General features: G+C 66.4%; 51 protein-coding genes (1 of these 51 running past the window's edge). 29 read left to right on the top strand and 22 right to left on the bottom strand.

Translation table 11 applies throughout. The features are described from left to right. Window positions 1–107: 107 nt before the first annotated feature. Window positions 108–1,400, top strand: a complete 1,293-nt coding sequence (locus ACWGCN_RS18255; RefSeq protein ID WP_452457968.1) for a radical SAM protein — start codon at window positions 108–110, stop codon at window positions 1,398–1,400. Beyond that, complete coding sequence (locus ACWGCN_RS18250; RefSeq protein ID WP_452457967.1) at window positions 1,397–2,779, top strand: radical SAM protein; 1,383 nt, start codon at window positions 1,397–1,399, stop codon at window positions 2,777–2,779. Before ACWGCN_RS18255 ends, ACWGCN_RS18250 begins: the two co-directional genes overlap by 4 nt. Here the strand turns inward: ACWGCN_RS18250 and ACWGCN_RS18245 are convergent. Both ACWGCN_RS18245 and ACWGCN_RS18240 read right to left on the bottom strand, forming a co-directional pair. Next, window positions 2,776–3,654, bottom strand: a complete 879-nt coding sequence (locus ACWGCN_RS18245) for a glycosyltransferase family 2 protein (protein WP_452457966.1) — start codon at window positions 3,652–3,654, stop codon at window positions 2,776–2,778. The two genes, ACWGCN_RS18250 and ACWGCN_RS18245, sit on opposite strands and share 4 nt — an antisense overlap. Before the next feature lie 123 nt (window positions 3,655–3,777). After that, window positions 3,778–4,905 carry a hypothetical protein gene (locus ACWGCN_RS18240; RefSeq protein WP_452457965.1) on the bottom strand — a complete coding sequence of 376 codons (1,128 nt, stop codon included), beginning with the start codon at window positions 4,903–4,905 and terminating at the stop codon, window positions 3,778–3,780. A 204-nt stretch (window positions 4,906–5,109) separates the two neighbouring features. On the opposite strand from ACWGCN_RS18240, the gene ACWGCN_RS18235 reads away from it, so the two are divergent. Then, window positions 5,110–5,607 (top strand): Lsr2 family DNA-binding protein, encoded by a 498-nt coding sequence (locus tag ACWGCN_RS18235; protein ID WP_452457964.1) that lies wholly within the window; start codon window positions 5,110–5,112, stop codon window positions 5,605–5,607. After that, window positions 5,522–5,935, top strand: coding sequence for a transposase (locus tag ACWGCN_RS18230; protein ID WP_452457963.1), 414 nt, complete (start codon window positions 5,522–5,524; stop codon window positions 5,933–5,935). The genes ACWGCN_RS18235 and ACWGCN_RS18230 overlap by 86 nt, the downstream gene beginning before the upstream one ends. A gap of 239 nt (window positions 5,936–6,174) precedes the next feature. On the opposite strand, the gene ACWGCN_RS18225 is transcribed toward ACWGCN_RS18230, so the two are convergent. Beyond that, a complete protein-coding gene (locus ACWGCN_RS18225; protein ID WP_452457962.1) occupies window positions 6,175–6,723 on the bottom strand; it encodes a GNAT family N-acetyltransferase in 549 nt (182 codons plus the stop codon). 341 nt (window positions 6,724–7,064) lie between these two features. On the opposite strand from ACWGCN_RS18225, the gene ACWGCN_RS18220 reads away from it, so the two are divergent. Genes ACWGCN_RS18220 through ACWGCN_RS18210 form a run of 3 tightly spaced genes read left to right on the top strand, consistent with a single transcriptional unit; the run spans window position 7,065 to window position 12,623 of the window. Then, on the top strand, window positions 7,065–8,618 hold the full coding sequence (locus ACWGCN_RS18220; RefSeq protein WP_452529059.1) for an N-6 DNA methylase: 1,554 nt from the start codon (window positions 7,065–7,067) through the stop codon (window positions 8,616–8,618). A gap of 37 nt (window positions 8,619–8,655) precedes the next feature. Next, entirely contained in the window at window positions 8,656–11,400 is a 2,745-nt protein-coding gene (locus tag ACWGCN_RS18215) for a type I restriction endonuclease subunit R (RefSeq protein WP_452457960.1), read from the top strand. Beyond that, the gene (locus ACWGCN_RS18210; protein WP_452457959.1) at window positions 11,397–12,623 is read left to right on the top strand and encodes a restriction endonuclease subunit S; all 1,227 of its coding nucleotides are present in this window, start codon (window positions 11,397–11,399) and stop codon (window positions 12,621–12,623) included. The genes ACWGCN_RS18215 and ACWGCN_RS18210 overlap by 4 nt, the downstream gene beginning before the upstream one ends. Window positions 12,624–13,392: 769 nt before the next feature. Here ACWGCN_RS18210 and ACWGCN_RS18205 read toward each other — a convergent pair. Next, window positions 13,393–14,061, bottom strand: a complete 669-nt coding sequence (locus ACWGCN_RS18205) for a hypothetical protein (protein WP_452457958.1) — start codon at window positions 14,059–14,061, stop codon at window positions 13,393–13,395. A gap of 439 nt (window positions 14,062–14,500) precedes the next feature. On the opposite strand from ACWGCN_RS18205, the gene ACWGCN_RS18200 reads away from it, so the two are divergent. Together ACWGCN_RS18200 and ACWGCN_RS18195 are read left to right on the top strand one after the other, a co-directional pair. Continuing rightward, the gene (locus ACWGCN_RS18200) at window positions 14,501–15,325 is read left to right on the top strand and encodes a DUF1684 domain-containing protein (protein ID WP_452457957.1); all 825 of its coding nucleotides are present in this window, start codon (window positions 14,501–14,503) and stop codon (window positions 15,323–15,325) included. Then, entirely contained in the window at window positions 15,322–16,365 is a 1,044-nt protein-coding gene (locus tag ACWGCN_RS18195; RefSeq protein WP_452457956.1) for an LLM class flavin-dependent oxidoreductase, read from the top strand. The genes ACWGCN_RS18200 and ACWGCN_RS18195 overlap by 4 nt, the downstream gene beginning before the upstream one ends. 185 nt (window positions 16,366–16,550) lie before the next feature. On the opposite strand, the gene ACWGCN_RS18190 is transcribed toward ACWGCN_RS18195, so the two are convergent. The 10 genes from ACWGCN_RS18190 to ACWGCN_RS18145 form a co-directional block, all read right to left on the bottom strand. Further along, complete coding sequence (locus tag ACWGCN_RS18190) at window positions 16,551–17,588, bottom strand: aldo/keto reductase (protein WP_379312655.1); 1,038 nt, start codon at window positions 17,586–17,588, stop codon at window positions 16,551–16,553. Continuing rightward, the gene (locus ACWGCN_RS18185; RefSeq protein ID WP_452457955.1) at window positions 17,585–18,628 is read right to left on the bottom strand and encodes an aldo/keto reductase; all 1,044 of its coding nucleotides are present in this window, start codon (window positions 18,626–18,628) and stop codon (window positions 17,585–17,587) included. Before ACWGCN_RS18185 ends, ACWGCN_RS18190 begins: the two co-directional genes overlap by 4 nt. Before the next feature lie 17 nt (window positions 18,629–18,645). Further along, window positions 18,646–19,983: an NtaA/DmoA family FMN-dependent monooxygenase gene (locus ACWGCN_RS18180; RefSeq protein WP_378869875.1), complete on the bottom strand. Its 1,338-nt coding sequence runs from the start codon at window positions 19,981–19,983 to the stop codon at window positions 18,646–18,648. After that, on the bottom strand, window positions 19,983–21,323 hold the full coding sequence (locus ACWGCN_RS18175; RefSeq protein ID WP_452457954.1) for an LLM class flavin-dependent oxidoreductase: 1,341 nt from the start codon (window positions 21,321–21,323) through the stop codon (window positions 19,983–19,985). Before ACWGCN_RS18175 ends, ACWGCN_RS18180 begins: the two co-directional genes overlap by 1 nt. Continuing rightward, the gene (locus tag ACWGCN_RS18170; RefSeq protein ID WP_452457953.1) at window positions 21,320–22,510 is read right to left on the bottom strand and encodes an acyl-CoA dehydrogenase family protein; all 1,191 of its coding nucleotides are present in this window, start codon (window positions 22,508–22,510) and stop codon (window positions 21,320–21,322) included. Before ACWGCN_RS18170 ends, ACWGCN_RS18175 begins: the two co-directional genes overlap by 4 nt. Before the next feature lie 293 nt (window positions 22,511–22,803). Continuing rightward, a complete protein-coding gene (locus ACWGCN_RS18165; protein ID WP_328663220.1) occupies window positions 22,804–23,709 on the bottom strand; it encodes a LysR family transcriptional regulator in 906 nt (301 codons plus the stop codon). Window positions 23,710–23,819: 110 nt separating this feature from the next. Continuing rightward, complete coding sequence (locus tag ACWGCN_RS18160; RefSeq protein ID WP_452457952.1) at window positions 23,820–25,598, bottom strand: dipeptide ABC transporter ATP-binding protein; 1,779 nt, start codon at window positions 25,596–25,598, stop codon at window positions 23,820–23,822. Further along, window positions 25,595–26,458 carry an ABC transporter permease gene (locus tag ACWGCN_RS18155; protein WP_379316196.1) on the bottom strand — a complete coding sequence of 288 codons (864 nt, stop codon included), beginning with the start codon at window positions 26,456–26,458 and terminating at the stop codon, window positions 25,595–25,597. Before ACWGCN_RS18155 ends, ACWGCN_RS18160 begins: the two co-directional genes overlap by 4 nt. Continuing rightward, window positions 26,455–27,408 (bottom strand): ABC transporter permease, encoded by a 954-nt coding sequence (locus tag ACWGCN_RS18150; RefSeq protein ID WP_452457951.1) that lies wholly within the window; start codon window positions 27,406–27,408, stop codon window positions 26,455–26,457. Before ACWGCN_RS18150 ends, ACWGCN_RS18155 begins: the two co-directional genes overlap by 4 nt. Before the next feature lie 3 nt (window positions 27,409–27,411). After that, window positions 27,412–29,067, bottom strand: a complete 1,656-nt coding sequence (locus tag ACWGCN_RS18145; protein ID WP_387448232.1) for an ABC transporter substrate-binding protein — start codon at window positions 29,065–29,067, stop codon at window positions 27,412–27,414. Window positions 29,068–29,286: 219 nt separating this feature from the next. Here ACWGCN_RS18145 and ACWGCN_RS18140 point away from each other — a divergent pair, with 219 nt between their 5' ends. The 8 genes from ACWGCN_RS18140 (at window position 29,287) to ACWGCN_RS18105 (ending at window position 39,657) form a co-directional block, all read left to right on the top strand. Continuing rightward, window positions 29,287–30,921 (top strand): ABC transporter substrate-binding protein, encoded by a 1,635-nt coding sequence (locus ACWGCN_RS18140; RefSeq protein ID WP_452457950.1) that lies wholly within the window; start codon window positions 29,287–29,289, stop codon window positions 30,919–30,921. A 9-nt stretch (window positions 30,922–30,930) separates the two neighbouring features. Continuing rightward, window positions 30,931–31,974 carry an ABC transporter permease gene (locus ACWGCN_RS18135; protein ID WP_452457949.1) on the top strand — a complete coding sequence of 348 codons (1,044 nt, stop codon included), beginning with the start codon at window positions 30,931–30,933 and terminating at the stop codon, window positions 31,972–31,974. Then, window positions 31,971–32,855 carry an ABC transporter permease gene (locus ACWGCN_RS18130; RefSeq protein WP_452457948.1) on the top strand — a complete coding sequence of 295 codons (885 nt, stop codon included), beginning with the start codon at window positions 31,971–31,973 and terminating at the stop codon, window positions 32,853–32,855. Before ACWGCN_RS18135 ends, ACWGCN_RS18130 begins: the two co-directional genes overlap by 4 nt. After that, on the top strand, window positions 32,852–34,504 hold the full coding sequence (locus ACWGCN_RS18125; protein WP_452457947.1) for a dipeptide ABC transporter ATP-binding protein: 1,653 nt from the start codon (window positions 32,852–32,854) through the stop codon (window positions 34,502–34,504). Before ACWGCN_RS18130 ends, ACWGCN_RS18125 begins: the two co-directional genes overlap by 4 nt. Then, the gene (locus ACWGCN_RS18120) at window positions 34,501–35,802 is read left to right on the top strand and encodes an acyl-CoA dehydrogenase family protein (RefSeq protein WP_452457946.1); all 1,302 of its coding nucleotides are present in this window, start codon (window positions 34,501–34,503) and stop codon (window positions 35,800–35,802) included. Before ACWGCN_RS18125 ends, ACWGCN_RS18120 begins: the two co-directional genes overlap by 4 nt. Continuing rightward, a complete protein-coding gene (locus tag ACWGCN_RS18115) occupies window positions 35,799–37,175 on the top strand; it encodes an acyl-CoA dehydrogenase family protein (RefSeq protein WP_452457945.1) in 1,377 nt (458 codons plus the stop codon). The genes ACWGCN_RS18120 and ACWGCN_RS18115 overlap by 4 nt, the downstream gene beginning before the upstream one ends. A gap of 22 nt (window positions 37,176–37,197) precedes the next feature. Beyond that, window positions 37,198–38,229, top strand: a complete 1,032-nt coding sequence (locus ACWGCN_RS18110; protein ID WP_452457944.1) for an aldo/keto reductase — start codon at window positions 37,198–37,200, stop codon at window positions 38,227–38,229. A gap of 93 nt (window positions 38,230–38,322) precedes the next feature. Then, on the top strand, window positions 38,323–39,657 hold the full coding sequence (locus ACWGCN_RS18105) for an NtaA/DmoA family FMN-dependent monooxygenase (protein ID WP_452457943.1): 1,335 nt from the start codon (window positions 38,323–38,325) through the stop codon (window positions 39,655–39,657). 64 nt (window positions 39,658–39,721) lie between these two features. Here ACWGCN_RS18105 and ACWGCN_RS18100 read toward each other — a convergent pair whose 3' ends face one another. From ACWGCN_RS18100 to ACWGCN_RS18090, 3 genes are read right to left on the bottom strand one after another with little or no spacing between them, the layout of a single operon-like run. Then, the gene (locus ACWGCN_RS18100) at window positions 39,722–40,978 is read right to left on the bottom strand and encodes an MFS transporter (RefSeq protein ID WP_379314677.1); all 1,257 of its coding nucleotides are present in this window, start codon (window positions 40,976–40,978) and stop codon (window positions 39,722–39,724) included. Beyond that, a complete protein-coding gene (locus tag ACWGCN_RS18095) occupies window positions 40,975–42,036 on the bottom strand; it encodes an LLM class flavin-dependent oxidoreductase (protein WP_452448927.1) in 1,062 nt (353 codons plus the stop codon). Before ACWGCN_RS18095 ends, ACWGCN_RS18100 begins: the two co-directional genes overlap by 4 nt. A 25-nt stretch (window positions 42,037–42,061) precedes the next feature. Beyond that, window positions 42,062–43,132, bottom strand: a complete 1,071-nt coding sequence (locus tag ACWGCN_RS18090) for an acyl-CoA dehydrogenase family protein (protein WP_452457942.1) — start codon at window positions 43,130–43,132, stop codon at window positions 42,062–42,064. 454 nt (window positions 43,133–43,586) lie between these two features. Here ACWGCN_RS18090 and ACWGCN_RS18085 point away from each other — a divergent pair, with 454 nt between their 5' ends. Continuing rightward, window positions 43,587–44,795, top strand: coding sequence for an LLM class flavin-dependent oxidoreductase (locus tag ACWGCN_RS18085; RefSeq protein ID WP_378990332.1), 1,209 nt, complete (start codon window positions 43,587–43,589; stop codon window positions 44,793–44,795). Window positions 44,796–44,805: 10 nt separating this feature from the next. Further along, entirely contained in the window at window positions 44,806–46,170 is a 1,365-nt protein-coding gene (locus ACWGCN_RS18080; RefSeq protein WP_452457941.1) for an NtaA/DmoA family FMN-dependent monooxygenase, read from the top strand. Between the two features lie 84 nt (window positions 46,171–46,254). Here the strand turns inward: ACWGCN_RS18080 and ACWGCN_RS18075 are convergent, their stop codons facing one another. The 3 genes from ACWGCN_RS18075 to ACWGCN_RS18065 all read right to left on the bottom strand — a co-directional run bounded on the left by ACWGCN_RS18075 (window position 46,255) and on the right by ACWGCN_RS18065 (window position 48,705). Then, a complete protein-coding gene (locus tag ACWGCN_RS18075; protein ID WP_452457940.1) occupies window positions 46,255–47,397 on the bottom strand; it encodes a serine hydrolase domain-containing protein in 1,143 nt (380 codons plus the stop codon). 83 nt (window positions 47,398–47,480) lie between these two features. Beyond that, window positions 47,481–48,314: a DUF1707 domain-containing protein gene (locus ACWGCN_RS18070; protein ID WP_378990336.1), complete on the bottom strand. Its 834-nt coding sequence runs from the start codon at window positions 48,312–48,314 to the stop codon at window positions 47,481–47,483. 97 nt (window positions 48,315–48,411) lie between these two features. Further along, window positions 48,412–48,705, bottom strand: a complete 294-nt coding sequence (locus tag ACWGCN_RS18065) for an NPCBM/NEW2 domain-containing protein (protein WP_452457939.1) — start codon at window positions 48,703–48,705, stop codon at window positions 48,412–48,414. 34 nt (window positions 48,706–48,739) lie between these two features. On the opposite strand from ACWGCN_RS18065, the gene ACWGCN_RS18060 reads away from it, so the two are divergent. Continuing rightward, window positions 48,740–49,111, top strand: a complete 372-nt coding sequence (locus ACWGCN_RS18060) for a hypothetical protein (protein ID WP_452457938.1) — start codon at window positions 48,740–48,742, stop codon at window positions 49,109–49,111. Window positions 49,112–49,257: 146 nt separating this feature from the next. Here ACWGCN_RS18060 and ACWGCN_RS18055 read toward each other — a convergent pair whose 3' ends face one another. Beyond that, window positions 49,258–49,794, bottom strand: a complete 537-nt coding sequence (locus ACWGCN_RS18055; RefSeq protein ID WP_378990338.1) for a hypothetical protein — start codon at window positions 49,792–49,794, stop codon at window positions 49,258–49,260. A gap of 48 nt (window positions 49,795–49,842) precedes the next feature. Next, on the bottom strand, window positions 49,843–52,221 hold the full coding sequence (locus ACWGCN_RS18050; protein WP_452457937.1) for an NB-ARC domain-containing protein: 2,379 nt from the start codon (window positions 52,219–52,221) through the stop codon (window positions 49,843–49,845). Between the two features lie 122 nt (window positions 52,222–52,343). Here ACWGCN_RS18050 and ACWGCN_RS18045 point away from each other — a divergent pair, with 122 nt between their 5' ends. The 9 genes from ACWGCN_RS18045 to ACWGCN_RS18005 all read left to right on the top strand — a co-directional run. Beyond that, a complete protein-coding gene (locus tag ACWGCN_RS18045; protein WP_452457936.1) occupies window positions 52,344–52,613 on the top strand; it encodes a hypothetical protein in 270 nt (89 codons plus the stop codon). Then, entirely contained in the window at window positions 52,610–53,440 is an 831-nt protein-coding gene (locus ACWGCN_RS18040; RefSeq protein WP_452457935.1) for a Mov34/MPN/PAD-1 family protein, read from the top strand. Before ACWGCN_RS18045 ends, ACWGCN_RS18040 begins: the two co-directional genes overlap by 4 nt. A 207-nt stretch (window positions 53,441–53,647) precedes the next feature. Further along, window positions 53,648–54,703, top strand: a complete 1,056-nt coding sequence (locus ACWGCN_RS18035; protein ID WP_452457934.1) for an SEFIR domain-containing protein — start codon at window positions 53,648–53,650, stop codon at window positions 54,701–54,703. Between the two features lie 202 nt (window positions 54,704–54,905). Next, window positions 54,906–55,133: a hypothetical protein gene (locus ACWGCN_RS18030; RefSeq protein WP_452529057.1), complete on the top strand. Its 228-nt coding sequence runs from the start codon at window positions 54,906–54,908 to the stop codon at window positions 55,131–55,133. Between the two features lie 17 nt (window positions 55,134–55,150). Beyond that, a complete protein-coding gene (locus tag ACWGCN_RS18025) occupies window positions 55,151–55,474 on the top strand; it encodes a hypothetical protein (RefSeq protein WP_387448270.1) in 324 nt (107 codons plus the stop codon). A 58-nt stretch (window positions 55,475–55,532) separates the two neighbouring features. Next, window positions 55,533–56,366 (top strand): hypothetical protein, encoded by an 834-nt coding sequence (locus tag ACWGCN_RS18020; protein WP_452458371.1) that lies wholly within the window; start codon window positions 55,533–55,535, stop codon window positions 56,364–56,366. A 38-nt stretch (window positions 56,367–56,404) separates the two neighbouring features. Next, entirely contained in the window at window positions 56,405–56,863 is a 459-nt protein-coding gene (locus ACWGCN_RS18015) for an LD-carboxypeptidase (protein WP_452458370.1), read from the top strand. Between the two features lie 86 nt (window positions 56,864–56,949). Then, a complete protein-coding gene (locus ACWGCN_RS18010; protein WP_452458369.1) occupies window positions 56,950–57,348 on the top strand; it encodes a hypothetical protein in 399 nt (132 codons plus the stop codon). A 217-nt stretch (window positions 57,349–57,565) separates the two neighbouring features. Next, window positions 57,566–57,671, top strand: the 5' end (the start) of a protein-coding gene (locus ACWGCN_RS18005; protein WP_452448939.1) for a GNAT family N-acetyltransferase. It continues 464 nt past the right edge of the window; 106 of the gene's 570 nt are visible here — the first part of the coding sequence; its start codon is at window positions 57,566–57,568; its stop codon lies beyond the right edge, outside the window.

The following is a 57,671-nucleotide window of genomic DNA, read 5'->3' as shown; positions in this document are numbered from 1 at the left end:
GCCACGACACCGACGAACGCGACGCCAAACACCCTCGGCGCGACGTTCGACTCAGAAACAACCTCACCGGCAACTGCCGTGTGAGGGACACGAGAAGGAGCGCCACCATGCTCGATTTCAACCCAGACCTCCAGATCGGCGGCCGGGTCCTGCGACTAGTGATCGATGCGGTCAACGAATGCAATCTTCGCTGCTCGTACTGCCATCCGGGTGAGGTGTGGAAGCGCCAGCAGCTACCGGCCCACAGAGTCGCCGCCGCCACCGAAGCAGCCGAGACAGCAGGTGTTCTCGAGGTCGTCTTGACCGGCGGAGAGATCACCCTGCACGAGGACTTCGGCGCAGTGCTGAATGCGACGAATCTGCTGCAACGTACTGCGTCGACGTTGATCACCAACGCAACTCGCCTCACCGCCGAGACCGCAGAACAGCTGGCCGGGTCTAACCTGACACGGATCTGCACCAGTGTCGATGGAGTCACCAACGAATTGCACGGGTCAGCGCGGGGGAAGAACCTGCCCAAGGTTCTCGACGGACTCCGGGTGCTAAATGGCACTGGCAAGCCGATCACGGTGATCACCGTTGTCCACCAGCGCAACTGGGAGCGCGTGATCGAACTCAGTCGCTTTCTCGCCGAGCACGGTTTGGCCTCGCAGCATCATCTGTGTGCACCCAGCTTCTCGGGGCAGGCCCGCGCTCACTACCCGGGACTGCGGCTGCGCGAGAACGAGTTCCACGGTGTCCAGGAACTTGTCGACGCCAACCACCACGACCTCGCCGCGGCTGGGCTGTACCTGACGTTCAACTCGTTCTGGCCGGCCACCGGACTCACGCCGCTGGCGGTGAACCCGTCGCGGACGATGACCCTGCAACAGCTCTCCGAACAGGTCAAAGACACCCTCTGCAACATCCGCCCCTCCGGTGAGTTCCGGCTCCAAGCCGCCACCTGGGGTAGGGAGATGGTCGGAAACGCCGCGCTCGGATCGGTCACCGACACACCTGTCACCGAGCTGCTGTCACGCGCGGAAACGATCCTGGCCGAGGGGTCCGCGCGCCAGATGCCACGCGAGGTCGAAGCCCGGCACAAGTTCCAACTCGGCACAGCGGCGAACAGCACCACAACCGACCTGCTGATCGGCCGGACCGACAACCCTGGGTCCGCACCCGACGTGGACCTGATCCCGATTTCCAGCGTGGATGACCATTGGATTCTGCACAATCCCATCGACGTGAAAGCCGTTGCCGCGAACATGCACTCACGCCGCAACGAGCACCGAGTAGTGCGCCATCCCAGCGGCACGATCCTGCTGTTCGACCGTCCCCGGTCCCTGGTGACCATGCTCCGCACCACCGAGTGGGAACAGGTAGCGACTGTGATCGGGTCGGAAGCGGTGACGGCATGAGCCTCTCGACTCCGCACACCGATCCCGCACGCCTGCTCTACAGCGATGCGGAGCTCGCCGCCCTGGCCACCGAGGCCCTCGACCTCACACCGGCGGATCCGGGGTTCCGGGCCGTGCTCACCTCCCATCTGACCGCCCCGCACACGCCAGCCACAGCCCTGGCCGCAGCATCAGGGGTGAACCTGGCCACCGTGATCGAGGTCTACCAGCACGCCCGCACGAGCCCTGCCGTACAGAGACTCGTCGGGTCCGCGTTCTACCCGCACCGGCTTCGGTACGGATTCGCCTCCGCCACCGTCGCCGAGTGGCAACGGCGCCCCGAGATCCCGGACAGGATCCGCGCGCGCGAACCGGTTTTGGCCGAGACGATGGAGATTCACCCCACGCGCGGTACGTGCCCCTACCGCTGCAAGATGTGCCTGTGGTCGGATCAGTCCGAACTCACCTACTCCACAAAGCAACTCGACACCGACGGCCTCATGACGGCCACTGACTGGCAGCAGGTCCTCGGTGAACTCCACGACGGCGGGGTGCGTCGGCTGATCGTTTCCGGGGGCGGCGAGGCGCTGACCAACCCCGATCTGCCCGCAATCCTCGATCGGGCCGCCGACCTCGGATTCGAGATCCACGTCTACACCACCGGATTCTCGATCCGCCCCGGCAGCGCGCTCTACACCGCCTTGCTGCGCTGCCACCGCCTACGGTTCTCCATCCACTCTCCCGACCCGCTCACCTACGACCAAGTCGCCGGAACACATCCCCGGATGCGTGCTCTCGAGCGCGTCCGCTCCAACATCACCGCGCTACTGGAAGACCGCGGCGAGCTGCCCGCCCTCGGAATCGGCATGGTGATCCAACCCGACAACCACAACCAGGTCGAAGCCATGGCCGACTTCGCCGAGTCGGTGGGCGCGGACTGGCTGGACCTACGCAAGGACGAAGTCGACGTCACCGAGGGCCTCGACGCCGCGCAGACCTCGGTGGTACGGGCCCAGCTCCGAGCCGTGCGGGCCCGCACCGGCGGCAATGTCCGGATCGACCTCGGCGATGAACTGGTGGCCCTGGCCAACGGACACCTGCCCGAGCGCACTCGAACCAGCGAATGCATGGGCCGCTGGTTCCGGCCGACCATCGGCGCGTTCGGGCACCTGACGCCGTGCGACCTCAAGGCCGAACCACGCTTCGCCGCAACCGGTTACGACCTGGGCAAGATCAAAGGCGCACGGCTGCTCGACATCGTGGCCACCACCAGCGGACACCGCATCGACGACGACTGCGCCCAGTGCACGCCCAGCTCACGCACCGGCAACGCCATCGTCCACAAACTGCTCGCCGACCTCCAGGCCGGGCTCAGGCTAGGCGACCAGCCGTTCGGCTAGCCGCGCTGCTTCAACCGTTGCGCCAGCGCGGTGCGTGCCACCGCCAGTGCGCCACGCACGATCAGCCCGGCCGCCACCAGGGGCGCGAACACCATCCACGCCGTGCCCCGGTGGTAGTCGCAGTAGAACCGCAAAGCACTGCGATGGTGAGTGCGGATCTTGCGGAACGGCGCGCTGCGCATACTCCCGCCCTCGCGGTGGCGGATCTCCACGCTCGGATCGAGCACGACCCGCCACCCACCGCGATGCATATCGAGGGCCACCTTGGTTTCCTCGAAGTAGAGGAAGTACCGCTCATCGAAACCACCGACAGCGTCGAACGCCTCACGCCGAAAAAGCATGCAGCACCCCGAGATCCAGTCGACATCGCTCACCTCGGTCACCGGCGCACCGAAGTAGCGGCGAGACGCCGGATTAGCGGGCCAGACCCCGCCGAGCAAAGCGTGGGCGACACCGACCGCCAGCGACGGGAACTTTCGCCCGGACGGATACGGGGTGCCGTCCAACCGCGCGATTCGCGGGCCGATCATGCCGATCCGCTCGTCGGCCTTCGCCGTGTCCACCAGCGCCGCGATCGAACCCGGAGCGAGCTGGGTATCGGGGTTGGCGACCAGGATCCATTCTGCGCCCGTCGCGGCGGCTGCTTGATTGATCGCCGCCGCCAAGCCCACGTTGCGGGAATTGCGGATAACCCGCCCACCGAACTCCTCGACAATGTCGGCACTGCGATCGGTCGAGACGTTGTCAACGCCGATCACATCCACTGTGTAGGGCTCGACGGCCGCCTCGAGAGTCTCCAGAAATCCGGGCAGATCCTCGGCACTCTGATAGGTCACCAGAGCCAGACCGACGGTCTTCTCTTCCGCGCTGGGCATGACGGCGAACCTACCACCGCCAACCGATTCCAGCTCGTCGATCCCGTAGGGCACTTACCCAAGTACAGGCCCGGTTTAGGCCGCGCGGCAACTGGTCCTCAGATGCCGGTCAACAGCCCAGCGTCAGCTCGTGCCCTCCAGCGTTCTCCATGGTTCTGCCTCGAACTGGCGGATCACTTCAAACGGTTGCGCTACCAGGCTGAATAGTTCACGGACCTGCTGGTGGTACTCGCGAAGGTCGTCGCCGAGCGAGATGAGGTTGCGAAGCTCATCACGAAGTTGCACCGTCACCCGAGGCAGATATGCGTTCAGTAGGTCTGTCCGCAATGTCGACCGGATCTCAAGTTGACGATCCTCGTACATCTCCAACTGCTGCGTGTACTGCTTCGCCTCGTCGACGACGATTCGCCCGCCATGCTCCGCGAGAGCGATGTCCAGGCCGCTGTCGAATATCTGGTCTTCGGGCAATCCAGCTGGGTCCGGTCGTAACTGTTCCACGTGTGCGAGGTCAGCGATTGCTCGACCGATGGCATGCTCGGCCACCGGCGCTACGGGTACGACAGCAGCGGGCACGGGCAGCGGTTTGGTGCGGATCCGCGATATGACCTGCTGGGTGACAGCGAGCGAAATTGACCCTTTTGCCTCGAAGGTATTGACGTACCGGACTGCTTTGGCACCGAGGTCGGACAGGGCCGTAAGTGCCACGCCGCCAGCCAAGTCGCATAGTTCGTCGTGGACGTCAGGAGCCAGCTCTCCTGGCTGGAGCTGGATCTCTACCTGATGTAGCCAGTACCGGCCACCTTGCGCAGGCTGGTGGTGCATGCGGCGGATCATGTTCTCGATTGCCGCAGCATAAGTGCCCACATGCAACGCGAGCGAGGTCTTTCGCGCGATGATCTTCACCGGATCCAGACCTGCAAAATCGCAATCGGAGTACCTCGCGATCATGTCGTCGCGATAGGACGGGGCAGGCCAGTCCTGGTATTCGCTGGTGTGGTACCAGAAGTGCCGGTCGACGTAGTCGTCGCGAAGATCCTGGTCCTCGAGACTACGAAGGACTGGCAACTTCGGACTGAGATCGGACGCGATCCCGCAGCTGCACTCCAGAAGAGGTTCGTCGTTGCTGCACAACCGCTCATACTCGGTATCCGACATCTGCACGCGCTGTCCGCAATCACACGCGAACACGAAGTCGTGCTGGAACTCGAAACCGTCAGGGTTTCCGCGTTCGGCTGATGAGTCGACAGTCACGAACGAAGTCTACGGATCGTCGATGTCACCGCAGGCGGACGGCAACTACTATCGCGAGCGACCGCGAACCGACAGTACAGAGCGAACAGGACACAAACGTATGGCGCGCAAGGTTGTTGTCACGCTGGTCGATGACTTCGACGGGACCTCGGTCGCCGAGGAGACGTTACCTTCGAAATCGACGGTGCCGCATACGAGATCGACTTGTTCGCCGCCAACGCAGCTACCCTGCGGGAGTCATTCGACCAGTGGGCCCCCTACGCGCGAAGGACCGGACGGACAAAGGGCTCAGCACGTCGACATGTACCTACGTCTTTGGCAGGGGCCTCGCCGCGACGCAACGACCTGAGTGCAATTCGGGCCTGGGCCAACGAGAATGGATACGATGTCTCCGATCGCGGCAGGAGGGGGTTGCAGGGCGCGTTCTTGCGCAGGAAGTGGCGGATGGGCTCGACCCAGCAGGATCGGCGTGCCACCCCAGCTCCGGCCCTGGTGAATCGTGACTTCACTGCCGACGAGCCAGATCGCTTGTGGGTTGCCGATGCCACCCGCATCGTCTGCGGTGAGGGTGTGTTCTGGCCGGCGGCGGTCCGAGACGCGTTCTCGAACTCCGATCGTGGGCGGGAAGTGTTCGGACCGTTGCGATACCCAACTCGTGCTCCGTGGTCTCGAGTACGCGGTCTGGACACGCGATGTTCGTGACGGGCAGCTCGTTCATCATTCCGACCGCGGGTCGACCTATACGGCGATTCGGTTCGCGAACCACTTGGCCGCCAACGGGATAGCACAATCCATGGGGTCGGTCGGTGACAGTTACGACAACGCGCTCATGGAGAATTTCTTCTCCACCCTGAAGACCGAGCTGGTCTACCGGAACAGTTGGTGGACGAGGGAAGACGCCGAGAACGCCCTGTTTGCCTACATCGACGGCTGGTACAACACCCAGCGGATCAAGAAGAAGCTCGGTTGGCGATCACCCGACGAGTACGAAGCCAGCTATCATCACCGGGTTCCTGCTGGAACCAGATAATCCGCTCTCCGGATTAGCGGGGGAACCTCAGTCTTCGACTCCTCCGGTTTGCAGGTGACAGTGGCGCTTGTTTCTGAGCGTCTTTACTCGATGCTCGCGAGTGCCGGATGCCGCACCATGACCTCGCCCTCTGATGAAGAGGCCGCAGTCACAGCCGACTCCGGCACGCGCTGATGTGGAGCCCACCGGCCTGTAGCTGCGGCAACCGGGTCCATGCGCAGAGTATGGAGGAAACTCGGTTATCTGGGCATGGGGCAGGCCGCCGGACGACGATACCGATACACCAGCGTCTGGTCTGCTGGCGCGTATGGATCCGCAATGAATCCGGCTGCCATCGCTACGATCTGACTGCCCACGTTCTTTCGCGCAATGCCTGCGGAGAATGTCTCGACACTGGCGAGGCCGGGATACGCCAGCACTGCCGGTATCAGGGCGGTGCCGATACGTTGCTGCTGGCGGTCGGGGCGCACCGCGTACAGCAAGACGGCATGGAAGGGCGCAGTGTACTCGGTGGTACCGGTTTCATGATCGGACTGCTGCACTCCATACACCGCTGCGGACACGTAGGCCACCGGCGCATTCCCAGAGTGCGGAGTATCGCGAACCACCAGTCGTTCCACGCGCGCTAGGTATAACTTTCGGAGATCGTCGGGGTGCCTGGTCATCCTGGCGAGGTCCGTCCCGGTCGTGTAACTGCCGAGCCATTGGAGAATCCCTGGGTGCTGGAGCCATCGGTCGACGGCGTCGAGTTCCTCGGTGGTGGCTGGAGCCAGGGTGACGGTGTGCACATCTCAGATTGTCGGGGTTCGAGGCGAACCCCGACAACAGCCCCCTCTGCGCGACGGCAAACGCAACCACAACTTGACTGATACGGCGGTGCGTTCGCCGCCCGGCCGTTGCCGCCTAAGAAGCGAAGGCGAGCGGCCGGATCACCGGGTGGACGAGACGTGCCGGTTCCGGCAACTCACGCGCGTGGCGCAGCTTGAACCGACCCGGGTTTCCGGCCGCTTCCTTCTCTGTGAAGGATGTGGGCCATGCCCAAGCAGTACCCGATCGAGCAGCGTGAGTGTGCAGTGAAGATGGTGCTGGACCGAATCATCGGGGGCCAGCCAGTGTTTGGCCGTGTGCGTTGCAGCGCAGCACCTCGCGGTTGATACGACATATGGCGATGCACTGTCGGTACCCGACGTGGAAGACTATTCGAATGACCGACTCACGCCGCCTCGTAGACAAACTGTGGTCCTACTGTAACGTGCTGCGTGACGACGGCGTGGGCGTGATCGAGTACACCGAACAGCTCACCTACCTGCTGTTCCTCAAGATGGCCCATGAGCGGACCACCCGCCGCCTCAATCCGCAGCAGGTAGTTCCGCCCCAGTATTCGTGGCAGCGCCTGCTCGACGCCGAGGGCATCCAGCTCGAACTCGAGTACACCAAAATCCTGGTCGGCCTGGCCGAGCAACCGGGCACCCTCGGCACCATCTTCCGCAAGTCACAGAACAGGATTCAAGACCCCGCCAAGCTCAAGCGGTTGATTGCCGACCTGATCGACCAAGAGAACTGGTCGGCCTCCGGCACCGACCTCAAGGGCGATGCCTACGAACAGCTTCTCTCAAGAGGTGCTTCCGACAAGGGCTCTGGTGCCGGTCAATACTTCACCCCGCGCGATCTGATCGCTGGCATCGTCGATGTCATCAACCCCAAACCCGACGACACCATCGTCGACCCGGCCTGCGGCACCGGTGGCTTCCTCCTCGTCGCCCACGAGCACGCCGCACGTGGTGCCGAGAACCTCACCCCTTCCCAGCGCGACCACCTCCGCGACGACTTCGCATCTGGTTTCGAGCTGGTCGACGGCACTGCTCGCCTCGCCGCGATGAACCTGCTGCTCCACGGCATCGGCACCCCCACTGGCGACTCGTTAATCGAGGTCAGGGACGCCTTGATTGCTGATCCGGGTCGCCGTTGGAGTGTAGTGCTGTCGAATCCGCCGTTCGGGCGCAAATCCTCGCTGACCATGGTCGGAGCCGACGGCCGTGAAGCCAAGGAAGACCGCGAGATCGAACGTCAAGATTTCGTCGTCACCACCAGCAACAAGCAGCTCAATTTCCTGCAGCACATCATGACCATTCTCGACATCAACGGTCGCGCCGCCGTCGTGCTGCCGGACAATGTTCTGTTCGAAGGAGGCGCGGGCGAGACACTGCGCAAGAAGCTGCTTGAGGACTACAACCTGCACACCATGCTGCGCTTGCCGACCGGCATCTTCTATGCCCAAGGCGTCAAAGCCAATGTCTTGTTCTTCGATAAGAAGCCCGCCGCCGAACAGCCGTGGACCCGACGACTGTGGGTCTACGACCTGCGCACCAACCAACACTTCACCCTGAAACAGAACCCGTTGCGCCGCCATCACCTTGACGAGTTCGTCGAGGCGTACGGGTCGAATCGGGATGCGGTGGTCTCCGACCGTTGGCGCTCGTTCACCTACGACGAGCTCATCGCCCGCGACAAGACCAACCTCGACATCACCTGGCTACGCGACGAGTCACTGGAGGACACCGACAACCTCCCCGCACCCGAGATCATCGCACGCGAAATCGTCGAAGATCTGACGGCGGCGCTGGCCGAGTTCGAAGCGGTAGCAGCCGAACTGGAACGCACGACCACCGCCGAAGTATCCTGACCGTTTTGTCGCCGGCCTTCGATACACTGAAGTGACTATGAGCCAAGAGAACTCAGACCAACGGCTAGCTGCTGAGCAGCGCGCTCGGGCGTTGATTGATGCTCAATTGGTAGCAGCTGGATGGGCGGTTCAGGACCGGCGCTCGATGAACCTCTACGCCGCCGAGGGTGTGGCGGTTCGCGAGGTCATCATGGAGAAAGGTCACGGCCGCGCCGACTACTTGCTCTACGTCGGCAAGAAGGCCGTGGGCGTGATCGAGGCCAAGCCAGTGGGGACGCCACTATCTGGGGTCGAGTGGCAGTCGGCGATGTATGCCGAAGGCCTTCCCGCTGAGGTCCGGTTGAAGGCCCTCACCGTGGGTGGGCGGCTGCCGTTCGTGTTCGAGTCGAGCGGCACCGAGCTTCACTTCACCAACGGTTTCGATCCGCACCCGCGGTCCCGGGCGCTGTTCCATTTACCGCAGGCCTCGACGCTGGCGCGCTTCTTGCGTGACGCGGCGGCGAACCCTGATGCGCCGACATGGCGCGCCAAGGTTGCCACTATGCAAGAGCTAGATCGCAAAAGTTTGCGGCCAGCGCAGGTCAAGGCGGTCGAAGGTGTAGAGCGAAGCCTCGCGCAGCAGCGCTACAAGCGCAGCTTGGTGCAGATGGCGACGGGCGCGGGCAAGACCTACACAGCCGTCACCGAGTCCTACCGTTTGCTCCAATACGGCGGGTTCCAGCGAGTTCTATTCTTGGTCGACCGCAACAATCTGGCCGACCAGACACTTGCCGAATTCCAGAACTATCGGGCCCCAGGCGACGGCCGCCGTTTCACCGAGCTGTACAACGTCGACAAGCTCACCAAAGCGGGCATGCTGAGCTCGTCAAGCGTGGTGATCTCGACCATCCAGCGGGTGTTCAAAGCGCTACAGGGCGACGAGGTACCCGACACCGACGACCCGAATCTCGACGGCTACGTCCCGGATGCCCCGGTCACAGTCACCTACAGCCCCGACCTGCCGCCGGAGACATTCGACCTGGTAATCGTCGATGAGGCGCACCGCTCGATCTATGGTGTGTGGCAGGGGCTGCTGCGCTATTTCGACGCGCACATCGTCGGTCTCACCGCGACCCCAGGAAAACAGACCTTCGGATTCTTCGAACAGAACCTGGTCTCGGAATACACGTATCCCGAATCAGTCGCCGACCTGGTCAACGTAGACTTCGACGTCTACCGAATCAGCACCGAGATCAGCGAGCGCGGTTCGCGGATCGAGCAGGGCACCATCGTTCCAAAGGTCGATCGCCGCACCAGGGTGGAGCGTTTGGAGGCGCTCGAAGACGATTTGACCTACACCGCAAGGCAACTCGATCGCGCAGTGACCAGCAAGTCGCAGATCCGCACCGTGCTCGAGACTTTCCGCGACAAATTGTTCACCGAGATCTTCCCCAAGCGCAGCACCGTCCCGAAGACTCTGATCTTCGCCAAGGACGACGCACACGCCGAGGAGATCGTGACCCTCGTCCGCGAGGTGTTCGGCAAGGGCAATGATTTCGCCGCGAAGATCACCTACAGCGCCAGCGACGCCAAACGTCGCCTACAAGCGTTCCGCACCAGCCCGACGCTGCGGATCGCAGTGACCGTCGACATGATCGCCACCGGCACCGACGTCAAACCGCTTGAGTGCGTGTTCTTTATGCGCGACGTACGGTCGGGCCAATACTTCGAACAGATGAAAGGCCGTGGTGCACGGACGATTTCGAATGCCGACTTCCAGGCTGTGACCCCCGACGCCGAGGTCAAGACGCGCTTCGTGATCGTCGACGCGGTCGGAGTTACCGAGCACGCATTCTGCGACGCACCGCTGAACCGCGAACGAGGCATCGGATTGAAGAAGCTACTCGGCAAAGCTGCGGCACTCACCCTCACCGAGCCCGAAACCGCCACGCTCGCCTCACGTCTCGCGAAACTGGAACTCGACCTCACCGACGTTGAGCGCATTGAACTTGATTCAGTTGCGGGTTCTCCTGTGCGCGACATCGTCCGCGGCCTCGTAGACGCGGTCAATCCCGACACCCAAGCGGCATACGACGGCGACGTCCAAGATCTACTCGATCGCGCAGTAGAACCGATCGCGGCCAATCCTGAGCTCCGCACCCGTATTCTTGAGCTCCGCGCCACCCACGACCGCACGATCGATGAAGTGAGCCGGGACGTCCTGCTCGACGCACACGGAGTAGTCGACCCCTCACGCGCCAGATCGGTGGTTGATTCCTGGAGCGACTATCTGAATGAGCACCGCTCGGAGATCACCGCCATCCAGATACTCAGCGAAGCGGGAGACCGCCGCGCGACCTACGACGAGATACAAGAATTAGCTTCTCGTATCGCACGTCCGCCGTACAACTGGACTCCCGAAATTATCTGGAAGGCATACGACAGCCTCGGGGTACAGGTGAGCCGCGATATCGGGGGCCGCCGCACCGTCACTGACCTGATCTCTCTGATCCGCTTCACGGTCGGCGTCGACGATGAGCTGGTCCCATACGCAGAGCGAGTCCAGGACCGCTACGACAACTGGCTCGCCCAGCAACGCCAGGCAGGCGTTGAGTTCACCGCCACGCAGCGCTGGTGGCTCGATCGGATAGTCTCAGCGATCGCGGCGTCAGCCGAGTTCACCACCGCCCAACTCGACAACGCCCCCTTCACCGAACGAGGAGGCACCGACGGCGCACTCCGCGACCTCGGCGAAGCCACCGCTGACCTGATCGACGAGCTGAATACGGAGCTGACTGCATGAGCCTTCTCGGTGAGGTAGCGCTCATCATCGACTGCGAGCATAAGACCGCTCCGCGATCTGACAGCGATGTTTTCGGCTACTCAGTCGGCACAGGGGCCATCCGCGACGGGCGGATAACGCTCGACAAGGCAAAGCCAGTTTCGCGAACGACATTCGAGGAGTGGACACGACGCGCGATCCCGACGACAGGCGATCTGATCTTGTCACGGGAGGCGCCAATGGGTGAAGTAGGCGCAGTACCTACCGATAGTCCCGTTTGTCTCGGCCAGAGGACAGTCTTGATTCGACCGGCCGCGTCTCGTATTGCGACCAACTTCCTGCTGTACGCGTTGCAGGCACCGACAACACAGCGATGGATACGCGCAAACTCGGCTGGATCCACGGTGCAGCACGTGAACGTCAGTGATGTACGGAAGATCCCTCTTGGTTCGTTGCCACCCCTCGCCGAACAACACCGCATCGTCGAAATCCTCGAAGACCACCTCTCCCGGCTCGACGCCGCTGCGATTTCAGTTCAAACAGCGGTTCGCCGCGTAGAGGCTCTGAAGCTTCGGACGCTCTCCGAGCTTTATGCGGGACCGATGGCCACCTTAGCTAGCATCTCGCTGGACGCCGGTTACGGCACTTCGGAAAAGTGTGCAGCTGATGCGCCGGGGCCAGCGGTTATCAGAATCCCAAATCTTGCTGACGGGAAGATTGATTTGACCGACGAGAAGCAGGTAGTAGATCCTTCCGTCGATGTTTCGAAATATATGGTCTCACCAGGTGATTTGTTAATTGTGCGCACGAACGGATCTGTCGACCTCATCGGCCGTTCGGCAATCGTCCAGAACGACGTCAATGCCGCATTCGCTTCGTATCTTATCCGGTACCGCCTACGCCCTGATGTGGTTCGTCCAGCATGGGTGCACGCCATGCTGCGAAGCCCGCAGCTACGGTCGCGGATCACGTCGCTCGCCGCGTCCAGCGCCGGCCAGCACAATCTCAGCCTGGCGAAGTTGGACCCGCTACCAATCCCGCTGCCCAGCCTCGATATGCAGGATGCCGGATTGGAGCGGCTCGTCGAGATGGACGCACTCACACACAGGCTAATCCGGTCTATCGTCGCTGCGCAGCGTCGTACAGTGACGCTGCGGCAATCATTGCTAGCAGCTGCCTTCTCTGGCCGCTTGACTCGGCGAGAAACCTGGGAGGATGTCACAGAAACCTTCGTGCCTGTGTGACCGGCCGTCGAGGCGTCAGCGAGTCTCCGATAGGGCATCGCGGTCCCTTAAACCGCATATGCACCCACAATGACCAGGCGCTTTTCAGTTGCCCATGTTTTGCGTGTCCTGCCGAGGAATCGAACCTGCGATAACAAGGCGTTGCCTACCCGACCTCGACCACGAGCTCGCCCGCGCGGCAACCACCTACGCAGTGGTTCCCGCAGCATTGCGCACACCGTCCAGTGGTCACGATCATGTCGGCCCGGTGCCGTAGCCTCGCCCTATTCCAGCCCATCCACGAGGCGTGGCCGAGCACGAGCTCAAATTTCCGGCGACTACTGCGGGAGACCTGCGTCCGAAATCAAGGCAAAGCAGCTCGCGGCCGACCCGAATATCTACGACCTGAACATGATTGAACGCTGTAGCGACGGCGGCCTCATCACGTACAAGACCCGCGACTGACCCCCGATAACGCCTGCATCCCTATCATTGCCGCCCAGGTGGGAGGCCGGCCTCGTCGGGGGCTTATCGGTGCGGACCCCCCGGAAGCTGGGTTGTGCATGGCCGGTCACTGACCTGGTGCTACCACCGAGTAGGTAAACCGCTGCATGCAGTACTGAGGGTCGTGCCTGTGTGTGGCCGGGCTGCACATTGCGATTCCTCGGCACAGCCTCTGCAACCATCGTTCGAGGTAGGTAGCTGTGCCAATCAACACCAGGTATCTCGCGCTGTCCAATTCGGTGTCGAACCATGCCCCGACGCTCGGGCGAACTCCCTCCGGGCGAGCTCAGTCGCGAAGCGAGGTCACCAGCATCGCCATCCCGGCCCCGGTGAACAACACCGCGACCCCTGCCAGGACGACGAACCCGAAATTCGGCTCCATCCCGTTGGCGAGCAGGGTCGGCACGAACACTCCGAGCGGCACGGCCCCGGCGAAAGCCCACGCACCCAGCCGGAATGCCCCCATGAACACTCCCACCGGCTCGAATATCCCTACCAACGCCAGCCCGACCCCCACGAACGCCAGCCACAGCCACCACCCCAGACGCCCGGTCTGACGCGGGTTGTAGGAATCGGACTGCCCGTCGATGACGACGCCGACGACCTGTCCCTGCCACGTCCGCAATGTCGCCTGCCCACCTTCGCGGGCCTTGGCGAAGAGTTCGCCGTTCACGTCGTGCGAATGCTGCGTCCCGTCGCGCATCCACCTGATCGTGAGGTGATTCGTCGTGGTCGTGCTGGTGGTTCCATCGCTGTTGAAGTGGGTGGAAGTCGAAGTGGACGTGTCCTTCTCGATGATGGTGACGGTCTCTTCGTCGAAACAGCTGCCCGCACTCTTCTCACATGCCACCTGATGCCGATACTCCCGCGTCTGGTGAAACGGATCCACGGCATGCGCCAGCGCGAACACCACCAGTCCGGCCCCGACCAGAAACGCCAGCGCCCTACCAACCATCGCCTCTCCCACCAAGTTCCGATGACACACCTGCAGCGAGGTTGATCCGAACTTCCCCGAAGAGCCTCCGACACTACCGCCGCAAGCCCTCCCACACTCCGATTTTTCCTTACGCTGGGCAATGATTCGCGTGAGTCGTGACCTCTTCGCCTGCAGTGTGCCGACGGGCACCCGGCGGGGCACGACCACAGACGGATACCGCGGGGCGGCTGATCAGGCACCCACCCGCCGCCCCCGTACCCATCGCAGTTGTGTTTCTACGATTCGCACGCCGGTTTACACGGGTATCTGCGGGAAGCGCCCGGCAGCTTCGGGACATACAGATAGCCATCTACCCGCGCGAACAGGGTGAGAATGAAACGAGTCGAGCAATGGTGAATTGTGTTCGGGTTGAGCGCAATTCTGTTCGTGGGCGGTGGTGTCGGGTTGTATCGATGCCATGGCAGCACAGGAAACCCCGGTCGCCGAGGTAGACAGCTTCACCGCCGAATGGCAGCAATGGCACCGTCAACAGGAGGCGCGACTGGCTGACCGGCACGGATTCCTGGCCATCACGAACCTGCACTGGCTCACCGAAACCCCGGAGCGGTTCACCGACGCGCCCGGCACCTGGTCCACCGGTGCCGACGGTGTGGTCGTGGTTCTCGATGAGGGCGAGGAATTGGTCGTCGAGGGGACACCGGTGCACGGCCGTTACGAGTTCGGCGCGATCGCCGAGCGCGACGGGGTGAACGCGGTGTGGGGTGACGCGGTGATCGAGGTCGCGCGCCGTGGTGGCAACGACATCGTTCGCCCTCGGCACCCGAACAACCAGTTGCGCAACGATTTTCGTGGCACGCCCGCGTACGCGCCGGACCCGAAGTGGGTGGTGACGGGTCGCTACGTTCGGTTCGAGCAGCCGCGACCGACCACCGTCGGCGCCTCGGTTGAAGGGCTCGAACATGTCTACGACGCACCGGGACAGGTCGAGTTCGACATCGACGGTCAACCGCTGCGGCTGACCGCGTTCCCCGGCCGGAATCCCGGCGACCTGTCGGTGCTGTTCACCGATACCACTTCCGGAGTCACCACCTACGCCGCGAATCGCATTGTGCAGGTATCGACTCCGGCTGCCGACGGCACGGTCGTGCTCGATTTCAATCGGGCGGTCAACCTGCCGTGCGCCTACACCGATCTCGCGACCTGCCCGCTGCCGCCCGCCGAGAACAGGCTCCCGATCGCGGTCGAGGCGGGGGAAAAGGTCCCCTACGAGCGCCAGGGATGAGCGCACCGCAGATCAGCACGCTGGCGTTCCTGACGCCGGGCAACTACCTCGACGACAATCCGTACACCGGGCTCGAGGACACGCTGCAGCTGTTCGAATACGGCGAGCGCCTCGGTTTCGACGGTGCGTGGATCCGGCAGCGTCATCTCGAGCACGGCGTGGGTTCGGCGGCGGTCTTTTTAGCCGCCGCCGCCCAGCGCACCAGCCGAGTGGAGCTGGGCGCCGCGGTCATTCCGATCGGCTACGAGAGCCCGTTCCGGCTGGCCGAGGACCTGTCGCTGGCCGATGTGCTGTCACAGGGCCGACTACAGCCCGGTTTCAGCGCGGGCACCCCACCGCACGCCGATCTCATCGGTGACCTGGTCTTCGACGGCGACTGGCGCAACTTCGACCTGTCCTACGGCCGCGTGGCCCGTCTGCTCGAGAACCTGCGCGGCGACTACCTCGGCGACGCAGGCACCGTCATCCAGTCACCGGGCAACACTCAGCGTCCCCGTCTGCAGCCGCACAGCCCCGGCCTCGCCGATCGTGTGTGGTACGGCGGCGGGAGCATCCGATCCGTGCACTGGACCGCGGAGAACGGACTGAACCTGCTCAGCGGCAACATCGTTTTCGGTGACGCCAGTGACGATTTCACCACCTCCCAGCTGACCCTGATCGCGGACTACCGCCGCCTGATCGACCCGGCTCGACCCGCCCGCGTGGCGGTCGGACGTGTGATCGTGCCGTTCGACAGCGCCGACCCTGCGACCCGCGAGCGCTACCGTGCCTACGCCGCGAGCCGCCACGACCGCACTCTCGGCCCGCAAGGTGAACGCCGAATTCTGTTCGCGCCGGACATCGTCGGCACCGCGGAGCAGATCCTGGAACAGCTGCGAGCTGACCCGGTGCTCGCGCAGACCTCGGAGCTGCGCCTGGAATTGCCTTACGAATTCCACCGTGAGGATTACGAGCAGATCCTGCACGACACCGTGCACCTGATCGCTCCCGAACTGGGCTGGAAACCGACGTTCACGAACGCGGCGAGTACGTCGGCGTGACCAGCCGCTCGGTGCATCGCCGAGCGTAGGAGCGAGCACAACACCGGCACGGCCTCGATCCGCGCCGACGGATCGCGACGGTGATCCCGTGTGCCGGGCGGCGAACAATCAACCGAAGTCGCTGCCGCCACCAGGAAATCGCTGAGGAAGAGGGATTACGTCTCCCTCAGCGATCACTGGATGGGTTAGGCGGCGCGTCTACGCAGGGCGGGGTCGGCCAGCGCGTCGGGGATCTTGCCGGTGTCACGGTCGGCGAAGATCGTGCCGGGCGGGACTATCTCGTCGATGCGGTCGAGGATCTCCTCGCTCAGGACGACATCGGCCGCACCCAGATAGGCATCGAGGTGTTCGCCGGTACGCGGGCCGATGATGGCGGCGGTGACATCGGGGTGGGCGAGCACGAAACCGATCGCGAGCTGGATGAGCGTGAGTCCGGATTCCTCGGCGAGGACGGCGAGCGCGTCGGCGGCGGCGAGTTTGTCCGCGTTGGCGGGTGCGTCGATGTCGAATCGACCCGGGATCAGTTCGGCCCGATGCGAACTCGGTTGAGGTGCGCCGAGGCGGTACTCACCGGAGAGCCACCCCGCGGCGAGCGGGCCGTAAGCGATGACGCCGAGTCCGTACTTGCGGGCGATCGGCAGGGTCTCGCGTTCGATGCCGCGAATCAGCGGTGAATACGGAACCTGTTCGGCAGCAGAGCGATTGGCCTTGGTCCGGTCGGCGATCCACTGGGCTTCGACCAGTTCGCCGGGCGAGAAGACCGAGGTGCCGTAGTAGCGGATCTTGCCTGCGCGCACGAGGTCGTCGAGAGCGGCGACGGTGTCTTCGAGTGCGGTCACCGATTCGGGGCGGTGCACCTGGTAGAGGTCGAGGTGGTCGGTGTCGAGGCGACGCAGCGAGTCCTCGACGGCACGGACGATCCAGCGCCGGGAGTTGCCCCGGTGGGTGGGGTCGTCGTCGACGGCGTTGTGGAACTTGCTGGCCAGGATCACCTCGTCGCGACGGTCGCGCAGCGCCTTCCCGACGATGATCTCGGATTCGCCCCGCGAATAGGTGTCGGCGGTGTCGATGATGTTGATTCCGGCGTCCAGCGCCCGATGGATCAGCGCGATCGATTCTTCGTGGGTGGTGCCGCCACGGGAACCGAAGTTCATGGTGCCGAGCACATACGGGCTCACCCGGACGCCGGTTCGGCCGAGCAGGCGCAGGTCGGACAGGCTCATCGGGTGGCTCCGATCGTGGTGCGGCGGCGCACGGCCGCGTCGGTGAGTGAGGGCGGCAGGTAGCCCTCGTCGGCGGGGCTGAGTGTGGTTCCGGGCGCGACGATCTCGTCGATGCGGTCAAGCACCTCGGTGCTCAGCCGCACATCGACGGCGCCGAGCTGGGTCTCGAGGTGGGCCAGGGTGCGCGGCCCGATGATGACGGTGCTCACCGCCGGATGCTGGAGCACGAACGCCAGCGACAGATGCACCAGCGAGATGCCCGCTTCGTCGGCGAGTTTCGCCAATTCCTCGGCGGCGGCGCGCTTGCGCTGGTTGGCGACCAGTTCGGGGTCGTGCCGGTGCGGCTGCCGGGCGAGCCTGCTCGACTCGGGCGCGGTCTCCCCCGCCCGGTAGCGGCCGGAGAGCCAGCCGCCCGCGAGCGGACTCCAGGTGAGGACGCCCAGGCCGTGCCGCTCGGCGATCGGCAGGGTGGCGCGTTCGGCGCCACGAGCCAGGATCGAATACGGCGGCTGCTCGGTGACCGGACGCGCCAGGTTGCGGTCCTGAGCCACCCATTGCGCCTCGACCAGCTGATGCGGTTCGAACGTCGTGGTGCCGTAGTAGCGGATCTTGCCCGCGCGCACCAGATCGTCCAGCGCGCGCAGTGTCTCCTCCAGCGGGACGTCCGGGTCGGGGCGGTGCACCTGGTAGAGGTCGAGGTGGTCGGTGCCGAGGCGGCGCAGCGAGTCCTCGACGGCACGGATGATCCAGCGCCGGGAGTTGCCGCGACTGTTCGGGTCGGTGCCGATCTGGCCGTGGAACTTGCTGGCGAGGACCACCTCGTCGCGGCGCCCACGCAGGGCCTTCCCGACGATCTGTTCGTTCTCCCCCTGGGAGTACACGTCGGCGGTGTCGACGACGTTGATGCCCACGTCCAGGGCGCGGTGGATGATCGTCGCCGCGTCGTCGTGGTCGGGGTTGGCCCAGGCGCCGAAGTTCATGGCGCCCAGCGTGAGTGGGCTCACCAGTACGCCGGTGCGGCCGAGGTGTCGCAGTGTCATGGAGTGGGTTGTCACTTTCAGGTCGTGGAAACGGTTTCGCGGGCAAAGGAGTTCGCGGGTTCGGACAGGCCGAGGTGACCGCGCAGGGTGGTGTGTTCGTACTCGCGACGGAAGAGCCTGCGCTTGCGCAGTTCGGGCACGACCTGGTCGACGAAGTCGGTGAGGTAGCCGGGCAGGACGGCCGGGATGATGGTGAAGCCGTCGATGCCCGCGTTGCGGTGCCACAGCTCGATGTGGTCGGCGACCGTCTGAGGTGTCCCGATCACCACGCGGTGCCCGCCCAGGAACTCGGTGAGCAATTGCCGCACGGTGTGGCCGGTTTCGAGCGCGTAGCCGGTGAGTGAGGCGAAGAAGCCCTGCGGTCCGATCCGGTCGGCGGGCAGCGTGGTGAGCTGGTGCGGCAGCGGGGAGTCGAGGTCGAGTTCGACGTCGGGGTAGCCGAGCCAGCGGGCGAACTGGCGCACCGGAGCGCTGTCGGGGTGCAGCCGCCCCTGCAACTCGTCGAACCGTGCGCGGGCCTCGGCTTCGGTGGACCCGATCACCGGGACCAGGCCGGGAAGGATCCGGATCGCGTCGCCGTCGCGGCCGGAAGCCACCGCTGCCGAGCGGATCTCGGCCGAGAAGCTACGCGCGGCAGACAGGCTGAGCTGGGTCGTGTAGATCGCCTCGGCATGGGCGGCCGCGAAGGCCCGGCCCTGCGGGGAGGCTCCGGCCTGCACGAGAACCGGGCGGCCCTGCGGGGAGCGCAGCACATTCAGCGGCCCGGCGACGGAGTAGAACTCGCCCCGGTGATCCACCGCGTGTACCCGATCCGGATCGGCGAAGACACCGGCTTCCTGGTCGCCGATCAGCGCGTCGGATTCCCAACTGTCCCAGAGCTTCTCGGTGAGCGAAACGTACTCGGCGGCACGCCGGTACCGTTCGTCGCGCTCGGGCAGCTCGGCGATGCCGAAGTTGCGGGCGGCGTTCGGTTCGAACGTGGTGACCACATTCCAGCCCGCTCGGCCCCCGCTCACGTGGTCGAGCGAGAGGATCCGCCGGGCCAGGTTGTAGGGCAGGTTCAGCGAGGTGGTCGCGGTGGGGATCAGCCCGATGCGCTCGGTCGTCACGGCCAGCGCCGAGCTGAGCAGGATCGGATCGAGCGTGGCGGCGGGCGCCCGGGCGATGCCGGGCTGCTGCACCGGGATATCCGGGAACAGCAGGCCATCGAGTCCGCCGCGTTCGGCCTCGGCCGCGACCCGCTGGTAGTGCGAGAGCTGGATGAACGCGTCGGCGGGCAGGGTCGGTTCGAGCCAGGCGGCCGGGTGGTAGCCGGCGCTGCCGACGTTGACGAGGAAATGCAGTCTGCGTGCCATCAGGCAGCCCCTTCTGCGATGGTGCCCGGGTAGGTGGGGACGGGCAGGCCGAGGTGACCGCGCAGGGTGGTCGCCTCGTAGTCGGTGCGGAACACGCCGCGCTCGCGCAGGATCGGCACGACGCCGTCGACGAAGTCGTCGAAGCCGCCGGGTAGGACATCGGGCATCAGGTTGAAGCCGTCGGCGATGCCCGCCTCGACCCAGTCGATGATCGCGTCGGCGACCTGTTCCGGTGTGCCGGTGACGATGCGGTGGCCCGCGCCGCCGCCGAGGCGTCGCAGCAGCTGGCGCACCGTCAGGTTCTCGCGCCGGGCGAGGCCGAGGGCGATCTTGTAGAAGGTCTGTGACCCGCCCGCCTCGTCGGGGTCGGCCAGCAGGTGCCACGGGAGCGGGCCGTCGAGGGTGAGAGCGTCACGGTCGACGCCGAGCTGGGTGGCGAGCCGATCGAGCGCGTAGTCCGGTGGCACGAGTTCGGCCAGCAGTTCACGGCGCTGGGCGGCCTCGGCTTCGGTGGAACCGAGCACGGTGGACAGGCCGGGCAGGATCAGGACGTCCTCGGCCCTGCGCCCGTAGCCGACGGCACGCGCCTTCACGTCGCGGTAGTACTCCCCCGCCTCGTCCGCGGTCTGGGCGGCGGTGAAGATCACCTCGCCGACCCGGGCGGCCAGTGCCCGGCCGTCTTTCGACGCACCGGCCTGCACGACCACCGGTTCGCCCTGCGGCGAGCGCGGAACATTCAGCGGACCGGCCACGTCGAAGTGCGGGCCGTGGTGATCGACGGCGTGGATCCGCGTGTAGTCGGCGAAGCGGTGGGTGGCCTTGTCGCCGATCAGCGCGTCGGGCTCCCAGCTGTTCCAGAGCGCGCGCACCACCTCGACGAACTCGGCGGCGCGTTCGTAGCGGGCGCCATGGGCCGGTTCGGCGTCGAAGCCGAAGTTGCGCGCCGCGTCGACACCGGCGGTGGTGACCACGTTCCAGCCGGTGCGACCGCCGCTGAGCAGATCGAGCGAGGCGAAGCGGCGAGCGACGTCGTAGGGGTCGTTGTAGCTCGACGACAGGGTGGCGATGAGGCCGACGCGCTCGGTGGCCGCGGCGACGGCGGCCAGGATCACGGTCGGTTCGAGGCTGTTGAACGGCCGGTACCGGATGTCCTCGCGGATGGCGGGCCCGTCGGCGAGGAAGATCGCGTCGAACTTGGCTTCCTCGGCGCGCTGGGCGATGCGCACGTAGTGGTCGAGGGTGAAACTCGCGGCGGGGTCGGTGCCGGGGAAGCGCCACGAGCCGCCGAACACGCCGGCGTTGAGAATGTTGACGTTGAGGTGGACCTGTCGGCGGGTCACAGCTGTTCCTCCTTGGCACGGCCCGCCGCCAGCGCGGCGCGACCGAGGTCGGCGAGCACGAAATCGCTCTGTGGGAAGTGGATTCGCCCGACCATGGCGTCGCGATGGTGGCGTTCGAGCGGATGACGGCGGTCGAGGCCGGGGTTGCCGGTCAGGTCGAGCGCGGATTCGGTAACCCGGATGGCGGTGGAGGTGGCCACGTGTTTGGCCAGTGCGGGCAGACGGCCGTGCTCGTCGTCAGCCAGGCTCGCCACGCCCTGGCGCACCAGTGCGCGGCTGGTCTGGATCCAGGCTTCGATCTCACCCACACGGTCGTGGAAACGCGGCACGGTGGCCAGCGAATCACTTAGTGCGGTGGGCACTCTGGTGTGCAGGTAGCGCACCAGCCAGTCCCGCGCGGCGATCGCGACGCCGTTGTAGTTCGCGGCCAGGAGCAGGGGCAGCGATTGGCGCCCGGCTCGGCGAATCTTGGCGGTGCCGCCGTTGGGGTCCCGCAGGTCGACGAGCCTGGCCTCGGCGACGACCGTGCCGTCGAAGACCACCGACTGGGTGTCGGAAGCGCGCAGGCCCAGGTGATTCCAGGTCGGCTCGACGTGCCAGTCGGTGGCGGTGCGGTCGAGCAGGAAGGTCGCCACCCGCGGGCTCGGTTCGGCGGTGCTGGTGGTGACGGTGAACCAGCTCAGCCCGGAAATGCCGGTGGCGTAGGCCTTCTCACCGTCGATGCGCCAGCCCCCCGACGGCAGCCGGGTGGCGGTGGTGGCCGGAATGCCGCCTCGGGAGAGGCTGCCCAGTTCGCGTTCGACGGCGAGCCCGTTGATCAGCGCGCCGTCCGTCGCGGCCGAGCGCAGCACCAGTTCCTTCAGTTCGGCGGGCCACGGGCTGTCGTCGCGGAGCAGGCTCAGATGGTTGGTGTAGTTCCACTGCAGGATCAGTCCGACCGACGGGTCGGCGGCGCCGACGCGTTCGATCACCTCGACCGCCTCGGCGAGACCCGCTCCGAGACCGCCGTATTCCACCGGAACCGTGAGCGCGGGCGCGCCGATCGCGCGCAGCGCCTCGAAGGCGGCGAACGGAAAGGCCCCCGCCCGGTCGTGTTCGGCGGCGCGATCGGCGATCAGCGCGAGCGCGTCGGCGAACGCGTCCTCGTCGAGACCGTGCACGGTGTGTGCTGGTGCCACAGCGGTCATGCGGGTGTCACTCTCCTGGTCGCGTCACGACCGCTCTGCGGCGGTCGAACGCAGATCTGTGCGGCGCACCGGAATTCACCGGAAAGGGAATCGGGGCGCGATGAAGTGGATCGTCGAAATCAGCGACGACAGGGCGGAGCCGTGGCGGCGGCCTCGATCCGGATATTCGGCAATTCCACGAGACCTCCTTTCCACGTTCGGTCTCCGCAATCCAGTATCGGAACCTCCGATGTCACCGAACAAGACAGCCGGCCTACCGGATTCGTTCAGTTTTTCTCGATCGTCGACCGGGATCAGGACGCCAACTGCTCGGGCGCCGCGATGGTGCGCAGCATGCGTATGGCCGCGGCGACAGCGGGCCTTTCCAGGGAGGCTTGCCGATAGGTCACGCCGACCTGGCGCGACCCGTTGGCGATGGTGCAGGCGACCAGGTGCCGGTACTCCGGTGGCACCGACATCTCCGGTACCACCGCCACACCCAGCCCGTGGTCGACGATCTCGGCCATCCCGGCGAAGGTGCCGCTGCGGTGCTCGATCCGCGGGGCGAACCCGGCCTCACGGCAGGCGTACATCACCGACACGATCGACGGCGCGCCGTCGCGGGCGGCGATCCAGTCGGCGTCGCGCACCGCGGACAAGCCCTGCTGGCGGGCCCGTTCCCGCAGGCCGGGTGGGGCGAGCAGCACGAGCGGATCGTCGAACAGGAATTCCGAGGAGAGCCCGAGCGGCAGATCCCGAGCCCGGAACGAGTACGAATAGGTGATCGCGATGTCGACCTCCTGCTGGCGGACCGCGGGCACCGCGTCCACCGGAATCAGGTCGACCACCTGCACCCGCAGGCCGGGGTTCTCGTTCATCAGCCTCGCCGCCGCGGGCAGCGCGAGCCGGGTCTGCGCGGTGCGGAAGGTGGCCAGGGTGAGTACACCGGTGATGGCCTCGGCGGTGGCGGCCACCGCGCTCTCGGCTTCCTCGAGCGCGGTGATGATCCGCGAGGTGTAGTCCACCAGCACCCGACCCGCGTGGGTCAGGCGCAACACCCGGCCTTCACGGCGGGTGAGCACCGCGCCCACTTCCTCTTCGAGAATGCGCAACTGTTGCGAGACCGCCGAGGTAGTGATCCCGTGCAATTCCGATACGGCGGTCATGGTGGTTCGCTCGGCGAGATCGCGCAACAGGACAAGGCGTCGAATGTCGTACATGAATTCCTCGCTTCGACCGGTTGGCGTCCGGATTCGCCCATCATCCGCAGTAGCGACATTCCAGGAAATCCTTACGATCAGAGCGATTCTGTGCAGCTGCGCTTCGCCGATCACGCCACCACGGCGTCGACGGCGACGGGCGTGCCCGTACCGACCGGTACCGCGTCGAGCAGCCGTCGGGTGTAGTCCTGGGTGGGGTTCTCGAAAACATCGGTGACAGTACCGGATTCGACCACCGAACCCGCGCGCATCACCGTCACCTCGTCCGCGACCAGCCGCACCACACCCAGGTCGTGGGTGATGAACAGGTACGTCAGACCCTGCTGGTGCTGGAGATCGACCAGCAAACGCAGGATCTGAGCCTGCACCGAGACATCGAGAGCCGAGACCGCCTCGTCGAGGACGAGCACGCGCGGTCCGGCGGCGAGCGCGCGGGCCACAGCGACGCGTTGACGCTGACCACCCGAGAGTTCGGCAGGCTTGCGCGCCAGGTGTTCTCGCGACAGGGCGACCTCGTCGAGCAGTTCGCGCACCCGATCGCTGCGTCGTGGCCCACGCGGGAGCAGGCCGAGCGCGACGAGCGGTTCGGCGATGATCTGCTCCACGGTGAACTTCGGGTCGAGCGACGAATACGGGTTCTGATAGACGAACTGGATCTCGCGACGGATCGGACGAAGTTTCCCGCGTGAGAGCCCGTCGATGCGGGCGCCGTCGAACCACACCTGCCCCGAGTCCGGTGAAGTGAAGCCCGCGGCAATTCGGGCGACGGTCGACTTGCCCGCCCCTGATTCCCCCACCAGCGCGTGCGTTGTTCCCGCGCGGACGGCCAGGGAGACGTTGTCGACCGCGCGCACACCACCGTGCGCGAAGGTCTTGGTCAGTTCCCGGACCTCGAGGAGTGGCCTGGTCGCTTTCGGCACAGGCGTCGCCCGGCGCGGCGACGAGCTGATGGCCGTCGCTGCCGACCGCGCACGCACGGCCGACGATCCGGTCCCTGTCGACGAAACCGATTCTCCGGGAACCGACGCCGGGCCGCAGACGGACGGGCCACCTGGTTCGATACGGGGCTCGGTGCTCGTCAGGCGGGTGCTCTGCTGGGTGGGCGCCGCCGCGACCAGTCGGCGCGTGTAGTCGTGTCGGGGATCGGCCAGGATGCGGCCGGCCGGGCCCTCTTCGACGATGCGGCCCTGCTGCATCACGATCAGGCGGTCGGATCGTTCGGCGGCCACGCCCAGGTCGTGGGTGACGAGCAGGACGCCGAGGCCGAGGGTGTCGCGCAGGTGGGCGAGGTGGTCGAGGATCACCTTCTGCACGGTGACATCCAGGGCCGAGGTCGGCTCGTCGGCCACCAGCAGCGCGGGGTCGTTGGCCAGCGCGATAGCGATGAGCACCCGCTGTTTCATGCCGCCGGACAGTTCGTGCGGGTACTGCCGGTACACCCGTTCCGGTTCGCGCAATCCCGCCGTGGCCAGTTTCGCCACCGCGAGGTCGCGCCCCGGCCCGGATTCGACGCGCCGGTGCAGTCGCAAGGCCTCGAGCACCTGGGTGCCGACCCGTTTGACCGGGTTCAGCGAGGTGCCGGGGTCCTGGGGCACGAAACCGACGAACGGGCCGCGCAATCGGGCGAGCTTGCGGTCGTTCCAGGACGCGGTGTCGTGCCCGTTCAACGCCAGTGCCGTGGCCTCGACCCGCGCCGATGGGGGCAACAGATGCAGCGCGGCATGGACGGTGGTGCTCTTGCCGGACCCGGATTCGCCCACGATCGAGACGAATTCGCCCCGGCCCACCTTCAGCGACACACCGTCGACCGCGGCCTGCCCGTCCGCGCCGCGGGCGCGGTAGCGCACGGACAGGTCCTCGATCCGCAGCAGGGTTTCCTTCTCGCTCATCGCTTCTCTCCCAACGCTCGCCCGATTCGATTGGTGGACAGCACGACCACGGCGATCACGATGCCGGGCAGCAGCGAGATCCACGGGTAGGTGGCCAGAAAGTCCCTGCCCTCGGAGACCGCGAGGCCCCATTCCGGGTCCGGCGGCGGTGCGCCGTAGCCGAGGAAGCCCAGCGCGGCCACGGCCAGTACGGCCGTGCCGCATTCGAGCGCGGCCAGTGACAGCACCGCCGAGACCGAGTTCGGCAGCACGTGCCGCACCACGACCCGTCCGAAACCGGCCCCGGAGCCGTAGGCGGCCTCGACGTAGTCGGTGCCCGCGACCTTGAGCACCTCCGAGCGCATCACCCGCGCGAAGGCCGCCACCGCCGAGATGCCGACGGCGACAGCGATATTCACGGTGCCGTAGCCCAGCGCGGTGACCACGGTCATGGCCAGCAGCAGGCTCGGGATGGCCAGCAGGACGTCGACGAAGCGCATGATCACCGCGTCGACCCGGCCCCCGAGGAACCCGCTGAGCAGCCCGATCGCCGACCCGATCACGAACCCCAGGGCCACCGCGAGCAGGGTCGCGGTGAGTGTGGTCGAGGTGCCGTAGATGGTGCGGGCGAGCAGATCGCGGCCGAGGCGGTCGGTGCCGAACAGGTGCTCGAGACTCGGCGCGCTGAAGCTTGCGTCCGAATCACCTTCCAAGGGTGAGTACTTCGTGAACAGGGACGGGACGAGCGCCCAGGCGAGCACGGTGGCGATCACCAGCCACGCCAGGGTCAGCCCCGGCGCGGCGGTGATCGCCGCGGTCGCGGTGCGCACGCGATCGGGAACCGTCGGTGCGGTACGGATGTCGTTGTCGAGGACGGTCATGCGGAGGTCCTTGCTCGCACACGGGACCGCAGCCGCGGATCCGCCAGTGGATAGACGAGATCGACGAGGAAGTTCACCGTCACGAAAACCAGCGCGGCGAACACCACCACCGCCTGCACCAGCGGCACGTCCTGGGTGCGCACCGCCGTTTCGGTCAAGCGGCCCAATCCCGCACGGGAGAACACGGTTTCGACGATCACCGCGCCGGCGAGCAGGTTGCCGAAGGTGACACCGGCGATCGTGAGCGCGGGCAGGGCGGCGTTCTTCAATACCTCCCGTACCAACACCCACAGCCGCGTCGCGCCCTTGGCCACCGACACCGTGACGTACCCGGCGTGCAGTTCGGCGTCGAAGTTCTTGATCAGCAGCTGCGCGATCGGCGCGGATACCGGAATCGCCAGCGTCACCGCGGGTAACACCAGCGCGCCGAAGCCTTCGTTGCCGATCGGCGGGAACCAGCCCAGCTGGAACGAGAACACTTGCAGCAGTGCGAGTCCCACCAGGAACACCGGCACCGACACCCCCGCCGCGGGCAGGGTCGCGACCAGGTCGGCGACCCATTTGGTGCGGGTGTAGCCCGCGGTGGCGGCGACGGCGAAGGCCAGCGCGACGGCGAGGACCAGCGCGACGCCCGCCAACAGGGCAGTGTGCGGCAGCACCGACACGATCAGCGGCCACACCTGCTCGCCGGTGCGGGTCGAGACCCCGAAATCACCGGTCAGCGCGGCGAACAGCCGGTGTGTGTACTGCCCGACCAGTTGCTGATCCAGGCCGAAGTACTCCCGTGAGTTCTGTTTGTCCTCCTCGGAGATCAAGTCGCCCTGCGACGGGTCGAACAGGAAGTCGACCGCGTCGTAGGGCAGCACGAACAGCAGTACGAAGGTGAGGGTGTAGGCGCCCCACACCACGAACACCGCCTGCCCCAGCTTGGCGAGCACATAGCGCGACATCGGTTACCTCGGCTCGATCCAGGTGTCGTAGAAGACGTTGCGCGACTGCGCTTCATAGCCCACGTTGTGCACCCGCGGGGATGCCGCGGTCACCTGCGCCGGGTTGTACACCGGCACGGTGAGCACCTGATCCACGAGCAGGAACCGCTGCGCCGCCTCGGCGGCCTCGGCGCGCTTGCCCGGGTCGAGGGTCTTGCTCACCGCGCTGAGCTTGTCGATCGCCTGTTGGTAGAGGGGGTTCTCCGGCGCCAGCTTCGAGGAGTTGGTGTACTGCGGCGAGTACACCTGCTCGAGCACCGCCACATCGGCGCGACTCTGGTTGGCCACCTGGATGTTCCAGCGTTTCTGCTGGGTGGCGGCGGCGGTGTAGTCCGGGATCGGCAGCACGTCGAGTTTCAGGTCGATGCCGATCTTGCGCAGATCCTGCTGGATCAGCTCGTAGGCGGGCTTGTTGTTGACCAGGTTGTTGATGCCGAGCAGGGCGAGTTCGAGTCGGCGGCCCTGCGCGTCCACCCGGATACCGTCGGAGCCCTTCTTCCACCCCGCTGATTCGAGGATCTGCTCGGCCTTGGTCCGGTCCTGCTTCAGTTCCGCGGAGAAGTCGACGTGACCGGGCACGCGAGAGGAGATCACCGAGCTCGACACCTTGTAGCTCGAGGTGAGCACCGTCTTGGCGAGTGCGTCGCGGTTCCAGCCCAGCTTCACCGCCTCGCGCACGGCACGGTCGTCGGTCGGGAACCGGTCGGTCTTGAGGTCGAAGGAGATATCGCGCCCGGGAATCAACTGCGGCACGATCCGATAGCCCTCGGCTTTCAGCGGCGCCTCGTCGGTGTTGTTGACGTCGAGGATCGCGTCGACCTGCCCCGCGCGCAGCGCACCGGTGCGGACCGCGGCCTCGGGAATCACCGAGATCTCCACGGCATCGAGGTAGGCCTCGCCGTTGTGTTTGCGGCTGGCGGGCGCCCAGTTGTATCCGGGACGCTTCTTCAGCACCGTTTTCTGCTGGTAGACGTGCTCGGCGACGACGAACGGACCCGTGGTCACCAGATTCTGCGCCAGCGCGCGCTGCTCTTTGGTCAGCTGCAGGGTCGAGTGACCGACGATGCCGGAGAAGTACAGCGAAAGTGCCTGGAGGAACCCGGCGTTCGGTCGATTGAAGACGACCTTGACCGTCGCCGGGTCGAGCACCGTGGTGCTGGTGTAGCCGACCCAGTACGCGGTCACCGGCACGATGCCCAGCGCCTTGTCACCGAATCCGAGCAGGTCGAAATTCTCTTTCACCGAATCGGCGGTGAATTTCGAACCGTCGGTGAAGGTGACGTCGTCGCGGAGCCGGAAGGTGAATTCGGTCAGTTCCGGGTTGATATCCCAGGATTTGGCCAGCCACGGTTCGATGGCCCCGGTTTCGGGATTCTGGTAGGTCAATTTGTCGGTGATGTTGCTCGTGATGAGCGACTCCGGATACGAGCTGCCCGAATGCGGGTCGAGGTTGGCGGGTGCGTCGAGGACGGCGAAACGCAGGGTCCCACCGGCGACCGGCGGGCCCGCGTCGTCGCTGCCCGCGACCCGGTTACCCGAGGCCGCGCAGCCCGTCAGCACGGAGGCGACGAGGGTGACGGCCACGAGCACCGTCGCCGCGGAGAATCTTTTCGATGACATTTCGCGAAGTCTGCACAACGACAAGTCCGCGAACAACCAAGTTGCACTTCGTGATTTGTTCAGTTTTAGTGAATCGAGCACGCCACCCGATCGTGAAGCGAAACTTGAATAATGGTGTAGGCATTCTTGGCGATCCGAAATCGCGGAATGTGACGGTCGCGGACTTAACCTCCGGAGTGTAAGCAACACAGTCCGCTCCGACGAAAGACCCACGACCACATGAGGAATATTCGATTCCGTCACCTTCTGGCCACCGGTACCGCGGCCATCGCCCTCGCCACCGTGCTGGCCGCGTGTGGTGGGCCGTCGTCGCAGCACGAGGCGGCAGGCGACCCGGTTTTCGGTGGCACGCTGAACTTCTACGATCCCATCGAGTACACAGCGTGGACGCCGGTCAACTCGATCTGGTCCAACAGTCAGGTCGCCAACAATCTCGCCGAGCGCCTGACCTGGCAGGATCCCGAGACCGGGGAGATCAAGCCCTGGCTGGCCACGTCGTGGGAGGTCAGCCCCGACAAGCTGAAGTACACCTTCCGCTTGCGCGCGGGAGTCACGTTCAGCAACGGTGACCCGCTCGATGCGGCGGTCGTGAAAGCCAACTACGACCAGCACGCGCTCGGCGACAAGGCGCTCGGCATTCCGCCGGACCGGTTCTTCTCCGACTACCGGGCTTCGACCGTGATCGATCCGCTGACCGTCGAGGTGGCCTTCACCAAGCCCAATGCCGGTTTCCTGCAGGTGGCTTCGTTCTACCGGGCCGGGTCCATTCTGGCGAAGCCGTTCCTGGAGCGGGATCTCAACGGGCAGAGTCAGGCCAAGAACTGGATCGGGTCCGGTCCGTTCGTGGTGGAGTCGGTCACCGGCAACACCGGCATCACCCTGAAGCGGCGCGAGGACTACAACTGGGCGCCGACGGGTTCGGGCCACCAGGGCAAGGCCTACCTGGAGCGGGTGGTCTTCAAGACCGTGCCGGAAGCCGGGACCAGGGTCGGTGCGCTGCAGTCGGGTGAGGCGCACATCGCGCGCAACATCAGCCCCTACGACGAGGAGACGGTGACCGCCAACGGTGGCCGGATCGAGGCGTTCGCGGTGCAGGGCCAGACCAACAAGCTGTCGGTGCAGCTGGATTCGGCCACGCCGATCGTAGACAAGGAGGTGCGCCTGGCCCTTCAGGCCGCCACCGATCGCAAGGAGATCAACGAGACGGTGCTCTCGCCGAGCTACCCGATCCCGAACAGCATCCTGGTCAAGGACACTCCCAATCGCGGCGACGCGAGCAAGTACCTCGGCTACGACCTGAACAAGGCCAACTCGCTGCTCGAGGGCGCGGGCTGGAAGAAGGGTGGCGACGGCATCCGGGCCAAGGACGGCAAGCGCCTGCAGTTCGAGGTATGGGTGGCACCGTTCTACCAGGTGTCGCAGCCGGTGCTGGAACTACTGCAGTCCCAGTGGAAGAAGGCAGGCGTCGATCTGGTGATCCACACCGTGTCGCAGACCGAATACGAGTCGATCCGTAATTCCCGTCCCGACAACTGGGCGCTGGTGCAGGGCCAGACCTCGCGCGCCGAGGCCGACGTACTGCGCACCGCGTTCGACAGCACCGCACAGAACGAGTTCTTCGCGCCCGTGCCGGACGCGAAGCTCGACGAGTTGGTGCGCGCGCAGGCCTTCGAGTTCGACCCGGCCGCGCGGACGAAGGCCATCCAGGCGGTCGAGGACCGGGTCTTCGGCGAGGGCTACGCCATTCCGCTCTACGACGAGACCCAGGTGTTCGGCCTGGCGCCGACCGTGCACGGTTTCACCACCGAGTCCACGGCCCGCACCTGGCTCTACGACACCTGGATCACCGGGTAGGAGCCGGCGATGCGCATCTACGTTCTGCGGCGGCTGGTACAGGCGGTACTGGTCCTCTGGGCCGCCTACACCCTGTCGTTCATCTTGCTCAGCGCGCTGCCCGGGGATTCGGTGAACAACCGCATCCAGAACCCGGAGGCGCAGATCACGCCGGAGGCGGGCCGGTTGATGCTGGAGTTCTACGGGCTCGACCGGCCGGTCTGGGAGCAGTACCTGCACGCGCTGTGGGCCCTGCTGCACGGTGACCTCGGTTTCTCGCTCACCTCGGGAAGGCCGGTGACGCACGCGGTCACCGAGGCGCTGCCCTCGACACTGACCCTGACCGGACTCGGCCTGGTGTTCGGGCTGGTCTTCGCCGGTGTCGTCGCGGTGGCAGCCAATTACGCGCCGTGGGCGTGGCTGCGCGGCGTCTTCGATTCCGCGCCTGCGCTGTTCGCCTCGGTTCCCACCTTCGTGGTCGGTGTGCTGGTGCTGCAATATCTTTCGTTCCGCTGGCACCTGATCCCCTCGGTCGACGACGGCACAGTGCTCGCGCTCATCGCGCCCGCCGCGACATTGGGGCTGATCGTGGCCGCACCACTGGCCCAGGTGTTCGCCACCTCGGTGCGCACGACCCGGCAGCGACCGTTCGTGCACGTGGTGGCGGCCAGGGGCGCGGGTGAGGGCTACATCTTCCGCAAGGATGTGCTGCGCAATTCGTCGCTGCCGGTGCTCACGCTGCTCGGGCTGGCCTTCGGTGAGCTGATCGCCGGTGCGGTGGTGACCGAGTCGGTGTACGCGCGTCAGGGCATCGGCCAGCTCACCGTCGGCGCGGTCGACACCCAGGACCTGCCGGTGGTGCAGGGCGTGGTGTTGCTCTCGACGCTGGCCTATGTGCTGGTGAATCTCGCGGTGGACCTGGCCTATCCGTTCATCGATCCGCGGGTGCTGGTGGACGGGCGCACGCACCGGGTCACGCGCTCGCGGTCGGCAGTACGCAAGCAGGCCACCGTCTCCGTTCCGGTCGTCGCGGCGGTGCCGCGTCGACTGCCTGCCGAGGTGGCGATGCCATGACGACACTCGACAAGATCGAAGCTGTTCCGGCCCAGCCTGATTCGACGAAACCTGCGGTTCGGGCATGGTCCGCGCTGCGATGGACCCGTCGGCACTGGACAGTCGCGCTGGCACTGCTGGTGGTCGTCACCATCCTGGCGTGGGCGATCGTGCCGCAGCTGTTCACCGGTTACGACCCGCTCGCGGTGAATCCGGCCCAGAAGCTGAAGCCGCCCTCGGGCGAACACTGGTTCGGCACCGATCAGCTCGGCCGGGATCTCTACGCGCGCATCGTCTACGGCGCGCGGGCCTCACTGTTGGGCTCGGCGATCGCCGTCGGTGTCGGTGTGCTCGTCGGCTCCCTGCTCGGCGCGGTCGCGGGCTGGTTCGCCGGGTTCCCCGACAGCGCGGTGATGCGGCTCATCGACGTGGTGCTGTCGATTCCTGGCTTCCTGCTGGCCATCACCATCGTGGTGCTGCTCGGCTTCGGAGTGTGGCAGGCGGGGATCGCGGTCGGGCTCACCTCGTCGGCGACCTTCGCGCGACTCATCCGCTCGGAGGTGGTCAAGGCCCGCACCAGCACCTACGTCGAGGCGGCCACCACCAGCGGGGCCTCGACCGGCGCGATTCTCCTGCGACACGTGATCCCCAATTCGATCGCGCCGACCGTCTCGCTGGTCACCGTGCAGTTCGGCATCGCGATCATCTGGATCGCCTCGCTGAGCTTCCTCGGGCTCGGTGCGCAGCCGCCGGACCCGGAATGGGGCCGGCTGGTCTCCGACGGTCGCAACTACATCGCCACGCGCGGCTGGCTGACGCTGTGGCCGGGGCTCACTATCGTGGCGATGGTGCTGGCGACCAATCACCTGTCGCGCCATCTCTCCAGGAGGGGCTCCGCATGAGCGTCGTCCACGAAATATCAACGCCTACCGAAGAAGTCGAGGTGCGGCCGGTGCTGCGCGTAGCGAACCTGCGCGTCGGCTACCGGGTGGACGACCGGGTCTCCCCGGTGGTGCGCGACGTCTCCTTCGACGTCCCGCCCGGCACCGTGCTGGCGCTGGTCGGCGAGTCCGGTTCGGGCAAGACCACCACCGCCCACGCCGTGCTCGGGCTGCTCCCCGGCAACGGCGAGGTCACCGGCGGCACCATCACCTTCCGCGACCAAGTCCTCACCGAGCTGAGCGCGAAAGGCTGGCGCTCGATCCGGGGGCGCGCGATCAGCCTGATCCCCCAGGATCCGACGGTCTCGCTCGACCCGGTGCGCCGGGTCGGACACCAGGTCGAGGATGTGCTGCGGCTGCACACCGAGCTCGATGCCGACGCTCGCCGCGAACGCGTGCACGAACTGTTCGAACTGGTCGGCTTCACCGACGTCGAGCGCCGCTATCGCCAGTACCCGCACGAACTCTCGGGCGGTATGCGCCAGCGGGTACTCATCGCCGCCGCGGTCGCGGCCGAACCGGATCTGATCATCGCCGACGAGCCGACCTCGGCGCTGGACGCGACGGTGCAGAAGCAGGTGCTCGACCTGCTCGACGAGGTCCGGCTGCGCACGGGGACCAGCGTGGTGCTGGTGACCCACGATCTCGGCGTGGCCGCCGATCGCTCCGACCTGATCGGCGTGCTGCACCAGGGCGAGCTGGTCGAGTTCGGGCCGACCGCGCAGCTGGTCGCCGGCCCGCAGCACGCCTACACCCGGCGACTGCTCGACAGCGTGCCGTCGCGGCGGCCGTGGGTAGGGGAGCGCACGCCGGTCGCGGTCGGCACCGAGACGGTCATCGAGGTCGACGAGCTGCGCAAGGACTACGGCGGCATACCCGCCGTCGACGGCATCTCGTTCCGGGTGCGACGCGGCGAAACCTTTTCCATCGTGGGCGAATCCGGCAGCGGGAAGTCGACGACGGCGCGGGTACTGACCGGGCTCACCGAAGCGGACTCGGGTCGGGTCGCGCTGCTCGGTACCGACATCACCCGGCTGAGCCGCCGGGAGTTCCGTCCACTGCGCCGCGACGTGCAGATCGTGTACCAGAACCCGTATTCCTCGTTCGATCCGCGCTTCGACGTCTACGACGTGGTGGACGAGCCGCTGCGCTCGTTCGAGCCGCGCCGTGGGCTGCGCCGCGGCAGGCCGAATCGGGATCGGGTGGTGGCCGCGCTCAAGGCCGCCGCCCTGCCCGCCGATTTCGTCGACCGGCATCCGCGCGAATTGTCGGGCGGGCAACGTCAGCGGGTGGCCATCGCTCGCGCGCTGGTGCTCGAGCCGAAGGTGATCGTGCTCGACGAGCCCATCTCGGCGCTGGACGTCTCGGTCGCGGCGCAGATCCTCGACCTGCTGCGCGGCCTGCAGGAAGAACGCGGGCTCACCTACGTCTTCATCTCTCACGACCTGGCCGTGGTGCGCGCGATCTCCGATCGCGTCGCGGTGATGCGCGAAGGCCGCATCGTCGAACAAGGCACCGTGGACCAGGTCTTCTACTCTCCCACCGACGATTACACCGTGCGTCTGCTCGACGCGATCGCCGGCCGCGACCTCATCGGAGGACTGTCATGACCACCACCATCGCGCCCGCCACCCTGGCCGAGGCACTCCCCCGCATCCGGTCGATCCTGACCGAGTTCGTCCCGGGCACGGGCGAGCGCGACCTCGCCTTCGAGCACCCCGACGCGCTGATCCAGGCGCTGGCCGACGCGGGCTTCGGCCGATTGCGGGTGCCGGTGGAGTACGGCGGTTTCAACGTCGACCTGCCGACGCTGTTCGGGCTGCTGGCCGAGGCGGGGCAGGCCGATTCCAATATTCCGCAGATCTGGCGCGGGCATTTCACCACCACCGAGATCCTGCGCGCCGAGACCGATCCGGTGGTGCGCGAGCACTGGTTCCGGGCGGTCGGTGCGGGCGCGGTGTTCGGCAACGCGCAGTCCGAGCCCTCGGCACTGGTCGCCGAAGCGGTGGGTGAATCCGCGGGCTGGGGCGTGACGACCACGCGCGCCCGAGTGGGCGAGGACGGCGTGCGCGTGGTCTCGGGCACCAAGTTCTACTCGACAGGCGCGCGATTCGCCGACTACATCCGCGCGGCCGTGGTCGACGACGAGGGCACCCGCGGTTTCGTGGTGATCCCGGCCCGGCACCCCGGCGTCACCCACGCCGACGACTGGGACGGCATCGGTCAGCGTCAAACCGGCAGCGGCACGACCTATTTCGAGGATGTGCCGGTCGAGGAGCACGGCGATATCGGCCGGTACAAGGAGTCCTTGCGCGGTCTGGATTCCTTCGTCCAGATCGTGCACCTGGCGAATCTGACCGGGATCGCGCGCAGCATCGTCGCCGAGACGGCGGAGATCGTGCGCGGTCGCACCCGCACCAGTCTGCACGCGCTCACCCAGCGCGCCACCGAAGATCCCGACGTCCTGTCGGTGATCGGCCTTCTCGAAGCCCGCAGGCTCACCGCCGAAACCCTGTTGCGGCATGCCGCCGAGCAGCTCGAGGCCGCGCACGCGGCCGGGGACGAGGCCGCCTACACCCGGGCCTACCTCGATGCCTCCGCCGCGCAGATCGCGGTGATCGAGGCCGTACTCGATGCCGCGACAAGGGCTTTCGACGCGGGCGGGTCCTCCACGATCCGCAACAGCGTGCATCTGGACCGGCATTGGCGCAATGCCCGCACCCTCGCCTCGCACAACCCGGTCATCTACAAGCCGCGCGTGCTCGGCGACTTCCTTGTCAACGGCAACGCGCCGGTGCCGGGCTACTACCGGCAGCGCCCCTCGGTGGTCACACCGGACGCCACCGTCGCCGCGACCAACGGCGAGGCGACCGCGGCAGCCGACGCCGCGCAGAACGGCGCGCGATGACCGCCGTCGACCAATCGGCACCCCTGTTCGAACCCGGCGCGACCGGTTCAGCACCGGCCGCGTCCTCTCTCCCGGTACTCGACGCCGTGCCGGGTATCAGCAGCGGTAGCCTGCCGATCGGCCCGACTCAGGGCACCGCGCCGGAGACCGAAATCGCTGGGACACCACAGCGTGCCCCGTCGGCAAGGCCCGACCATCCGCTCACGGTGGCGGGCATCCGAGCCGCCGCGGCGCCGATCCTGCGGCAGCTCGCCGAGACGGCGCGGCAACGCGAGATCGACCGCGACTACGCCTTCGCACAGGTGCGCGCGCTCGCCGAGACAGGGATCACCTTGACCGGCATCGCCACCGCAGAGGGCGGGGCGGGCGGGTCGCTGCGCGAGGTCAGCGACCTGGTGATCGAGATCGCGCGGGCTGATCCCAGTGTGGCGCAGGCATTGCGGAGCAGTTTTCTGACCGCGAACCAGGTGGCGGGCAGACCTGACCTGCCGCACCGGGAGCAGACGCTGCAACGGCTACGCGACCGAGACCTGTTCGCGGGCACCAGCAACGAACGCACGGGCGGTGCCAGCGGGCAGGTCAACGCGACCGCCCGCCCTGACGGCGTGGACTGGGTGATCGACGGCGAGAAGTACTACTCGACCGGTGGGCTGTACGCGAACTGGTTCTCCACGCAGGCACAGACCGAGGACGGGACCGTGCTGCGGTTCACCGTGCCGGTGGATCGCGCGGGGGTGCAACGACTCGACGACTTCGACGCGGTCGGCCAGCGCCTCACCGCCAGCGGGACCACCCGGTTCACCGGGGTGCGAGTGAGCGCCGACGAGATCACCCCGGCGCCGGCGACCGAACCCGACAATCCGTGGCAGGGCTCCTACGCCCAGCTGTATCTGGCCGCCGTGCAGGCGGGTATCGCCGCGCGAGCCCGTGACGACGCCGTCGCCTACGTGCGGGAGAAGGCCCGCCCGATCAAACACAGCACCGCTACCAGCAGCCTCGACGATCCCTATGTCCGCCAGACCGTCGGCGAGATCGCCGCCCGCGCCCAGGCGGCGCGCGCGGTGGTCCTGCTGGCCGCCGAAACCCTCGAGGGCGTCCGCGGGCGCACCGGCGACGATGCCCGCGCTGCGGGTGCGGCGGCGGCGGTCGAGGTGGCCCAGGCGGGCGTGATCGCCATCGAATCCGCGCTCGCCGCAGCCGAACTCGTCTTCGACGTGGGTGGCGGGTCGATCACCGACCGCGCCCTCGGCTTCGACCGGCACTGGCGCAATGCCCGCACCGCCGCCAACCACAACCCCCGCCAATGGAAGCAAGCCGTCGCAGGCGCGTTTCACTTGACGGGCGAACAACCCCCGACCACCGGTCTGTTCTGATCCACCGAGAGAAAGATCCCTGATGAGCTACGGCCCCTTCGACCGCACCTACACCGCCGCGGAAGACCGCTACGAGAAGGTCCCGTACCGGCGAACCGGTACCTCCGGCCTCGACCTGCCCGCGTTCTCCTTCGGGCTGTGGCAGAAGTTCGGCACCGATTACGCCTTCGCCACCCAGCGCGAGATCATCCTGCACGCCTTCGATCTGGGCATCACCCACTTCGACAACGCCGACCGCTACGGCCCACCGCACCGCGCCGCCCAGAAGAACTTCGGCCGGGTGCTCGCCAAGGACCTCGCGCCGTACCGCGACGAGATCGTGCTGTCCACCAAGGCGGGCAACGCGATCGGGCCGAGCCCGTACCTGCGCGGCGGCTCGCGCAAGTCGATCCTGAACTCCCTCGAGCACAGCCTGCGCGATCTCGGCACCGACTACGTCGACATCTTCTACCACCACAGCCCCGACCTCGACACTCCGCTCGAGGAGACCGTGGGCGCGCTGGTCAGCGCGGTACAGCAGGGCAAGGCGCTCTACGTCGGCATCTCCAACTACCTGCCCGACCGTACCCACGAAATCGCCGAGCAGCTGCGCGCCGCCGGTGTCCCGTTGCTGATCCACCAGGCCCGCTACTCGATCTACGATCGCCGTCCCGAGCAGAACGGTCTGCTCGACACCGCGACCCAGGACGGGTTCGGCGTGATCGTCTACTCGCCGCTGGCCCAGGGTCTGCTCACCGACAAGTACCTCGAGACCATCCCCGAGGGTGCTCGAGCGCAGAACAGCACGTTCTTGTCCCCCGATGTCATCGACGAGACCTACCGGCAGCGCACCGCCGAGCTGAACAAGATCGCCGCCGCGCGCGGGCAGTCGCTGGCCCAGCTGGCCCTGCAGTGGGTGCTGCGCCGTCCCGAAGTCACCTCGGCACTGATCGGGGCGAGTTCGGTGGCCCAGCTCGACCACAACACCGCCGCACTGGACTTCCCCGACTTCACCGCCGAGGAACTCGCCCTCGTCGAGGAGCACGGTGTCCACGGCACCGGCCTGAAGCTCTGATTCCTACCCGAACACGACGCCGATGACGTGGCCGAGAACCGCTCACGTCATCGGCGTCTCCTGTCTCACCGACCGCACCAGAAGGCACCGACCATGTCCGGATTCCACTTGAACCTGTCCCTGATGACACCGGGACACTTCCGTCAGGCTTGGCGACTCGATCATGCCGACCCGCTCGCCTACCTCGACATCGACTACTTCCAGCGTCTGGCGAAGATCGCCGAGGCCGCCAAGATCGACGCGGTCTTCCTCGGTGACGGTCCTGCCCTGCGCGGGGAGATCGAGGAGGCGCCCGGCACCGGGATCGATCCGCTCGTCCTGCTCGGCAGCGTCGCGGCGGTGACCGAGCGTCTCGGTGTCGTGATCACCTCGTCGACCACCTACAACTCCCCCTACAACCTCGCGCGGCGGTTCCAGGCGCTCGATCACGTGACGAAGGGGCGGGCGGCGGTCAATATCGTGACCACCGGAACACCGGCAGCCGCAGCGAATTTCGGCCTGACCGATCATCCGGAGAAGGAGACCAGGTACCGGCGGGCCTGGGAGTTCCTCGACGTAGTCACCCGACTGTGGGACAGCTGGGAGCCGGACTGGCTGATCGCGGACAAGTCGACCGGTCGCTACGCCGACACCGGCAAGATCCATCGCATCGATCACGAGGGCGAGTTCTTCTCGGTCGCCGGGCCGCTGCCGGTGGCTCCGGGCCCGCAGGGTCGACCGGTGGTCGTGCAGGCCGGCGGGTCCGAGGGCGGGCTCAAGTTGGCGGGTGACTTCGCCGATGTCGTGTTCACCGTCGCCCAGACCAAGGCCAAGGCGGTCGCGTTCCGCAACGACATCCGGCAGCGCGCGGCCGCGGCCGGTCGTCATAGCGACGATGTGAAGATCTCGCTCGGCGTGGTGGTGCTGGTCGCGGCGACTGAGGACGAGGCGCGTCGGCGCGAGCAGGAGCTCTACGATCTGCTGCCGATCGAGCGGCTCACTGCCGCACTGCTGGGTAACCTCGGCCTGCCCGCGGACTCTTTCGGCCCCGATGATCCGATCAGCGTCGACGATCTTCCCGACGCCGTTCCGGCCGGTGCGTTCTCGACGGGGTTCAGCATCTCCACCCGCGCGCTCATCGCGGAGGGACCGCGTACTCCGCGCGAGTTGATCCAGCAGGGCGCCGGCGGCTCCGGCCACCGCCTCCTGGTCGGCTCGGCCGAGCAGGTCGCCGACGATCTCGCGTCCTGGTTCGACGCGGGCACCGCCGACGGCTTCACCATCATGCCCGCCGAGACCGCCGTCGACCTGGAGAATTTCGCGACCCTGGTGGTGCCGATCCTTCAGGAGCGTGGGCTGTTCCAAAAGGATTACTCCGCACCGACATTGCGCGCCCGCTTCGGTCTCCCCTTCCCGGGGGACCGCGCGGCGGAGAGCCTGCCCGCGTAATCACCACAGTCCAACGGCCGCCCCACTCACCTTCGAGCGGGGCGGCCGTTTCGCCGCCGGTCCGTTACGGGGTCGCGCCGCAGTTGGGTCCGGTGACCGCGTCCTGAGGCGGAACCGGTGGGTGGTCTACCGGCGGTGTGCGCGACAGGGGAATCAGCGCGATCGCGGCGAGAAGGGCGGCGAGCCCGATGACAACCAGGAATCGCCAGTCACCGAGCCAGGTGGCGGCCAAGGGAGCGCCCGCACGCGACAGCGCGATCGGAACCGTCATCACGGCGAGGATCCCGGCGAACTGGGGGACGCCGAAACTGTCGGCGACGATCGACGGGCGCGCGATCACGCTGGTGCCGTAGCCGGTGCTGAAGGCGACGATGCAGGCCAGCGTGAGCGGCAGTGAGGTGCCTGCCAGCGGTAGCGCCAGCAATCCCGCCCCCTGGAGGGCGAAGGAAACCCCTGTCACGCTGGTCATCCCGAAGCGGCGAGCCAACGGGGCCAGGGCCAGGCGGGCGGCGATCTGGGTGACGCCGACAGCAATCGGGAGGGCGGCGGCGGACACGGGCGAATAGCCGATGTCGCGGAAGTAGGTGACCATCATCAGCAGAAAGGCCGAGGTGGATCCGCTCTGGGCGACGAAAGAGACCACCAGCAACCAGAATTTGCGGTCGCGGAGCGCGTCACCGAGGCGGACGCCGGTGCGTTGCGCGACCCGGCTGGTGTGCGCTGCCCGGCCCGGCACCGCCCACAGGTGCGCGGGCACCACGATCACCGCGAAACCGATCGCCAGCACCACCAGTGTTGTGCGCCAACCGAGTTGCGTTTCGAGCCAGCCCGCGAAGAAGTAGTACAGGCTGGTGGCCAGTCCGACGACCGTGGTCACCGCGACGATCGCCGAATCCCGGTGTTCGGGTTCGGTGGCCACCACGAGAACGGCGAACGCGGCCTCGTAGGTGGAGGTGGCCAGTGCCAACCCGATCAGTGTGAACGCCGCGTACAGCTGGGCCAGGCTCTGCGCCTGCGACCACAGCAGAACCGCGCCGACACCGAGTGCCGAGCCCGCCGTCATCAAGGCCCGACCACCGTAGCGGTCGAGCAGATTACCCACCGGCACCGCGGCCAACGCCCCGATCAACGTGGAAATGGTGGCAGCGGCGGCGATTTCGGTGCGCGAGACCGCCAGTGCCTGTGACATCGGAACCAGCAGCACGGTGAACGCCTGGATCATCGCGCCGTAGCCGACGGTCTGGGTCACCGCGAAGACCGCGATGAGCCGGAACCGTCGACTGCGCACCGGGTCGACGGTCAGGACGGCGGCGGCACTCACTCCCCGAGCAACGGCAGCAGCTGGGAACCCTGACGCTCGATCTCGCGAAGGTACGGGGTGTCGGACAGCACGAAGTGGGTGATGCCGAGATCGCGGTATTTGCGCAGCGACTTGGCGACATCCTCGGCGGAACCGACCAACCAGGTGGTACCCGCGCCGCCCCCACCGTATTTGCCCGGCGCGGTGTAGAGATTGTCGTCGAGCACCTCGCCGCGTGCGGCCAGGTCGAGCAGACGCTGTTGACCGACGGCGGTGCGACGGTGCGGATTCGACCCACCCTGGCTGTTCTTCGCCATCTCCGCGACCTTGGCCTCGGCATCGGCCCACGCCTGCTCGGTGGTGTCGCGGACGAAAGTCGTGATGCGCAAGCCGAATTCGAGCGGCGCGTGCTCCCGGCCCAGTTCGGCGCTCAGCGCGCGCAATCGTTCGATGCGCTCACGTACCCCTTCCAGCGGCTCACCCCAGAACAACTGGACATCTGCCTCGGTCGCGGCGACCCGTTCCGCGGCCTCGGAGGCGCCACCGAAGTACAGGGTCGGATGACGGCGGTCGCCTCGCGGCTCGATGCGGGGCACCACCGTGGAGTCGGTGACCTGGAAGTGCTCGCCGCGGTAGGTGACGTTCTCCTCGGTCCACAGCTTGCGGACGAGCTGGAGGAACTCCTTGGTGCGGGCGTAGCGGTCGGCCTGGTCGCCCTCGCTGTCACCGTAGGCGGCCAGATCGTCCTTGCCGGAGACGATGTTCACTCGCACCCGACCACCGGAGAGGTGATCGAGGGTGGCCGCGGCGGAGGCGAAGTTCGCCGGGCGCCAATAGCCGGGCCGGATCGCGATGAGGGGCTCGAAAAACTCGGTTCTGGCCGCCAGCGCGGCGGCGACGGTGAGGGTGTCGGGGCGGCCCCAGCCGGTGCCTAGCAGCGCGCCCTTCCAACCGTGTGCCTCCAGCGCCTTCGCCTGCGTGGTCAAGGTGTCCAGGCTGTTGTGGTCGGCGGCCACAGGCTCGCCGCGGTGACCCGGCGTGACCTGATTGGGGATGTACCAGAGGAATTCGAGACTCATGTTCGGTGGTTCCGTTCGGTGGTGATCAGCGGGCCAGCGCAGCGAGCTGGGCGCGACGGACATCGGTGGTCTGGCCCTGGACCAGGACGAAGAGGACGGAGCGGGCGTGTAGTTGCGCGGTGTCGTCGCCGCCGAGGCCACGGCCGGATCTGGCGATGAGCAGCGCGCGGCTGATCGCCGAGAGTGCCTCTCCGCTGGCGACTTTGGTGGCCAGGCGCTCATCGAGGCGATGCGGTCCGGTGCCCGCGGCCGTGGCTTCGTCAGCGAGCGCGTACGCGGTGGAACGGATTTCGGCGACGCGTGGGCGCCAGGTCGCCGCGACATCGGCGGCCAGCGGCACCGTGCTGCGCTCCAGCTCGGTCAGGATCGTCTCGGCGAGGCCGAAGTGGTGGGCGCGCGCGTCGCTCGCGGTGCCGGTGTCGTCGATGCGCGCTTGGTCGAGACTCTGTGTGGTGAGAACGTTTTCGTCGGGGACGAAGACTTCGTCCAGGTGCACGCGGGCCGTTCGGCTGCCCGCGACCGCACCGAGTTCCAGCGGTCCGGTGCTGCGGGTTCGTGGCCCGACCGGAACGAGCGCGGTGACCACGGTTTCGGTGTCGGGTTCCACGGCGGCCACCGTCAGCGCCGAGTTGAGGCCCCACCCGCTGACCCAGGACAGGGTGCCGTCGAAGGTCCAGCCATCGGCAGCCTTACGTGCCACGACATAGTGATCGGGGAACCGCCGCACATCGCTGACTCCGGCACCGAGCAGCAGCTCACCGCGCAGAATCTGTGCGGCCAGCGCCGATACCGGGGCACCTGCCGCGGCGATGCGCCCGGCCAGCGGCGCGTGCTGTGCCCAGATCAGCCAGGTGTTGAAGCAGGCGCCCGCGATGATCTCGTGCACGCGGCGGTCGGTGTCGCGGTCGATCGCGAGACCACCGAATTCGGTGGGCGCGAGATGATTGAGCAGACCGAGGCCGCCCAGTTCGTCGATCCGATCCGCGAGCACCCCGGTGCGGTCCGTCGACAGTGCGGCGGGTCGCAACACCTGCTCGGCGTAGTCGCGCACTCGGACGAGGAATTCGTCGTTCGAGTTGGCGTGCGCTGCGTTCACGTCGAAAGTATCGACCCGCACAGCGAGCGAAAGCCTGTGTCTACCCCGCTGTGTACCGAGCAGCACCGGCCTCTACCTGCGCGGACAGGAGGCAAGCGGAGATAAATTCCCGCAGAGCGAGAAGTCTGTGCGATGCGTCAGCAACCAAGGATCTGCCGGCGGACACCGCCGCGGGCAACGATGCGGCAGTCCTCCATCCTCGCGCGATCGGTGCGCGGCGATCAGCGATCCGCAGGGCGACAGCCTATTTCCTGTCGATCGGGCTGAATTCAATGGTTGACGTCGCCGCAGCGGACCGGTCGTATTCACCCAGCCGCCCCGCTGACCACCGGTGATCGTTGCCGACATCGCTGCGCCCCGTACTGCGACCGCGCCGCTCGGATCCGCCCGACAACCCGGTGCCCGCCATCGGGTGTTGCACCAGGCACCGTTCACCGAACAGAAATGGCAGACGATGGCACCGAACCCACTGCACCTGGGTGTCGCGCTCGACGGCGCGGGCTGGCACCCGGCCGCCTGGCGAGCACCGAACTCGCGGCCCACCGAATTGTTCAGCGCCCGATACTGGGCCGACCTGGTCGGCACCGCCGAGCGTGGTCTGCTCGACTTCGTCACGATCGAGGACAGCCTGCGTGTGCCCGGTCCGCTGCACACCCGCGACGACGATGCCGTAGACCAGGTCCGCGCCCGGCTCGACGCGCATCTCATCGCCGCGACGCTCGCCCCGATCACCCGCCACCTCGGTCTCATCCCCACGGTGACGACCACCCACACCGAGCCGTTCCACGTCTCCACCGCCATCGCCACCCTCGACTACACCTCCCGCGGCCGCGCGGGCTGGCAGGTCCGAGTCTCGGCAGGCGCCGAGGAAGCCCAGCACTTCGGGCGCCGCGAGGTCACCGACCCCACGCCCGCCGAGTTCGCCGACATCATCGCGACCGGCAAGCTTCCCGAACACGCCGAAGCACTGTTCGAAGAGGCCACCGACGCCGTCGAGGTGGTGCGGCGCCTGTGGGACAGCTGGGAGGACGGCGCCGAGATCCGCGACGTCGCCGCCCGCCGCTTCATCGACCGCGACAAACTGCACTACATCGACTTCGAAGGCCGCTTCTTCAGCGTCCGAGGTCCCGCCATCACCCCGCGCCCACCGCAAGGTCAGCCGGTGGTCACAGCACTCGGCCACGCCACCCGCATCTACGAATTCGCCGCCGCGGCAGCCGATCTCGTCTTCGTCACACCCACACGCGAGCACGGACCGGCCGAGATTCTGCGACAGGTCGCGACCGCCGCCGCGACCAGGGTGGGCGAACCGCTGCGGGTCTACGCCGACCTGGTCGTCTTCCTCGACTCCGACGAGGACACCGGCGCGCAACGCCTGGCCCGGCTCAACGACCAGTCCGGTGCCGAATTCTCCTCCGACGCGGCCATTTTCACCGGCAGCGCCGAGGAGCTCGCCGATCTGCTCGCCGACTGGGACGCCCAGGGTGTCGACGGGTTCCGGCTGCGTCCCGGTGTCGCGGTCGATGACCTGGCCGCGATCGCGGGCCGACTCGTGCCCGCCCTGCAGCATCGCGGATTGTTCCGCACCAGCTATCCCGAGGGTTCCCTGCGCGGACTGCTCGGCCTGTCGACCACCGTGCCCAACCGTTACGCCAGAGTGTGAGGTCCCACCGATGAGTACACCCCGCAAGCAGGTCATCCTCGGCGCCTACCTCGGCGGCGTCAACCATCACACCGCCTGGTGGCACCCGCAGGCGGGCAGCCAGATCGATTTCAGCTCCTTCGAACACACCGCGCGCACCGCCGAACGCGGCAAGTTCGACTTCTTCTTCCTCGCCGAAGGTCTCATCCTGCGTGAACGTGCGGGCCAGATCTTCGACCAGGACATCATCGGCCGTCCCGACACCTTCGGCGTGCTGGCCGCCATCGCCTCGGTCACCGAGCACCTCGGCCTCGCGGGCACCATCAATGCCACGTTCAACGAGCCCTACGAACTCGCTCGGCAGTTCGCCACTCTCGATCACCTCTCCGGCGGCCGCGCCGCCTGGAACGTGGTCACTTCCTTCGACGCGTTCACCGGGCAGAACTTCCGGCGTGGCGGCTTCCTCGACCCGGCCGACCGGTACGTGCGGGCCGAGGAGACACTGAATGCTATTCGAGCCCTGTGGGATTCGTGGAACGTCGACGATATCGTCGCCGACAAGGACAGCGGGCGATTCCTGGCCCGGCCCGATGCCGGTGCGTTCGAGTTCCGTGGCCGGCAGTTCGACATCTCCGGCCGGTTCACGGTGCCGCGCAGCCCGCAGGGCAGGCCGGTGATCCTGCAAGCCGGCGTCTCACCACAGGGACGCGATTTCGCCGCGGCCAATGCCGACGCCATCTTCTCCCCCTACGGCAAGCTTCCCGAGGCCGCGGACTTCTATCGCGACATCAAGGCTCGCGCGGTAGCGGCCGGGCGCTCGCCCGACGACATCAAGATCCTGCCGTCGGCGAGTTTCGTCCCCGGCGACACCGAAGCCGAGGCGATCGAGAAGTACCACGCCATCCGCAACGAACAGGTCACCGGACAGACCGCGCTGATCCTGCTCGAACAGATCTGGAACCGGGACCTGTCCGGCTACGACCCGGAGGGCCCGATCCCCGATATCGAGCCCGATCCCGACGCGGCGCCGTTCATCCAGGGCCGCGCCTTCCTGCACCAGGACCGTTTCGCCACGGTCAAACGGTTGCGCGAGGTCTCCGAGGCCAAGAAGCTGACCCTGCGCGAAACGGTGATCGACCAGTTCGAGCGCGGTCCGATCGTCGGAACACCGGCCCGGGTCGCGGAGAAGATCGACGATTTCGTCAGCAGCGACGGCTCCGATGGTTTCATCCTCGGTTCCCACCTCGTCCCGACCGGCCTGGACGAATTCGTCGACCGCGTGGTCCCGCTGCTCCAAGACCGCGGCGCCCTCCGCACCGAGTACACCGGAACCACCCTGCGAGACAACCTCGGCCTGCCCGACCTCCGGTCGGCCACCGTATCCGTCGATGCCTGAGTGATGGTGCTGCTGTGGGTATCTCGTGCCGGTGCCCACAGCAGACCGTCCCGCACCCGGCCGGAGAGGACTTCGACACAGGCCCTAGGGTGCCGAGCAGGCAGCAGCGTCCAAAGCGCGCGACCCTTCCTGGTAGCGGTCATCCATCAGGTCCTGGTTGAGGGCGATGGTGACGGCACGGCCTGTGGTGAGGACTACGCCGTCATAGGTCACGGTGCCCGACAGACCGCCGGTATGACCCCAGAGCTCGTTGCCGCACGACATCGTGATTCGCGCCAGGCCGAGACCGTAGGCCCATGTGCTGTCCACTCCGGTAGGCCGGACATTCTTCATCTCCGCCAATTGCGCGGACGGGAGCAGCTTTCCGTCCAACAGGGCGAGGAAGAAATGGTTCAGGTCCGCGCCGGAGGCGACCATCGCACCGGCCGCGCCGGCCCACGAGACGTTCTGGCTGGTGTAGTCGACTTGTACGCCACCGATCTCGGTGTACCCCTTCGGATGTGGGCCGCGGATGTCGACTTCATCAGGACTCGGGTAGTAGGTGTTGCGCAAGCCGAGGGGCTCGATGATGCGATGAGTGATCTCAGTGCCTACCGGGTTTCCGGTGATCTGCTCGATCACCATCCCGGCAATGGCGTAGTTCGTGTTGGAGTATGCCCATTGCGCACCGGGCTCGAAATCGGCTGGCGCGGTGAGCGCGTTGCTGACCACTTGGCCGATATCCGTTATCCCCCAGCGGACTTGCTCGGTGAGGCCCGCGACCTGGCCAGGCTTGGGCGGCGCCCCGAACTCGGCCGCATACTCGGGCAGTCCACTGGTGTGCTGCAACAGGTTTCGGATCGTGATCCGATTGCCGTCGATACCCGGCCCGTGCACCGCGCCCGGCAGATACCGTTCCACCGGCGCATCCAGCTCGACCTTGCCCTCGGCCACCAACTGCAGCATCACGGTGGCGACGAACGGCTTGGTGTTGCTGGCAATCCGGAGCCGATCATCGTCGGAAAACGACCTGCCGGTGGCCACGTCGGCCACACCTGCGGTGACTGTCCAGGTATGACTTTTGTCGGTGATCACCGCCTGAGCTCCCGGATAGCCCTGGCGCACCGCGCTGTTCAGCGCGGCCGTGATCTCCGCCCGGCCCGCTTCCGTGGCACCGGGCGAAGTGTCCACGCCGCACGACGTGGCTATCGAGACCGTCATCCCCAGCATCGCAAGTTTCATCCGCATCCCATGAAACTAGGGAGAACGCCCTGCCACGAGAAGCCTGCCGACTCCCCGATACCCGGTAGTGCTGGCACTACCGACGACGACTATCGGGTGGCGCGCAGATCTCCGAAGACCCCGACGCAGTTACCGCCGGTCGTATCGGTCACTTGAAGCCGTAGGCGCAGCGGCTTGTCGAATTCGAGATGGACCGGCACCGTGGCACCCAGTTTCACCACCACATCGGTGAGCAGCGCTCCGTCGGCGTAGATCTGGAACTGAACAGCGATGTCGCTGGGCGTCGAATCGTCCTGAATGCCCAGCACTCCGTCGAGCCGGGTGAACTTGCGTCCCAGGTCGTACTCGACGAACGCCAACTGCTCGCGGTAGGGCTCGAGCAGGACAGAGCGACTGTAGGAGGTCCCCGACACCTGGCTCGGCCCGACATCGAGATCCGAGTACTTTCCTCCCGACAGTGCTTTGAAATCCATCACGTACTGCACCGCATCGGTGCTCACATCCGACAGGGCGCCCGAAGTGGAACTCGAGGTCGTCGTCGAAGTCGAAGTGGCCGTAGCAGATCGAGACGAGGTCGGAGCGGCGGCAACGACACTCGCCCGCGACGTGGTCGTGGAAACAGGCGCCGCTACTTCGCTCGTCGTGGCGGACGAGCGCTGCGTGGCCAGTACCACCACCGCGCCGATCAGCAGGACACACGTGATCCCCAACGCGACGGTGGCGACCAGCCACGGGTTGCGTCGGTCGTCCGCGGGCGACGGCAGGTCCGCGAAGATGGCGTCCAGATCCGCTTGGGTGACCGCGGAGGTGATCTGTTGAGCCCGCAGATCGAATTCCCGGAGATCGATGCGACCGGCCGCCTGATGCTCGTTGAGAAGCGCCAGAGCGCGATCCTTTTCGACTGTTCCGATCCGTGGAGTCATTTTCTCTTCCGATGTACGGAGTGCGGGAAATCCACACTCAGCCGATAGTTTGCTGAAGTAGTAACTTTGACGAAACGAATTACTCGCCGACGCCTGCTCAGCGCTTGCGACCGGGTGGCTCAGTGCAGTGCACCCGGGGCTTTCCCCACGCATTCTTGGCATCCTGGGATCGCCTCGTGTCGAGCAACGTCAGCCGGACGACACCGGAGATGTCGAGGTCGACCTCGCGGGCGGCGTCCGCCATCGACATCTCGCCCGCGAAGGCCTCTCGATCATCGGTCTGCACAACGAAACGGCCCACACCGTCGGACGAAGCGGAATCGGCGTCCTTGCCGATCCAGACCGAGAAGCGATCGCACTTGCCGCCCACCGTCCATATCGCGCGGTTCATCGGGTCCGACGTCGTGGACGGGTAGTACCCGACAATGCTGCTCGGGAAGCTCGCCGAACCGATCCGAACAGGATCGACCGGGTCGAATCCGTTGTTCCAGGTAACGGATCGGTACGAGGTCAGCTCGTACCACCCGGCGGAGGGCGCAACCGTCGGGGACACGACTTTCGACGTGAAAGTAACGGACGTGGTGGGCGTCGGCGCGGCGGTGGGCAGCGCGCGATCGTCCGTCGACGTCGGGTCCGGCGATGCCGAGGTCGCCGAGGTGAGCCGCTCCAGAAACGACAACGCGCCTTCGGCATTCGCCAAAGCTGCGACTGCCAAGGCCGACACCGTCGTGGCGGCCAGCCATCGCGATCGCCTCGCTTTGATGAAACTCACGACATGCTCCAGTCCAGATTCATGACAGTGGTGGCGCTGTTCGCGGCAGCGTTGCCGACAGCACACTCACCGGGTAGATAAATACGTCACTATTTGTTCTGCCGCAACCTGATCGGCGAAATTGGACCGCCCGAATCGATACCGTTCGGAATTGAATTCCGGTCGGTCGGGTCAATCCACCGCGCGAACCAGCTTCTGTTGTTCGGTTTTGAGTTGTCCGTAGGTGTCGCGCACATAGCGCACGTAGGTCGCACCCGGGTGCGGCACCAGGGACCGGACGTGCACGCCGTCGGATTCGGCGGCCAGTTGCACTTCGACGGACGCGACATGCGAACAGAACGTCAGCAGCGGTTCCGGAACTTGGTAATCCGGTACGAGATCGGCGTGTTCGATGATCAGATCACGCATTGCCCGGTTCACCGGCATCAACGCGTGGTCGCGCCACCGACGCCAGTTGTCGGTGGCGAGGTCGGGACGGCGGTGGGACGCGGCGGGCAACTGCGATTCACGCAGCTTCTCCCAGATGCGCTCGTTGATGTCGACCATGACGTGCAGCGGACCGTACAGTTCACGAATCTGCCTGCTGATCCTGAGCAATCGCGCCTGTCGGCGTTCCTGCGCGAGCTGGCCGCGCTGGTTGAGCAGGTAGGCGAGTCCGGCGACCGCGACGGTCGTCACGGCCGTGATGAGAGTGGCGACCATGTTCACGGATTTCACCGTAGTGACGACGAGGCCGAAGCGGGATAGTGCTGCTGTTCAGGCGATTACAGAGTTTTCCAGCCGACTTTCGACAGGAGTCGCCCCCGCTGAACGAGACTCGAGCTTCTCGGCCCGGGCCGCGATCTCCGCGACCCGAGCAGTGTCACGAACCTGGGTGCACAGATCGATCGCGATGCGCCAGTGTTGTCGCGCGACCGCCGGTTCACCCCGGGCGACCGCGACCTTCCCGAGCCCGTCGTGGCCACGAGCCTGCTCGACGGCACTGCCCGCCATGCGCCCGAGCGCGACAGCGCGGTCGAAGGCCTCCCACGCGTCCGCGAGATCGTCCAGCGCCAGATAGGCGTCGCCGAGCACATTCGAGGTCATGGCCTCGTCGACGAACAGGTTGAACGTCCGGAACATCTCCGACGCGTTCAGCAGCCTCGGCACGGCGTCGAGAAATCGGCCGAGGTTCACCTCTATGAGGGCCGTATCACGCAACAGGATGGCCCTGTTGCGCGGAGTGCCGTGCACGTCGACGAACGCGAGTGCGCGGAGGCTGAGCTCCAGCGCCTCCGCGAAATCCCGCCTGCGCACGTGCACCCAGGCCTGGTGGGCCACAGCGGTGTGTTCGCCGTGCCGATCACCGAGACGCACGAACAGCAGCCGGGCTCGCTCGTACAGCGCCGCAGCGGCCACGTCGTCACCGGCGGTCATCGCGGCGAGACCGAGATTGTTGCAGGTCACAGCTTCCGCGTAGTGATTGCCGGCCCGGACCGCAGCGGCCACGGCCAGCCGATGGGTCTCGGTCCACAGCTCGATGTCCTTGGTGATGAACGCGAACCCACGCACCGCGAAGGCGAGCTGCCAGCACTGCTCGTCGAGCCCGTGCCGGGTCGCGGCACGGGCCACGGCGGCCACGTTGTCGCGTTCGGCGGTCATCGCCTGCATGGCCTGGGGGTAGGTCGCCACCGTCGCGTCGACGCAGGGCGAGCTGGGCGCCATCTGCGCGCGGTGCCGAGACGGGGTCAGGATCCGGTCCATGCCATCGGCGAACACGGTGTACCGGTCGACGAGGCGAGTGACGGCTGCCCGCGTGGTGACATCGTCGAAGTACGCGGCGGCGCGACGACGCGCGAAGTCGCGCAACAGATCGTGGAATCGGTATCGCCCGCGCGCGTCGGGTTCGAGCAGACTCACCTCGACCAGCAGGCGCAGGTGCCGCCACATCGCCGAGGGCTCGACGCCCATCAGCGCCGCGCCGCTCCCGAGATCGAAACTCGTTCCCGGGTGCAGGCCGAGCACCGTGAACGCGCGCGCCGAATCCGCTGGCAGGCGAGCCACGGAGTACTCGAACAAAGTCTCGACATCGCGATCGCCGTCGTGCAGCATCTCCAGTTCGACCCGGGGCTCGGCGCCCCCTTCCGCGGATGTCGGCCACATCTCGCTGCGCAAGATCGCCGCGGCGATCCGCACAGCCACCGGCAGGCCGTGGCACTGCCGTGCGATCGCGGCGCTCTGCTGAGGAGTCGGTGTGCGCTCAGCGGGCAGCCCGCCCGTGAGGCGATCGAGCAGCGCTACCGAATCCGCGTCCGCCAGCCGTCCGATCGGCACTCGGTCCACCTCGTCGAGTCCGTTGAGCGTCCCGCGGCTGGTGACCAGGATCGCGGAGGCGCCCGCTCCCGGCAGCAGCGGCGCTACATGGGCCGCGTCCAGAACATTGTCGAGCAGGACGAGATACTGCCCCGCGGCGAGCATCTCCCGCAGCAGCGAGATCCGCGAATCCGGTTGAGCGGGAACCGATTCAGGAACGAGACCCAGCTGGCGCAGCAGCGCTCCCGCGGCCACTTCCGCTGCCACGACCGGCCCTGCGGCGTAACCGTGCAGGTCGAGAAACAGGCAGCCGTCGGGGAATCGGGGCAGCAAACGTCGGGCTGCGCGAACCGCGAGGGCGGTCTTGCCCACACCTGCGAGACCCGACAGCACACAGACCGCGCTACCGGCACCCGCTACCGCGATCACCTGGTCGAGTTCGCGTTCGCGACCGTGCAGAACCGCGATGTCGCGCGGCAGGTGGGTGTGCTGGTTCGCTACCCGTGCCGAGGGCTCTGGCTCGGGCTCGCGACCGTCATCGGCGGCTCTCGTGATATCGCCGGACTCGCCGCGCCGCTCGATCTCGAGCGTGTCGCGCAGATCGGTCAGCCGCTTGGCATCGGCCCCCGAGATGTGCAGCGCCGCCAGCAGTATGTCGAGACGCCCAGTGCTCGGCAGCGTGTTTCCCTTCAGGTAGGCATACACACTGCTCGTAGAAACGTTGAGCTGCTTGGCTATTCGCGAGCATTCCACTCGACCGTGCGTCTTCTCGGCTCGCAGTGCGGCAGCTTTCAGCTCACCGGCGAATCGTTCCATCTCCGGCGTTCTCTCCCTGCCGCCCATCGTCAGCCTCCTGCTCGGACCGCACAGCACCGCTCAGGGTTTTCGAGAGCTTTCCAGAACCCCAGGCGCCTCGCACCTCGATCGTGCTGGCATGACGGCTCAGTCTACCGAAGGAGACGACCGTGTCCGATGCGATGAGTCGACCGAAATCCCTGGAACACATCCCCTTCGACGACACCACGGCGGGGGCGAGTGCCGCTCCGTCCCATCCGTACGGTCTGGTGCTGGACACCGACGGGCGAATTCTGCTGGTGGACAGAACAGAAGAACTCCTCGACCGCCAGTTCTCGCAGGTCACCACCGAGACGTTCGACGCGGCGACCGCGATGGCGCGACATCGACTACCCGTGGACCGCAACAGGTCCCGGCGCGATATCCACCGGGGCGCGTGAGCGGGGTGTTTCGCCACGTCTCGCTCGTCGACTCCGTCCTCACCTCGATCGACCGGCACGTCGCCGCCCATCCGCCGGAACGTGGCGGCGGACTGCTCGGCCCGTTGGGGCTGCCCCTGATCACGGCGTTCCTTCCGGACCCGGACGCGATCTCGACCGCGACGACCTTCCGCATCTCGCCCGCGTTCCGGCGAGCACTCACCCGAATAGAAAAGACCGAGCCCGACCTCGAACTCAAGGGAATCGTGCACTCGCACGCCAAAGGCGCGGAGCATCCCTCGGTCGACGACCTGGCAGCCTTCACCGATTGCCTCCGCCTGACCCCCTGGCTCGGAAGGTACGTCACTCCGATTGTCACGCACCAGAATCAGCGCACGAGAGACCACCAGGTGCTGCTGCCCAACGGCCTCCTGTCGGTCTTCGTCTCGGTGCCGACCCCGCTGGGGACGGTCGAGGTCCGTCCCGCCCGAGTTCAGATCCTGCCGGTCGGTCGCGACTGCACCAGTCTCGCGACAGCACTCGGCACCTCGGCCTCCACACCGAGGACTGTCGATGTCGAGGGAGTCGTCCATGTCACGGTGGTGATGCGCACGGCGGGACTGGAGTTGACGCTGCTGTTCCCGCTGCTGTATCCGACACAGGCGCCGATTGTGCTAGCCGAGCGCACCGACGAATTCGACAGTGGCAGGTCGACATTGCTGGATCGCTTCGGTATCGACCACCGACACCACCGCATACTCCCGCTGCCCCTCACCTGGGACCTGACCGTTCCGGCGGAATCCCGGTTGGCACGGGCGCTACACGCCGCGCCGGATCCGGTGTGGTGAATTCCTGTCGCGATGCGGCCCGGAACACGGTCCCGGTCGCCTACCATTCTGGGCCGTCACCGGTTTCGGACGGGTGGAGATCGTGGTGTCTGTGAATCGTATTCCGCTCGGGCAGAACGTATTCGGGACGTCTATCAGAAGGGAAGAAATGAAGAACAGGACAACGATGGCACCGGCACGGGCTGCTGAGCAGCCCACCGCGCTCCAGTGAGTACCGAGCAGGACGCGACCACCCCGGCGGCTTCCGACAGCGTGGCTCCCCGGGTGTTCGTCTCCTATTCGCACGACTCACCCCAGCACAAGGAACTGGTGCGCGAGTTCAGCACATTCCTGCGCAGCGAGGCGGGCGTCGACGTCCGGCTCGACTCCTGGGACGACTACGAGCGCCGCGACTGGTCGCTGTGGGCCATCGAGCAACTGACCAACGCGGACTTCGTCCTCGTCATCGCCTCCCCCGCCTACAAACGTCGCGCGGACGGCACCGCCGCCGCGGACGAGGGTCGAGGCGCGCAGTTCGAGGCGGCGATCATCCGCAACGGCCTCACCAGAGATCTGCGCGGGGAAACCCGACGGATCCTGCCGGTCATCCTCCCGGGCCGCTCGGTCGACGAGGTCCCGGTGTTCCTGGCCGCCCATTCCACCACCCACTACGAGATCAGCGAATTCACCACCGAGGGCATCAACGATCTGCTCGCGGCGTTCAGCGGAGTCACCGAACACCCGGCCCCGCGTCGCGGCACATGGGTCGGCCCGCAGTGGGGTAGTCGCCGCACCGAACCGCAGGGTGCCGACGCACCACGTAAACGCAAGGCACAGCTGCTGACCGACGCTTTCGACCCGATCACGCGAGGCCCGGATCTGCAGATCACCGGAGCCGATCTCAACGGAATCCACTACGGCAACAGCATTGTTCACCGCTGCGCGAACTTCTGTGGCGACCCACGCAGCCCGATCGAGTACAACCTGCGCCGGTCGTTTCGGGAGTTCGAAACCGTGGTCGGCGTCCTCGACGACGCCGTGGACGCGCGGCAGATCGGCTACTTCCAGGTCTTCCTCGACGGCGAGGCGCAGAAACAGGTCGAGGTGGCCCATGGTGAACCGGCGCGGATTCGCTACGACGTGAGCGATGTCCTGCGGTTGCGCCTGGTCGCCTATCGGCCTGACACGGTCGCCAATCCGATGCTGGCAGGCTTGGGTGCCGCTGTCGGGCGCCCCAGCAAACTACCGGCTCTGGCCTGGGGAAACCCCACGCTGTTCGCCTGAGGCCGACCTCTCCTTTTCCAGTGGCGTTCAGCGTTTTTCAGCGTATCCACGCCACGCGCCGGAACACCGCCGCGGCCGTGCATCCTCGATACGGCAACGCCCAAGGCGTCGTCACGAGAAGGCCCGCCGATTCGGGCGCCGGGCGGGGTGCGCTCGAATCGGCGCACCTCCGCCCATCGGAAAAAGGATAAGAGGATATCGAATGCGATTTGTCAACGCATTGTTCGTAGCGGTTTTCGGAATCATGCTCTGTGTAGCCGGATTCAATTTCTACGGTTCCGGCGCGATCGTGCTGATCGCCCTGGGTCTGCTATCGGTTGGGTACGGCGGATATATCACGTTCTCGCGTGGCAGCTACTTCATGACGGATTGGTTCTACGCGCTCCCCATCGTCGGTGGGCTCGTCCTCTTCGCCGGCCTCAATCGTTGACAGGGAGCGGACCACACATGACATTCCGACGCATTCTTCCGGTGACCGCAGGCATCCTCTCGGCTCTGACACTCGTCTCGTGCGGGCAGGACCCCAAGGATGTGACCTGTTCGGAGTTCGCCGCGATGAGCTACGAGGACCAGAACGACACCCTCGACGACCTTCTGGCCGACCATGATCTGCAGACTCTGTCCACCGCCAACACCATCGGTGTGCGCAGAGAAGTGGATTCCTACTGCGGCACCTTCGGATTCAGCAAGGACACCGGCGGCAAGGCAGGCCGCAACGGCGCGGAGTCGATCGACGACGCCGTCGACTGGGACTCCGGGACATGGGGCTGAACCCGCCGGCCGCGGACCACCGCGGCCGGATCCGCATTTCGGGAAAGGTGAATACGCAATGACCGTGGAAATTGCCGTCGCCATGTTGATCGCCTGGGCGGTCGGCAAGGCCAACCGGGTCGGGAAACCCATCAATGGGCTCACCGACGAAGCGCTGGACCTCGCGGTGAATCGAGTACGCAACGCGGTGGTTGCCAAACTCGGTGGCGACCCGGCCGTCCAGCAGTTGCTGAACGAGGCCCGCGCGACCCGTGGTGCGGTGTCCTCGGCCACGCAGGTCGCCGCCGAACGGTCCCTTTCGGTAGCGGTCGCCGGCGACAGCGGCTTCAGTGCCGAACTCGACCGGCTGACCGCACCGCCGACTCCGCCACCTGCCCCGGCCGGTTCCGGGTCGCGGTACAACAACTCCGGCACTTTCGCCGGTGTGATGGGCGATATCAGCGCCACCGGCCCGGTCACTGTGAAGAGCAAGATCGTGCATCAGGCCAAGCGCCACCCGGTCCTCACGACGTTCGTCGTCGTCGGTGCGGTTGCGCTGCTCGGCTTCTCCGCCGACCGGTTGATGAGCGATCCGAGCGCCGGTCCACAGCCGGGTGGTGGCGCAGAGGCCATGGCAGGCACGTGGACAGCATCCGACGGTACCGGAACAAAAACCTTCGGTTCCGACGGTGGCCGATGCGACGGATTCTTCTACAACAACGGCGAACCGCTCGACATCGGCGGACCGATGACATGCTCGATCTCCAGCAAACCCGATGCGGACGGCCGGTACACGCTGATAGTGACGCAGAGCCCCAATCGAGCGAAATACCGCGTCGAGTTCACAGATGCCGAGCACGCCTCCGTTTTCGATTCGTCCGGGACCGAACTCTACGGCCTCGAGCGTTTCTGACCGGAAGGAACGGACCGCGGCGCTACAGTCGCTGGCCTATGAGCCGATCGCACGAACTCGCCGTACGGTCGTGGCCGCGTCTTCGTTCGGGTGACACCGTTCGCCTGGTCTCACCGGCCAGTTTCCCCGACGAAGCTTCCTCGATCCTGCAACTGACCCAGACCCTGCAGGATCGAGGTCTTCGGGTCGAAGTCGGAGACCACGCGTTGGACCAGCACGGTTATATGGCAGGGCGAGACGCCGACCGACTCGCAGACCTCAACGCCGCCTACACCGATCCCGATGTTCGAGCGATCATCACAACGCGAGGCGGGGCAGGCGCCTACCGTCTCCTCGACGGACTCGACTACGACGCTATCCGCGCCGACCCGAAACCCCTTGTCGGATTCAGCGACATCACCTACCTACATCTGGCGATCTGGCAGAACTGCCGCTCCCAGGCGTCCATGGCTGCCTCGCAGGCCGCCGATCGACCGAAACCGTTCACCATCTATTGACCAGCCCGCAACCATACGTGCTCGAGCGCAACTCGAAACTGATGTCGGTCGCGGTCGAATCAGCCGGGCGCGCACAGGGATTCGTGATGGGAGGTTCGCTGGCCGCCATGGCCGGCATGGTCGGTGCAGGCCTGCCCGACCTCACCGACTCCATAGTCCTCATCGAAGCCCAACGCCAAATCGGGCTCGGACAGATCGACCGCCAACTCACCCAGCTGACCCGATCCGGAGCCTTCGACGGTATCCGAGCGTTCGCCCTGGGAAGGTTCCACGGGTTCGAGGATTACACCGACCGCGGCTGGAACCTCATCGACGTCCTGCGCGACCGCCTTGTCCCCCTCGGCAAACCGATCCTCGGAGGCCTGGAATTCGGTCACGGACCAGATCCGCACGCGATACCTCTCGGTACTTTCGCCGAACTCGACACCGACAGTGGAACACTCACGCTCAACCCACCTGGCCGCTCGGAACTTGCCAGCCGCTGACTGCTACACCCGCCGAGCAAACTGATGGTTCGCGGAAGGCGCGACAGAGGACAGGTCGCTGGGCTGTTCCGCCGCACGGCGTCGGCCTCGTGTCATACAGAAGTTCCGAAGTCGGATTCGCGACGTCGAGGCCGCCATTGTTACACCGGCAGAACTGATTCGGCCTGGCTGGTTCCAACTGTCCATCTTCGCCGGACTCGACGGGGACAATGCTGGAATGCCCGAGTTGATGTCGGCAGTGGTCGATCCCGCTGCGTTCGCCACCGATCAGCCCACGCTCACCGCGGCCGATGGGCTGACGCTGCGGCCTTGGACCGTCGCCG

The sequence above is a fragment of the Nocardia sp. NPDC055050 genome (assembly GCF_053608345.1).
The sequence above is the reverse complement of the archived record's forward strand: the minus strand, read 5'-3'. Positions and strand labels throughout refer to the sequence as shown.

Excerpts from the sequence above, each read along its gene's own strand:
- ACWGCN_RS18255 (WP_452457968.1), top strand. The coding sequence starts at position 108 with ATGCTCGATTTCAACCCAGACCTCCAGATCGGCGGCCGGGTCCTGCGA.
- ACWGCN_RS18250 (WP_452457967.1), top strand. The coding sequence starts at position 1,397 with ATGAGCCTCTCGACTCCGCACACCGATCCCGCACGCCTGCTCTACAGC.
- ACWGCN_RS18245 (WP_452457966.1), bottom strand. The coding sequence starts at position 3,654 with ATGCCCAGCGCGGAAGAGAAGACCGTCGGTCTGGCTCTGGTGACCTAT.
- ACWGCN_RS18215 (WP_452457960.1), top strand. The coding sequence starts at position 8,656 with ATGAGCCAAGAGAACTCAGACCAACGGCTAGCTGCTGAGCAGCGCGCT.
- ACWGCN_RS18210 (WP_452457959.1), top strand. The coding sequence starts at position 11,397 with ATGAGCCTTCTCGGTGAGGTAGCGCTCATCATCGACTGCGAGCATAAG.
- ACWGCN_RS18205 (WP_452457958.1), bottom strand. The coding sequence starts at position 14,061 with ATGGTTGGTAGGGCGCTGGCGTTTCTGGTCGGGGCCGGACTGGTGGTG.
- ACWGCN_RS18200 (WP_452457957.1), top strand. The coding sequence starts at position 14,501 with ATGGCAGCACAGGAAACCCCGGTCGCCGAGGTAGACAGCTTCACCGCC.
- ACWGCN_RS18195 (WP_452457956.1), top strand. The coding sequence starts at position 15,322 with ATGAGCGCACCGCAGATCAGCACGCTGGCGTTCCTGACGCCGGGCAAC.
- ACWGCN_RS18190 (WP_379312655.1), bottom strand. The coding sequence starts at position 17,588 with ATGAGCCTGTCCGACCTGCGCCTGCTCGGCCGAACCGGCGTCCGGGTG.
- ACWGCN_RS18185 (WP_452457955.1), bottom strand. The coding sequence starts at position 18,628 with ATGACACTGCGACACCTCGGCCGCACCGGCGTACTGGTGAGCCCACTC.
- ACWGCN_RS18180 (WP_378869875.1), bottom strand. The coding sequence starts at position 19,983 with ATGGCACGCAGACTGCATTTCCTCGTCAACGTCGGCAGCGCCGGCTAC.
- ACWGCN_RS18170 (WP_452457953.1), bottom strand. The coding sequence starts at position 22,510 with ATGACCGCTGTGGCACCAGCACACACCGTGCACGGTCTCGACGAGGAC.
- ACWGCN_RS18165 (WP_328663220.1), bottom strand. The coding sequence starts at position 23,709 with ATGTACGACATTCGACGCCTTGTCCTGTTGCGCGATCTCGCCGAGCGA.
- ACWGCN_RS18160 (WP_452457952.1), bottom strand. The coding sequence starts at position 25,598 with ATGAGCGAGAAGGAAACCCTGCTGCGGATCGAGGACCTGTCCGTGCGC.
- ACWGCN_RS18155 (WP_379316196.1), bottom strand. The coding sequence starts at position 26,458 with ATGACCGTCCTCGACAACGACATCCGTACCGCACCGACGGTTCCCGAT.
- ACWGCN_RS18150 (WP_452457951.1), bottom strand. The coding sequence starts at position 27,408 with ATGTCGCGCTATGTGCTCGCCAAGCTGGGGCAGGCGGTGTTCGTGGTG.
- ACWGCN_RS18145 (WP_387448232.1), bottom strand. The coding sequence starts at position 29,067 with ATGTCATCGAAAAGATTCTCCGCGGCGACGGTGCTCGTGGCCGTCACC.
- ACWGCN_RS18140 (WP_452457950.1), top strand. The coding sequence starts at position 29,287 with ATGAGGAATATTCGATTCCGTCACCTTCTGGCCACCGGTACCGCGGCC.
- ACWGCN_RS18135 (WP_452457949.1), top strand. The coding sequence starts at position 30,931 with ATGCGCATCTACGTTCTGCGGCGGCTGGTACAGGCGGTACTGGTCCTC.
- ACWGCN_RS18130 (WP_452457948.1), top strand. The coding sequence starts at position 31,971 with ATGACGACACTCGACAAGATCGAAGCTGTTCCGGCCCAGCCTGATTCG.
- ACWGCN_RS18125 (WP_452457947.1), top strand. The coding sequence starts at position 32,852 with ATGAGCGTCGTCCACGAAATATCAACGCCTACCGAAGAAGTCGAGGTG.
- ACWGCN_RS18120 (WP_452457946.1), top strand. The coding sequence starts at position 34,501 with ATGACCACCACCATCGCGCCCGCCACCCTGGCCGAGGCACTCCCCCGC.
- ACWGCN_RS18115 (WP_452457945.1), top strand. The coding sequence starts at position 35,799 with ATGACCGCCGTCGACCAATCGGCACCCCTGTTCGAACCCGGCGCGACC.
- ACWGCN_RS18110 (WP_452457944.1), top strand. The coding sequence starts at position 37,198 with ATGAGCTACGGCCCCTTCGACCGCACCTACACCGCCGCGGAAGACCGC.
- ACWGCN_RS18105 (WP_452457943.1), top strand. The coding sequence starts at position 38,323 with ATGTCCGGATTCCACTTGAACCTGTCCCTGATGACACCGGGACACTTC.
- ACWGCN_RS18095 (WP_452448927.1), bottom strand. The coding sequence starts at position 42,036 with ATGAGTCTCGAATTCCTCTGGTACATCCCCAATCAGGTCACGCCGGGT.
- ACWGCN_RS18085 (WP_378990332.1), top strand. The coding sequence starts at position 43,587 with ATGGCACCGAACCCACTGCACCTGGGTGTCGCGCTCGACGGCGCGGGC.
- ACWGCN_RS18080 (WP_452457941.1), top strand. The coding sequence starts at position 44,806 with ATGAGTACACCCCGCAAGCAGGTCATCCTCGGCGCCTACCTCGGCGGC.
- ACWGCN_RS18075 (WP_452457940.1), bottom strand. The coding sequence starts at position 47,397 with ATGCGGATGAAACTTGCGATGCTGGGGATGACGGTCTCGATAGCCACG.
- ACWGCN_RS18070 (WP_378990336.1), bottom strand. The coding sequence starts at position 48,314 with ATGACTCCACGGATCGGAACAGTCGAAAAGGATCGCGCTCTGGCGCTT.
- ACWGCN_RS18065 (WP_452457939.1), bottom strand. The coding sequence starts at position 48,705 with ATGAACCGCGCGATATGGACGGTGGGCGGCAAGTGCGATCGCTTCTCG.
- ACWGCN_RS18060 (WP_452457938.1), top strand. The coding sequence starts at position 48,740 with ATGCTGCTCGGGAAGCTCGCCGAACCGATCCGAACAGGATCGACCGGG.
- ACWGCN_RS18050 (WP_452457937.1), bottom strand. The coding sequence starts at position 52,221 with ATGGGCGGCAGGGAGAGAACGCCGGAGATGGAACGATTCGCCGGTGAG.
- ACWGCN_RS18030 (WP_452529057.1), top strand. The coding sequence starts at position 54,906 with ATGCGATTTGTCAACGCATTGTTCGTAGCGGTTTTCGGAATCATGCTC.
- ACWGCN_RS18025 (WP_387448270.1), top strand. The coding sequence starts at position 55,151 with ATGACATTCCGACGCATTCTTCCGGTGACCGCAGGCATCCTCTCGGCT.
- ACWGCN_RS18020 (WP_452458371.1), top strand. The coding sequence starts at position 55,533 with ATGACCGTGGAAATTGCCGTCGCCATGTTGATCGCCTGGGCGGTCGGC.
- ACWGCN_RS18015 (WP_452458370.1), top strand. The coding sequence starts at position 56,405 with ATGAGCCGATCGCACGAACTCGCCGTACGGTCGTGGCCGCGTCTTCGT.
- ACWGCN_RS18010 (WP_452458369.1), top strand. The coding sequence starts at position 56,950 with ATGGGAGGTTCGCTGGCCGCCATGGCCGGCATGGTCGGTGCAGGCCTG.